Raw genomic sequence first — 57,671 nt, 5'->3', positions numbered from 1 at the left:
AGCGTCCGGCTGCGGGCCGGCGAGCGCACCGACCATGTTCACATCACCGGCTCGGCGGGTGCAGCCGACGTCCGTATCGAGGATGGTGAATCCCACGCGCTGCAAGCAGCTTTGGCGGGTAACCGGCTGACCGTGACGCTGGGCGGGTTGCGCCGCGACTACACCGTCGCGTCGTCCGACGGCACGATCTGGCTAGCTGGTGACGGAGTGACCGCGGCGCTCGAGGAAGTCCGCGAAGCTCCGGTGCGCGCGGACGAAGAGCAGACCGGCGACGCCGAGTTGACCAGCCCCATGCCCGGGTTGATCGTCGCGGTCGGCGTCGACGACGGCGCGCACGTGCAGGCCGGAACTGTCGTCGTCACCGTCGAAGCGATGAAGATGGAACACGCGCTCACCGCACCCGTCGACGGTGTGGTCGAACTTCTTGTCGCCGTTGGCGATCAGGTCAAAGTGGGCCAGATGCTGGCACGAATCCAAGCAGGGGATGGCGCTAATGAGTGCCAATGACGATGCAAAGCGGAGCGATGAGGAGGAATGGCACCGATGAACACTTTCTTGTCAACCGGGACACTGCCGGACGAATACCAGCAGCTGGCAAAGACCGTGCGGGATTTCGCCCAGAGCGTCGTCGCGCCGGTGGCCGCGAAACACGACGCCGAGCACTCCTTCCCGTACGAAGTGGTCGCGGGCATGGCCGAGATGGGCCTGTTCGGCCTGCCGTTCCCCGAAGAGTGGGGCGGCATGGGCGGCGACTACTTCGCGCTGTGTCTGGCGTTGGAGGAGCTGGGCAAGGTCGACCAGAGCGTGGCGATCACGCTGGAGGCCGGCGTGTCACTGGGGGCCATGCCGGTCTACCGGTTCGGCACCGAGGAGCAGAAGCGGGAGTGGTTGCCGCAGTTGGCCGGTGGTCGTGCACTGGGTGCGTTCGGGCTCACCGAACCGGGCGGCGGCACCGACGCCGGCGCGACGAAGACCACCGCGCAGCTCGACGACGGGCAATGGGTGATCAACGGCTCCAAGCAGTTCATCACCAACTCCGGTACCGACATCACCAAGCTGGTGACCGTCACCGCGGTGACCGGCGAGCGGGACGGCAAGAAGGAGATCTCGTCGATTCTGGTTCCGGTGCCCACACCGGGGTTCACCGCGGAACCGGCGTACGACAAGGTCGGCTGGAACGCCTCGGACACTCATCCGCTGAGCTTCGACGACGTGCGGGTGCCGCAGGAGAACCTGCTCGGCGAACGCGGTCGCGGCTACGCGAACTTCTTGCAGATTCTCGACGAGGGGCGCATCGCGATCGCCGCGCTGTCCACCGGGGCGGCACAGGGATGCGTCGACGAAAGCGTCAAGTACGCCCGCGAGCGGGAGGCGTTCGGCCAGGCCATCGGCCGCTACCAGTCGATCGCGTTCACCATTGCGCGGATGGAGGCACGCGCGCACACCGCGCGCACCGCCTACTACGACGCCGCGGCGCTCATGCTGGCCGGCAAGCCGTTCAAGAAACAGGCGGCGATCGCCAAGCTCGTCGCCAGCGAGGCGGCGATGGACAACGCCCGAGACGCCACCCAGATTCACGGCGGGTACGGCTTTATGAATGAATTCACTGTGGCTCGGCATTACCGGGACAGCAAGATTCTCGAGATCGGTGAGGGGACCACAGAGGTGCAGCTGATGTTGATCGCCCGTGAGGTGGGGCTGTGAAGTCGAGTGAGCGGAACGAGCGCCAGCGAGTGACGGGAACGAGACGAACGGTGAGCCTGTGACGAACGGAGAGCAGCCGGTCAAGACCGTAGTCCAGCGGGGGTTGTGGTTCGAGGAATTCGAGATCGGCGTGCGGTATCTGCATCGCCCGGGGCGGACCGTCACCGAGGCCGACAACGTGTTGTTCACGACGTTGACGATGAATACTCAAGCGCTGCACCTCGATGCCGCGTTCTCCGACGGGCTGCCTCCCTTCAACCAGCGGCTGGTGAATTCGATGTTCACCCTGTCCACCCTGGTCGGTCTGTCCGTCGCACAGTTGACTCAGGGCACCATCGTCGGCAACCTCGGATTCTCCGAAATCGCCTTCCCCAAGCCGCTTTTCCACGGCGACACGCTGTACGCCGAGACCGTCATACTGGAGAAGCGCGAGTCCAAGAGCCGCCCGGGGGAGGGCATCGTGACGTTCGCGCACACCGGCCGAAACCAGCACGACGACGTGGTCGCGACCGCGAACCGCAAGTCGCTGGTACGCATGCGCCCAGGCGGAGTTACCGACTGATGGGTCTGCAGAACCCCGGACCGGCCTGGCTGTTCTGCCCGGCCGACCGTCCTGAGCGTTACCAAAAGGCCGCAGCGGCAGCCGATGTCGTGATCCTCGACCTCGAGGACGGTTGTGCGGCCGCCGACCGGCCCGCCGCGCGACAAGCACTGGTCGACCTGCAACTCGACCCGGCGCGCACCGTGGTGCGGGTCAACCAGTTCGGCACCGCCGACCAGGAACTCGACCTGCAAGCACTGAAGAAGACGCCGTACGACACCGTGATGCTGCCGAAATGCGAAGCGGTTGAACACATCAGCGCGCTCGCGCCGCTGGACGTGATCGTGCTCGTAGAATCACCGAAGGGCGCCCTTATCGTCACCGACACCGTTCAGGTGGACAACGCCGTCGCGGTGATGTGGGGAGCCGAGGATCTGTTCGCGGTGCTCGGCGGCACGGCCAACCGCTACCCGGACGGGACATACCGCGAGGTTGCTCGGCACGTCCGTTCGCAGTCGCTGCTGGCGGCCAAGGCCTACGGCCGGCTCGCATTGGACTCGGTCTACCTCGACATCAAGGATCTGGACGGCTTGCGCGCCGAGGTCGACGACGCGGTCGCGGTCGGCTTCGACGCGAAGGTCGCCATTCACCCCAGCCAGGTTCCGGTGATCAGGGACGGATATGCGCCGTCGCCCGAGCAGGTGGACTGGGCGCGACACGTTCTCGCCGCAGCCGTTGATGAACGCGGCGTCTTCGCCTTCGAGGGCATAATGGTGGATGCGCCTGTATTACGGCGAGCCGAACGAATCGTGCACTTGGCGGGCTCGTAGCAGTCGCCGGAATTTGATTGGGCCGTGTTCTTACCGGAAGGACGACATCCACTGACGTTGTAGCCGCTCGATCGAAGGAGGCGGTATGGCTGAGGCATCCCACTTGCCGATGACTGTCGACCTCGAGCCAGTGCAACTTGTCAGTCCCGATGGCGCGCCGACGGCCGAATCCCGATACAGCCGTGACCTTCCCGCCGAGACGCTGTGTTGGCTCTACGAGATGATGGTCGTCACCCGCGACATCGACACCGAGTTCGTCAACCTGCAGCGCCAGGGCGAACTGGCGTTGTTCGCGTCGTGCTGTGGTCAAGAGGCGGCACAGGTCGGCGCGGCGGCGTGTTTGCGCAAGACCGACTGGTTGTTCCCGCAGTACCGGGAACTCGGCGTCTACCTGGTGCGTGGCATCGCCCCAGGCCACGTCGGCGCGGCATGGCGTGGAACCTGGCATGGCGGAATGGATTTCACCCAGAAATGCTGTGCCCCGATATCCATCCCGATCGGCACCCAGACGTTGCACGCGGTCGGCGCGGCGATGGCCGCCCAGCGGCTCGGCGAGGATTCGGTGACGGTGGCATTCCTCGGCGACGGCGCCACCAGCGAGGGGGACGTCCACGAGGCGCTGAATTTCGCGGCGGTGTTCACCGCACCGTGCGTGTTCTACGTGCAGAACAACCAGTGGGCGATATCGGTTCCGCTGCAAAGCCAAACCGTCGCCCCGTCGATCGCGCACAAGGCGATCGGATATGGCATGCCGGGTGTGCGGGTGGACGGCAACGACGTGCTGGCGTGCTATGCGGTGATGGCCGAGGCCGCTGCCCGCGCCCGCAGCGGCGGCGGCCCGACGCTGATCGAGGCGATCACCTATCGGCTGAGCCCGCACACCACATCCGACGACCCGACGCGCTACCGCAGCCAGGACGAACTCGACCACTGGCAGACGCTGGACCCTATCCCGCGCTACCGCACGTATTTACAAAGCTTGGGACTGTGGTCGCAGCGGCTGGAAGACCGCATCGTCGCGCGGTGCGCACGGATGCGCGGCGAGTTGCGCGACGCGGTCTTCGCCGCGCCCGACATCGACATCGACGAAGTCTTCACCACGGTGTACGCCGAGATGACACCCGGACTCGAGACGCAACGCCAACAGTTGCACGCTGAAATCCTCCGGGAGGCTTAATGACTCAGATCGCGGAACCGCCGACCTTTCACTCTGACGAGCTACCCGAGGAGCCGGCCTTCACCGCGTCGCCGCTGACCATGGTGCAGGCGCTCAACCGCGCACTGCACGACGCGATGGCCGCCGACGATCGGGTGCTGGTTTTCGGTGAGGACGTGGCGACGCTGGGCGGGGTCTTCCGCGTCACCGAAGGCCTCACCGCGACGTTCGGGCCGCAGCGCTGCTTCGACACCCCGCTGGCCGAGTCTGCGGTGATCGGCATCGCGGTGGGCCTGGCGCTGCGCGGGTTCGTCCCGGTGCCGGAGATCCAATTCGACGGATTCGCCTATCCCGCATTCGATCAGGTGGTCAGCCACCTGGCTAAGTACCGCACCCGCACCCGCGGCCAGGTGAACATGCCGGTGACGATCCGGATCCCGTCGTTCGGCGGCATCGGCGCGGTCGAGCACCACTCGGAATCGACCGAGTCCTACTGGGCGCACACCGCAGGGCTGAAAGTCGTTGTGCCGTCGACACCATCGGATGCCTACTGGTTACTGCGGCATTCGATCGCCTGTCCGGATCCGGTGATGTTCCTGGAGCCCAAGCGACGCTACTGGGGCCGAGAAGCCGTCGACACGACCGTGCCCGCTCCTCCGATCGGGCAGGCGGCGGTGCGCCGGGCCGGCACCGACGTCACCGTGCTGACCTACGGCGGTCTGGTGGGAACCGCGCTGTCGACCGCGGAAATAGCTGCCCAGCAACATGGTTGGAGCCTCGAAGTCGTCGACCTGAGGTCGCTGGTCCCGCTGGATTTCGACACGGTCGCCGCATCGATCCGGCGCACCGGGCGGTGCGTGGTGCTGCATGAGGGACCCCGAAGCCTGGGATACGGGGCAGGCCTGGCGGCACGCATCCAAGAGGAACTGTTCTACGAACTCGAGGCGCCGGTGCTGCGGGCCTGCGGATTCGACACCCCGTACCCGCCGGCCCGGCTGGAGAAGCTGTGGCTACCCGGTCCGGATCGACTGCTGGACTGCGTCGAACGCGCACTGGAGGCACCGTGAGCGACGATCCGGTCAGAGTCTTCCTCGTTCCCGATCTCGGCGAGGGACTCGAAGAGGTGACGCTGACCTGCTGGCACGTCGCGGTCGGTGATGACGTCGAGCTCAACCAGACACTGTGTTCGGTGGAGACCGCCAAGGCCGCGGTCGAGATCCCCAGCCCGTACGCCGGCCGGATCGTCGAAATACGCGGCGCCGAAGGTGATGTGCTGCCGGTCGGTTCGCTGATGGCACGCATCGACACCGCGCCCGGCGCAGCACACACCAACGGCCGCAGCCCGGTACTGGTCGGATACGGCGCCGACGATGCGCTGGATACCAGCCGTCGGCGTCCCAAGGCGAAGCCCAGCGTGCGGAAATTGGCGGCCGATCTGCTGGTCGACCTCAGCGAGGTGCCCACCGGTGCCGACGGCCTGGTCAGCCGCGACGCGGTGCTGGCCGCCGCAGGAGTCGGCGCACAACGGCCCGGGGTGTCCTACGACGTCCTACCGGTCCGCGGCGTGCACGCCCACATGGCCGAGCGAATGACGCAGTCGCGCAAGGTTATTCCCGACGCACACGCCAGCGTTCAGGTCGACTGCACGGCGCTGCTGCGACTTCACGACGACACCTTCTCGCCGTTCGTGCTCACCGTGCGGTTGCTCGTGATCGCGTTGGGGCACAACAGGATTCTGAACTCCACCTGGGTGGACGGTCCCGACGGTCCGCAGGTGCACTCGCATCACGCGATCAACCTGGGTTTCGCCGTCGCCACCCCGCGTGGACTGCTGGTCCCGGTGGTGGCCGACGCGCAGGACAAGACGACACGCCAGCTTGCCGACTGCGTCGCGCGGATGATTCGGGAAGCCCGGGCCGGGACGGTGAAACCCGCCGAGCTCACCGGTTCGACGTTCACCGTGTCGAACTTCGGCGCGCTCGGCCTCGACGACGGCGTCCCGGTGATCAACTATCCCGAGGCCGCGATTCTCGGTATGGGGTCGCTGAAACCCCGGCCGGTGGTGGTCGACGACGCGATCGTGATCCGCCCGCAGATGAATCTCACCTGCGCCTTCGACCATCGAATCGCCGACGGAGCGAATGTCGCCCAGTTTCTCGGCCAGCTGCGCGGGCTGATCGAATCGCCGGAGACCGCGCTGTTCGATCTGTAATTACCTGCGCTTGGCCGCAGCCAACCGGGCGGCGAATTCCGGCGACTGAATCGAGGTGGCCTGCGGCCCGAGTTCGGTGTCCTTGGCCAGCTCGTGCAGGTCGTCGTCGAGCGACCCGGGGCTGGCCGTGGCGCGCATGGTGGCCTTGGTCGCCAGCACCACGTCACGCGGCGCCGCCGCCGGTCCGGCCGCCAATTCCAGCGCCGCGGCCACCGGGTCGTCGGCGACGCTGAGCGCCAGGCCGTGCCGGACAGCGGATTCGGCGTCGAAGCGCATGCCGAACAGCAGGGCAGCGCGCGCCACCTGCGGTCCGACTCCGCGCTGCAGCATCCAGGTCGCTCCACCGCCCGGGTGGATGCCCAGCTTCTGAAAACGGGCGTCGAACAACGCATTTGGCCCCGCGATGCGGACATCGGCAGCCAGCGCCAAGTTCAGCCCCGCGCCGACGGCGGCACCGTTGACGGCGGCGATCGTGGGCAGCGTGCATTTGCCGACGGCCATGAAGCCGTCGTACAGCCGCTGCAGTCCCTCCTCGGCCGCATTGCCCAGCGCCGACAGATCGGCGCCCGCGCAGAACGCCTTGCCCGCGCCGGTGACGACCACTGCGTGCACATCCGGGTCGGATTCGGCCCGTTCCACGGCGGCGCGCAGCTGCGTCGACATCTCGCCGGTGACCGCGTTGCGTCGTTCGGGGTCGTTGACCGTGATCAGCGCGACGTGATCATCGACGCTGTACAGGACCAGGTCGGGCATCAGGCACCTCCGGGATCGTGTGCCACAGGCACCGCATCGGTCACACTGGCATCCAACAGCATGCGCCCCCGGCAGGACTCGAACCTGCGACCACAAGATTAGAAGTCATGTGCTCTATCCAGCTGAGCTACGGGGGCCGACGATTACTAAGCCCAGGTCAGTGTAGCCAACCGGAAAAACGGGTATCTACGCTCGCGCAACGCCGACCGAGATGTCGTGCGGGATTAGCGATTCGGCTAGTGTGAGGCCCGCCACACACATACGCTGGCCGACGGCCCGGCGTGTGCTCGACGGCGAGGAGTTGGCAAGGCATGACGATAGCCATGGATGTCAGGGCGCGGTACTCGCAGGCGTGCGCCGAAATGCTGCGTCACGGAGTGCAGCTCGCGGCGACGCCGATCGGCGCATACCGCACCGGTTCGCTGCTGCTCCGCGGCTCGCCCACGGTCGCAGGCTTCGTGGCCGGTTGGCTGTCTGCTGAATTTCCCCCGCACGTCGTCACCGGGCACGCGCTGTCCGGAGTCGCCCCCCTCTCGATCCGCCAGGTCGCGACGAACTGGGCCGCCCAGCGCGCGGATCGTGTCCTGACTGCTGCCCTGCAGGACTCGCTTGGCGCCGAATACCGCGACTCGGTCCATCACCCGATCGACCCCCGGCCGGAACGTCGCGGCGGGGTGCTGCACTCGGCCCGCGCCCACCGTCGTTACGCGAAGCAGACATCAGATATCCCCTACGGCCCGGACACCCGGGACAACCTGCTGGACATCTGGCGCCACCGGGACATCAAGGCCGGTGACCGCGCGCCGGTGCTATTGCAGATCCCGGGCGGCGCGTGGACTGTCAACGGCAGGCGGCCACAGGGCTATCCGCTGCTGGGCCGGATGGCCGAACTCGGCTGGGTCTGCGTCTCGATCGACTACAGCAAGAGCCCCCGCAAGACGTGGCCGGCACACATCATCGACGTCAAGCGCGCGCTGGCCTGGGTTCGCGACAACATCGCCGACTACGGCGGCGATCCCGACTTCATCGCGGTCACCGGCGGCTCGGCCGGCGGCCATCTGGCCTCGTTGGTGGCGCTCACCGCGAACGACCCCCGCTTGCAGCCGGGTTTCGAGGATGCGGACACCACTGTTCAGGCCGCGGCGCCCTATTACGGGGTCTACGACTTGACCGACGCGGCGAAAATGCACGAGATGATGCTGCCGTTCGTCGAGCTGTTCGTCATGAAAGAGCGCTACGCGGACAAGCCCGAACTCTTCGAGCTCGCGTCGCCGATTTCGCACGTCCACAGCGACGCGCCGCCGTTCTTCGTCCTGCACGGCGAAAGCGATTCGGTGATCCCGAACACGCAGGCGCGGGCGTTCTGCGCCGCGCTGCGCGGGGCCGGCGCTGCGACCGTCGGCTACGCCGAGCTGCCCAATGCCCACCACGCTTTCGACTTGTTCGCCACCGTGAGATCCCGGCTAACTGCCGACGCGGTCGCCGACTTCATGGGCGTCGTCTACGGGCAGCATGTGCGGTCGCAGGCGGGCGCCGTGCGCGAGCACGCCACCCCGGCCGGCTGAGCCGACTCGGCGCGCAACCAGTCGCTCGATTCGAATTCGGCAGCACGCCAGGGTGTTTCACGGGGTGCCCGGAACGCGGTTGGTCTGGTGTCCTGATCCCGACAATCGGCTACCGCCACCGCGCCAACCAGACTACGTTGGAGTTGCCCGCGGCGTCCTGACACGGGTTCGCGGAGCCTGTTCGGAACGGGAGGTGTGAGTGGCGATGGCGCGTCGAACGACGGGCGTGGCGACCGGTTGGGGGAACCGCGGTGGCTGAGCAGTTCGACGCGGCGGGATTGCCGACGGCGCTGGGGCCGGTCGACTACCTGTTGCATCGCGGAGAAGCCAATCCACGCACCCGATCGGGGATCATGGCACTGGAGATTCTGGACACCACGCCGGATTGGGACCGCTTCCGGACCCGATTCGAGAACGCGTCGCGCAAGGCGTTACGGCTTCGGCAGAAGGTGGTCGTGCCGACGTTGCCGACCGCCTCACCACGCTGGGTGGTGGATCCCGATTTCAACCTCGACTACCACGTCCGCAGGATGCGCGTCCCGGAGCCGGGCTCGCTGCGACAGGTGTTCGACCTGGCGGAGTTGATGCTGCAATCGCCGCTGGACATCGCCCGGCCGCTGTGGACCGCCACCCTGATCGAGGGGCTACCCGACGGCAGGGCCGCGACGTTGCTGCACCTGTCGCACGCCGTCACCGACGGTGTCGGCAGCGTGGAGATGTTCGCCCACATCTACGACCTCGAGCGCGACCCGCCGGCGCAGCCGACCCCTGACCAGCCCATCCCGCAGGATCTGTCGCCCACCGACCTGATGCGTGAAGGGTTCAACCGGCTGCCCATCAATGTCGCCAACAGCGCCCGCGGTGCGCTCTGGGGAGCGGTGACGTTGGTCGGACGTGCGGTGGCCAGGCCCGGCGACGCGATCGCCGGTGTCTTCAATTACGCCCGTTCGAGCACACGGGTCGTCAGCCGGGCCGCCGAACCCTCGCCGTTGCTGCGTCGTCGCAGCCTGGCGACCCGCAGCGAAGCGATCGACATCCCGCTGTCCGACTTGCATCGCGCGGCCAAAGCCGGCGGCGGTTCGATCAACGACGCCTACCTGGCTGGGCTGTCGGGTGCACTCGGGCGCTATCACGCCGCACTGGGTGTCCCGGTCGCCACGTTGCCGATGGCGGTGCCGGTCAGCCTGCGGGCCGAGACCGACGCGGCCGGCGGCAACCGGTTCACCGGCGTCAACCTGGCGGCGCCGATCGGTACCGCAGATCCGGTCGCCCGCATGCACAAGATCCGCTTGCAAATGACCCAGCGCCGCGACGAGCCGGCGATGGACATCATCGGTTCGATCGCTCCGCTGCTCAGCGTCCTGCCGGGACCGTTGCTGGAGTCGATGACCAGTTCGGTCGTCGGTTCGGACGTACAGGCCAGCAACGTCCCGGTCTACCCGGGCGATACCTTCATTGCCGGTGCAAAAGTATTGCGGCAGTACGGCATCGGGCCGCTGCCCGGCGTGGCGATGATGGTCGTGCTGATTTCCCGGGGCGGCTACTGCACCATCACCACGCGCTACGACCGTGCGGCCATCCGCGACGAGGCACTGTGGGCCCGGTGCCTGCTCGACGGGTTCAACGAAATCCTGGCGCTGGCAGGAGATTCCGCGCCGCAGGCGGCGCCGTCGTCGTTCACCGCGGATCAGCCCGGTGCGACAAAGCGATCGGCGGCGGGCTCGTGAGCGCGTCAGACGTCGAGCGGCCCGCGCGCGATCTGCGGTTGCCGGGGTCGGTCGCCGAAATCATGGCCAGCCCGCCCGGTCCTGAGATCGGCGCATTCTTCGACTTGGACGGCACCCTGGTCGCCGGCTTCACCGCCGTGATCCTGACCCAGGAACGGATTCGCCGCCGCGACATGGGTGTCGGCGAGCTGATCAGCATGGTCACCGCTGGCGTGAACCATCAATTCGGCCGAATCGAATTCGAAGAACTGATCACCAAGGCCTCCGGTGCGCTGCGCGGGCGCATGCTGAGCGATCTGGAAGAGATCGGCGAGCGGTTGTTCCTGCAGAGAATCGAGTCGCGGATTTATCCGGAGATGCGCGAGCTGGTCCGCGCGCATCTGGCCCGCGGACACACCGTGGTGCTCAGCTCGTCGGCGCTGACCATTCAGGTCGGTCCGGTGGCACGCTTCCTCGGCATCCTCAACACGCTCACCAACAAATTCGAGACCGACGACGACGGCGTGCTCACCGGCGGTGTGGTCGAGCCGATCCTGTGGGGACCGGGTAAGGCCGCCGCGGTGCAGAAGTTCGCCGCGGAGAACGGCATCGACCTCAAGGACAGTTACTTCTACGCCGACGGAGACGAAGACGTTGCGCTGATGTACCTGGTCGGAAATCCGAGGCCGACCAACCCCGAAGGCAAGATGGCTGCCGTCGCCAAGAAGCGTGGCTGGCCGATCCTGCGGTTCACCAGTCGCAGCGGTGGTGGCATCGGGGCGCAGCTGCGCACGCTGGCCGGGGTCGGTTCGGTTGTCCCGGTCGCCGCGGGCGCCCTCGGGATCGGGCTGCTGACCCGCAGCAGACGGCGCGGCGTCAACTTCTTCACGGCCACCTGGTCGCAGTTGCTGTTGACTGCCAGCGGTGTTCAGCTCAACATCCTTGGCGAGGAGAACCTGACCGCGCAGCGTCCCGCGGTGTTCATCTTCAACCACCGCAACCAGGCCGACCCGGTCATCGTCGGCGCGTTGATCCGCGACAACTGGGTTGCGGTCGGCAAGAAGGAACTCGAAGGCGACCCGATCATGGGCACGCTCGGCAAGGTCCTGGACTCCGTCTTCATCGACCGGGACAACCCGACCGCGGCCGTGGAGTCGCTGCACCAGGTCGAAGAGCGTGCCAGGCAAGGGCTTTCGATCATGATCGCCCCTGAGGGCACCAGGCTCGACACCACCAGCGTCGGGCCGTTCAAGAAGGGGCCGTTCCGCATGGCAATGGCGGTGGGGATCCCGATCGTGCCGATCGTGATCCGTAACGCCGAGATCATCGCCGCCCGCAATTCGACCACGATGAACCCGGGCACCGTCGACGTCGCGGTGTTTCCGCCGATTTCGGTGAGCGACTGGACGGTTGAGACACTGTCCGACCGCATTGCCGAAGTGCGCCAACTCTATATCGACACCCTGGCCGACTGGCCGGTCGACGAGTTGCCGGCGCATGACGTGTACCGGAAGAAGGCGGCTCCGCGGAAGGCGCCGCGCAAGGCCGCCGCCAAGACCGCCAAGGCAGCACCGGCGAAAGCCGCGGCCAAGAAGACCACCGCGGCCAAAGCCACGAAGGCGCAGCAGAGCACGCCGCGTCCCAAAGGCCGATCGTGACCGCGCAGGCTGCCGGCAACGGCTCCTTCACCACGACCGACGACACGTTGGTGCTGGCGTCGGCGTCCACGTCGATCGAATCGGACCTGCTCGCGGCGTGGTTGGACCAGGAGCGCACCCGGCACCCGGACACCAAACTCGAGGTGCTGCCGCTGCCGGAGCAGAACTCTCCGCCCGGGGAGATGGCTCAGCTCGTCGAACAGCTCGAGCTCGACGAGGACCGATCGATCGTGCCGGTGCGGGTGTTCTGGATGCCGCGCGCGGACGCCTCGGTGCTGAATCAGTTGGCCGCGTTGATCCCTGGTCAAAACCCGTACCAGCCCAGTGAGCGTCAGCAGCGTCGCATCCTGCGTTCCGACCGCTCGCGCGCACGGGTAGTCGCCGGCGAATCAGCCAAAGTGTCCGAGCTCCGTCAGCAGTGGCGCGAAAACACGGTCGGCGAAAACCCGCGCGAATTCGCGCATTTCGTCACCCGCCGCGCGCTGCTGGCACTGGAGCGCGCCGAGTACCGAATCCTCGGACCGCAGTACAAGTCGCCGCGACTGATACCACCGGAGATCCTGGCGTCCAGCCGCTTTCGCGCCGGATTGGAGAAGATTCAGGGCGCCACGCTCGAAGAAGCCGAGAAGATGCTCGACGAGCTCGCCACGGGGTGGAGTCGGGTATCGGTCGACCTGGTGTCCGTCCTGGGCCGGATGCTCAGCCGGGGATTCGACCGCGACATCGACTACGACGAGTACCAGGTCGCGGCGATGCGTTCGGCGCTGGAGACTCATCCGGCGGTGCTGTTGTTCTCGCACCGGTCCTACATTGACGGCGCGGTGATGCCGGTGGCGATGCAGGAGAATCGTCTGCCCCCGGTGCATGTGTTCGCCGGCATCAACCTGGCTTTCGGGGTGATGGGCCCGCTGATGCGGCGCGCCGGCGTCATCTTCATCCGGCGCAATATCGGTGACGACGCGCTGTACAAATACGTGCTGCGTGAATACGTGGGTTACGTGGTGCAGAAGCGCTTCAACCTCAGCTGGTCCATCGAGGGCACCCGTTCGCGCACCGGGAAGATGCTGCCACCAAAGCTGGGCCTGATGAGCTATGTGGCCGACGCCTATCTGGATGGTCGCAGCGATGACATTCTGCTGCAAGGGGTTTCGATCAGCTTCGACCAATTGCACGAGACCGCGGAATACGCGGCCTATGCTCGCGGCGGCGAGAAGCGGGCGGAGGGTTTCGGCTGGCTGTACAACTTCATCAAAGCGCAGGGTGAACGCAACTACGGCAAGATCTACGTTCGATTTCCCGAAGCCGTCTCGATGCGGGAATACCTGGGCCCGTCGCACGGCCCGGCCGCGTCCGATCAAGCCGCCAAACGCCTTGCACTGCATAAGATGTCGTTCGAGGTAGCGTGGCGCATTCTGCAAGCGACCCCGGTGAACGCCACCGGCTTGGTGTCGGCGCTGTTGCTGACGACGCACGGCGTCGCGCTGACTCTGACACAGTTACACCACACGCTGCAGGATTCCCTCGACTATCTCGAACGCAAACAGACCCCGATGTCTACCAGCGCGCTGCGGTTGCGCACACCCGAGGGCGTTCGCGCCGCCGTCGACTCACTGTCCAACGGCCACCCGGTGACCCGTGTCGACAGCGGCCGAGAACCGGTGTGGCGCATCGCCCCCGAAGACGAGCACGCCGCCGCCTTCTACCGCAACTCGGTGATCCACGCATTCCTGGAAACGGTGATCGTCGAGCTGGCGCTGGCGCACGCCGGCCGAGCCGAGGGTGACCGGGTGGAGGCATTCTGGAAGCAGGCCATGCGGTTACGCGATCTGCTGAAGTTCGACTTCTACTTCGCTGATTCGGCTGCGTTCCGGCAGAACATCGCCGAAGAGATGGCGTGGCACGATGATTGGGAAGCACAGGTCGCAGCCGACGTCGACGCGATCGATAAGATCCTGTACGCCAAGCGACCACTCATGTCCGAGGCGATGCTGCGGGTGTTCTTCGAGGCCTACGAGATCGTGGCCGACGTGCTGCGCGACGCCCCCGCGGATATCGGCGAGAAAGAACTCACTCAGTTGGCGCTCGGCGTCGGAAGGCAGTACGTCGCACAAGGCCGGGTGCGCAGCAGCGAGCCGGTGTCGACGCTGCTGTTCGCGACGGCACGTCAAGTGGTCGCCGACCAGGACCTGCTCAAGGCGGCACCCGACCTTGCTGAGCGCCGGCTCGCGTTCCGCCGCGAATTGCGGTCCATCCTGCAGGATTTTGACCACGTCGGGCAGATCGCGCGCAAACAGTTCGTCGCTCGCGAGGCCGAAGCCCGGGGCGGTCGAGCAACTCGGTAGCCGAGACCGGCCACGGCTATCCGAAGAGCGCGGCCATGGCCGTGATGAAGTCGCCGGCATCCGACGTGCCGTTAACGAAGTCGGGAATGTTCAGGTCGTAGAGCACCGACCCGATGGCGCCGCCGAGCGCGGAGATGAACGTTTCACCCGGTTGACCAAAGCTGATCGAGAGGCCCGGGTCGATAGACGGGACGAACGGGTAGACGTCCGGCATGTCCGTCTGCGGCAGCACCCCACTGTCGACCAGGGCGGCCGTGACTCCCTGCTCGGCTCCTTTCAGCAAATCGGTGGTGACGGTGATCGGGTTGGGTGCCCGGGGGTTCTGCGGCGAGCACGGTCTGCAGGTCCTGCAGACCCTGCACAACCCGCGACCGACGCTGGCCAGCGTGAGGGCCTCGCGGCTACCGCCATACCCTTGGTGCATGACGGTAACGGCGCCCGCTAGCCAGCGCCGCGCGGTGGCGTGGCCGCTGCTGGGCGGGGTGGCGGCGTTGGCAGGGTGCATCGCGGCGGGGATCGGGACACTGTCGCTGGCCGCCGCGTTGACCGCCACCGGGTTACCCGACCCCGGGCCGGTCACGACCCTCGGTCTGCCCTTCGTCCGGGCTGCCGGCGAGGTCGCCGCAGTGGTGGCCGTGGGCGCGTTCCTGCTGGCGGCGTTTCTGGTTCCGCCGCAGGACAACGGTGTCCTCGACGTCGACGGGTATCGAGCGCTGCGGGTGGGGACAATCGCCGCCGGGGCCTGGGCGGTGTGCGCTGCACTGTTGGTGCCGCTCACCATTTCCGACGTGTCGGGCCAGCCGATCACCGCCCACCTGAATCCGGCGAGTCTGTGGTCGCTGGCCAGCCTGATCAACATCTCGACGGCGTGGCGATGGACCGCCCTGCTGGCGGCGGCGGTGACGCTGGCCAGCCTTCCCGTGCTGCGGTGGTCCTGGACTCCGCTGCTCCTGGTCGGGTCGTTGGCCACGCTGATCCCGTTGGGATTGACCGGGCACTCATCGGCTGGCGGTTCGCACGACCTGGCCACCAACAGCCTGCTGATCCACCTGGTTGCGGCGAGCCTGTGGGCCGGCGGCCTGCTGGCTGTGCTGACCCACGTGCTGCGTGGTGGGCAGCATGCCGACCTGGCCGCCCGTCGGTTTTCGGTGATCGCGTTGTGGTGCTTCGCTGCGATGGCGATCAGCGGCGTCGTCAACGCGCTGGTGCGGATCCTGCCGTCGGACCTGCTCACCACCGACTACGGCCGACTGGTGGTCGGCAAGTTCGTCGCGCTGTGTCTGCTCGGTGTGGTCGGCTGGCGGCAGCGACAATCCGGAGTCGTTGCGCTGCAGGCGAATCCAGGTTCGCGAACCGCGTTCGTACGACTGGCGCTGATCGAGGCGCTGGTGTTCGGCGTCACGTTCGGCATTGCTGTCGGCCTCGGTCGGACGCCTCCGCCACCGCTGCCGATCGGTGTGCCGTCGATTTCGGACGTCAAGATCGGTTACGACTTCGCCGGTCCGCCCACCCCGGCCCGGGTGCTGCTGGATTGGCGTTTCGATCTGATCTTCGGCTCGGCCGCCATCGTGTTCGCCGCGCTGTACCTGGCGGCGGTGCGTCGGTTGCGGCGCCGCGGCGATGCCTGGCCTCGCGGCCGGACAGTTTCCTGGCTGCTCGGTTGCCTGGCGCTGCTGTTCGTCACCTCGTCGGGCGTGGGCCGCTACATGCCGGCGATGTTCAGCATGCACATGGCGGCACACATGATGCTGTCGATGCTGGTGCCGATCCTGCTGGTGCTGGGCGGGCCGGTCGGACTGGCACTGCGGGCGCTGCCGGCGGCCGGGCGCGGCGATCCGCCGGGCATGCGGGAATGGCTGCTGGCGGCGCTGCACAGCCGGGTGTCGAGAATCCTGACCAACCCCGTGGTCGCCACGGCGTTGTTCGTCGCCGGGTTTTACGGCCTCTATCTGGGCGGTCTGTTCGACGTCGCGGTGGGCAGCCACGTGGGGCACCTCGTGATGAACGTGCACTTCCTGCTCAGCGGCTACTTGTTCTACTGGGTGGTGATCGGCGTCGACCCGACGCCGCGGCCGATCCCGCCGCTGGCCAAGGTGGCGGTGGTGTTCGCGTCGCTGCCGCTGCACGCCTTTTTCGCCATCATCCTGATGATGATGGCGAAAGTGCTCGGCGGGGATTTCTACCGCTCGCTGCACCTGAGCTGGCACACCGACCTGTTGGGTGATCAGCGGCTCGGCGGTGGAATGGCTTGGGCCGCAGGGGAAATACCGCTCGCCGTGGTGATGATCGCGTTGCTGGTGCAATGGTCGCGCAGCGACCAGCGAACCGCGCGACGGTTGGACCGCGCGGCCGACCGCGACGACGACGCCGAGCTGGCCGCCTACAACGCGATGCTGTCCGAGCTGGCCCGCCGGGACCGCTAGCGATCCCGGGTAGCGATTTGCCCGCCTCCGAGCGACAAACCGCGTTCGTCCACAGTCGGGTCTTTCTCCCCAGAACCGGTGCAGCCGCCGCGTCCGGTGACGCTCGCTGTCGGCAGCGCCGAGCTGAATAGCGGTCAGCACGCCGGCGAGACGCCGTCGCACCGAAGAAAGGGATGAGCAATGTTCGAAACGCCGCTGACCGTGGTCGGCAACATCGTCAACGACCCGATCCGCCGCACGGTCGGAGACCAGGAGGTGCTGAAGTTTCGCCTCGCCAGCAATTCCCGGCGCCGCGCCGCCGACGGCACGTGGGAGCCGGGTAATTCGCTGTTCGTCACCGTCAACTGCTGGGGCCGACTGGTGTCCGGGGTGGGCGCTTCGCTGGGCAAGGGCGCACCGGTGATCGTCGTGGGTCACGTGCACACCAGCGAGTACGAGGACCGCGACGGGATGCGCCGCTCGACCCTGGAGATGCGCGCCACCTCAGTCGGGCCGGACCTGTCGCGCTGCCTCGCACGGGTCGAGAAAACGGTCCTATCAGTCCCCGACGCCGCGCCTGACGCGACCGATGCCGCGGACGCGAAAGACGCCGACGACGACGAGGCGCGGGAGAAGTTGCCGTTGTCGGCTTAGCTTGACCGGCGGGGCAGTGCCCGTCCGGCGACGATGCGCGGCGCGTAGCGGCGTGAGGAGGAGCCGGACAAGTGCCCGTCCGGCGACGATGCGCGGCGCATAGCGGCGTGAGGAGGAGCCGGACAAGTGCCTAGGATGGGGCGCGAGCAATCTCGCACACCAGAAAGGCAACACCGCCACATGGCTGAGTTCATCTACACGATGAAGAAAGTCCGCAAGGCGCACGGCGACAAAGTCATTCTCGACGACGTCACCCTGAGCTTCTATCCGGGCGCCAAGATCGGTGTCGTCGGCCCCAACGGGGCAGGTAAGTCGAGCGTCTTGCGGATCATGGCCGGGCTGGACAAGGCCAACAACGGCGAAGCTTTCCTGGCCACCGGCGCGACCGTCGGCATCCTGCTGCAGGAGCCGCCGCTGAACGAGGAGAAAACCGTTCGCGGCAACGTCGAAGAGGGCCTCGGCGACATCAAGGTCAAGCTGGACCGCTTCAACGAGGTCGCCGAGCTGATGGCCACCGACTACTCCGACGAGCTGATGGAGGAGATGGGCAAGCTGCAGGAGGAGCTCGACCACGCCAACGCGTGGGATTTGGACTCGCAGCTCGAGCAAGCCATGGACGCGCTGCGCTGCCCGCCGCCCGACGAGCCGGTGACCCATCTCTCCGGCGGCGAGCGCCGCCGGGTGGCGCTGTGCAAGCTGCTGCTGTCCAAGCCGGACCTGCTGCTTCTCGACGAGCCGACCAACCACCTGGACGCCGAGAGCGTGCAGTGGCTCGAACAGCACCTCGCTGCTTACGAGGGTGCGGTACTGGCCGTCACCCACGACCGCTACTTCCTCGACAACGTCGCACAGTGGATCCTCGAGCTCGACCGCGGCCGCGCCTACCCGTATGAGGGCAACTACTCCACCTATCTGGAGAAGAAGGCCGAGCGGATCGCGGTGCAGGGACGCAAGGACGCCAAGCTGCAGAAGCGGCTGACCGACGAGCTGGCCTGGGTCCGCTCCGGCGCCAAAGCCCGCCAGGCCAAGAGCAAGGCCCGGCTCCAGCGCTACGAGGAGATGGCGGCCGAGGCCGAGAAGACCCGCAAGCTCGACTTCGAGGAGATCCAGATCCCGACCGGTCCGCGGCTGGGCAACCAGGTGGTCGAGGTCGATCACCTCGACAAGGGTTTCGAGGGCCGCACGCTGATCAAGGATCTGTCGTTCACGCTGCCTCGCAACGGCATCGTCGGCGTGATCGGTCCTAACGGTGTGGGTAAGACCACCTTGTTCAAGACGATCGTCGGGCTCGAACAGCCGGACAGCGGCACGGTCAAGGTCGGCGAGACCGTCAAGCTCAGCTACGTCGACCAGTCGCGCGGCGGCATCGACCCGAAGAAGACGGTGTGGCAGACGGTCTCCGACGGCTTGGACTACATCCAGGTCGGGCAGAACGAAATCCCGTCGCGCGCCTACGTCTCGGCGTTCGGTTTCAAGGGTCCCGACCAGCAGAAGCCGGCCGGTGTGTTGTCCGGTGGTGAACGCAACCGGCTCAACCTGGCGCTGACCCTCAAAGAGGGCGGCAACCTGATCCTGCTCGACGAGCCGACCAACGACCTCGACGTCGAGACGCTGGGCTCGCTGGAGAACGCGCTGGAGAAATTTCCCGGCTGCGCGGTGGTGATCTCCCACGACCGGTGGTTCCTCGACCGCACTTGCACGCACATCCTGGCGTGGGAGGGCGACGACGACAACGAAGCCAAGTGGTTCTGGTTCGAGGGCAACTTCGGCGCCTACGAAGAGAACAAGATCGAACGTCTTGGCGCTGAAGCGGCGCGTCCACACCGGGTCACTCACCGAAGGCTCACTCGCGACTAGTGTCGGGCGTGCCAGCGTAGGTATGCGTCTGAGGGGCGGTCGACATGACGGTTGACGCCGTGGACTGGACGAAGTTCGTGGACGTTCACGACATTCCCGGGTGGATCTCGTCGGCGTACATCGATACCTACCAAGGCCCGCACAGCGACGAGGCCGAAACCGAGTCTGCGGACACATCGGCTCCCGCGGTGACGCCGGCGCTGCTGAGCGCGCACTACCTGCTCGGACAGCATCGCCCGGCGCGGGAAAGCCGGGTCGCCGTCTACCCGCCCGACGATCCGGGCGGATTCGGTCCCGCCCTGCAGGTCGTCACCGACGACGGCGCGATGCTGATGGACTCGGTGACCGTGTTGTTGCACCGGCTCGGCGTGGCCTACACGGCGATCATGAATCCGATCTTCCACGTGCGCCGAGATGACGCCGGCGAGCTGATCAGCGTCGACCCGCCCGCATCCAGCGAGCGCGGAATCGACGAAACCTGGATCCACGTCCAGCTTTCGCCGTCGGTGAACCGCAACGCGTTGCACGAAACGAAACGACTGCTTCCCGGTGTGCTCGCCGACCTGCGCCGGGTCGCCGCGGACTCGACGGCGATGATCGCCATCCTCAAGGATCTGGCCGACGCCGTCGACACCAACGCGGACGGGCGCTACCCGGGCGACGACAACGGCGACGTCGCAGCGCTGCTGCGCTGGTTGGCCGCTGGGCATTTCACCCTGCTGGGCTATCAGCGCTGCCCGGTGCGCGACGGGCGGGTGTCGGGTGACGCGGCGACCACCAGCCTCGGCGTCCTTCGCCGGCGCAAACGCTCTCGCCCCCGTCTGACCGACGACAACGAACTGCTGGCGCTGGCGCAGACCGACGTTGCCAGTTACCTGCGCTTCGGCGCGTATCCGTACGTCTTCGCGGTCCGCGAGATCGCCGACGGCAGTATCTTCGAGCACCGCCTCATCGGACTCTTCACGGTCGCGGCGATGAACGCCGATGTCCTTGAGATCCCGATCATTTCGCGCCGGGCCCGTGAAGTGCTCACGTTGGCCGACCTCGACCCCGCCCATCCGGGGCAGCTGGTGCTCGACGTCATCCAGACCGTGCCGCGCTCTGAGCTTTTCGCGCGCAGCGCCGATCAGCTGCTGGCGATGGCCAAGGCCGTGGTCGATCTCGGATCGGGACGACGCGCACTGCTGTTCTTGCGCGCCGACCGCCTCGAGTATTTCGTCTCATGCCTGGTCTACCTACCCCGCGACCGCTACACCACCGGGGTGCGCTTGCAGATCGAAGACATTCTGGTCGGCGAATTCGGCGGCACCAGCCTCGAATTCACCGCTCGTGTCACCGAATCACCCTGGGCGCTACTGCATTTCATGGTCCGGCTGGGTGAAGACAGCGCCGCCCGGGTCGATACCTCCGAGGCCAACCAGGTGCGGATACAGGCCCTGGTGACCGAAGCCGCTCGGACATGGTCCGACCGGATGATCGGCGAGGCCGCCGCAGCCTCAGTCGGGCCCATCGAAGCCGAACACTATGCGGCAGCGTTCTCCGAGGCGTACAAACAGGCCGTCACGCCGTCGGAGGCGATCGACGACATCGCCATCTTCGAAGAGCTGAACGATGATTCGGTCAAGCTGGTGCTGTCTGATCACGACTACGACGAAACCGTCCGGTTGACCTGGTATTTGGGCGGTCGGACAGCGTCGTTGAGTCAGCTGCTGCCGATGCTGCAGTCGATGGGTGTGGTGGTGCTCGAAGAGCGTCCCTTCACCGTCACCCGCCCCGACGGGCTACCGGTGTGGATCTACCAGTTCAAGATCACGCCGCAGCCGACTATTCCGCTGGCGCAACCGGGTCCGGAGCGCGAGGCGACCGCCCAGCGCTTCGCCGACGCGGTGACCGCCATCTGGGAAGGCCGAGTCGAGATCGACCGGTTCAACGAGCTCGTGATGCGCGCCGACCTGACCTGGCAACAAGTCGTGCTGCTGCGCAGCTACGCGAAATACCTGCGCCAGGCCGGTTTTCCGTACAGCCAGTCCCACATCGAGTCGGTGATCAACGAAAACCCGCACACAGCAAGGTCGTTGGTCAACCTATTCGAGGCGTTGTTCGATCCCGATCCGTCGGGCTCGCCGAAGAGCCGCGACGCGCAGGCCGCCGCCGCCGCGGTCGCCTCGGACATCGACGCGTTGGTCAGCATGGACACCGACCGGGTGCTGCGTGCGTTCGCCTCGCTGATCCAGGCGACGCTGCGCACGAATTACTTTGTCACACGCCAAGGGTCGGCCCGCAGCAACGACGTGCTATCGCTGAAGTTGGACGCGCAGCTCGTCGAGGAGCTGCCGCTGCCGCGCCCGAAGTTCGAGATCTTCGTGTACTCACCTCGCGTCGAGGGTGTCCACCTGCGATTCGGCTACGTGGCCCGCGGCGGGCTGCGGTGGTCGGACCGTCGAGAAGACTTCCGCACCGAAATCTTGGGTCTGGTCAAGGCGCAGGCCGTGAAGAACGCGGTGATCGTGCCGGTCGGCGCCAAGGGCGGATTCGTCGTCAAACGGCCGCCGCTGCCCACCGGCGACCGCGCCGCCGACCGCGACGCCACCCGCACTGAAGGCATCGCCTGCTACAAGCTGTTCATCTCCGGACTGCTCGATATCACCGACAATGTCGACCAAGCCAGCGGCCAGGTCAGTACACCGTCGAGGGTGGTGCGGCGCGACGACGACGATGACGCCTACCTGGTGGTGGCCGCCGACAAAGGCACCGCGACGTTTTCCGACATCGCCAATGACGTCGCGAAGTCGTACGGGTTCTGGCTGGGCGACGCCTTCGCGTCCGGCGGGTCGGTCGGCTACGACCACAAAACGATGGGCATCACCGCCAAGGGCGCATGGGAGGCCGTCAAACGGCACTTCCGCGAGATGGGCGTCGACACGCAGACCGAGGATTTCACCGTCATCGGCGTCGGCGACATGAGCGGCGATGTGTTCGGCAACGGGATGTTGCTGTCCAAGCACATTCGGCTCGTCGCTGCCTTCGATCATCGGCACATCTTCTTGGACCCCGATCCCGATGCGGCCCGGTCATGGGACGAGCGTCGGCGGATGTTCGACCTGCCCCGCTCCAGTTGGGACGACTACGACACATCGCTGATCAGCGAGGGCGGCGGCGTGTACAGCCGGGAGCACAAATCCATTCCGATCAGTGACCAGGTCCGCACGGCGCTGGGCATCGAAGGCGACGTGACCGAGATGGCGCCGCCGAATCTGGTGCGCGCGATTCTGCGGGCTCCGGTGGACCTGCTGTTCAACGGCGGCATCGGCACCTACGTCAAGGCCGAAGCGGAATCCGACGCCGACGTCGGCGATCGGGCCAACGATTCGCTGCGGGTCAACGCGAATCAGCTTCGCGCGAAAGTCGTTGGCGAAGGCGGCAATCTGGGCGTCACAGCGCTGGGCCGCGTCGAATTCGATCTCTGCGGCGGCCGGATCAACACCGACGCGATGGACAACTCGGCCGGCGTCGATTGCTCCGATCACGAGGTCAACATCAAGATTCTGATCGACGCGTTGGTCACCGCGGGCAAGATCGACCCCGGCGAGCGCACCGCGCTGCTCGAATCGATGACCGACGAGGTCGCCGCGTTGGTGCTCGCCGACAACGCCGATCAGAACGACCTGATCGGCACCAGCCGCGCCAATGCCCCCAGCCTGTTGCCCGTCCATGCCGACCAGATCAGGTATCTGGTGGCCGAGCGGGGACTCAACCGCGAGCTGGAAGCCCTGCCGTCGGACAAGGAGATCGCCCGCCGGCTCGAGGCGGGCCTGGGGCTGACCTCGCCCGAACTCGCGACGCTGATGGCACATGTCAAGCTCACGCTCAAAGATGATCTGCTCGCCACCGATCTTCCCGACCAGCCGGTGTTCGCCGGCAAGCTGCCGCGGTACTTCCCGACACCGCTGCGCGGACGGTTCGACGCCGCCATCAGATCCCACCAGCTGAGGCGCGAAATCGTGACGACCATGCTGGTCAACGACCTCGTCGACACCGCAGGCATCAGCTACGACTTCCGCATCGTCGAAGACGTCGGCGTCAGTTCGGTGGACGCGGTACGCACCTACGCGGCAACCGACGCCATCTTCGGTATCGATCAGCTGTGGCATGACATTCGGGCGGCTGCGCTGCCGGCCGCGGTGTCCGACCAGATGACACTGGACACCCGGCGGCTGATCGACCGCGCCGGACGCTGGTTGCTCAACTACCGTCCGCAGCCGTTGGCGGTGGGCGCCGAAATCAACCGATTCGCCAAGAAAGTCGGCGAGCTGACACCGCGGATGTCGGAGTGGCTGCGCGGTGACGACAAGACGATCGTGGAGAAGGAAGCTGAGGAATTCGTCGCGCGGGGTGCGTCCGAGGACCTCGCCTACATGGTGGCCATCGGCTTGTACAGGTACAGCCTGCTCGACATCATCGACGTCGCCGACATCGAGGAATACGATCCCGCCGACGTCGCCGACACGTACTTCGCCTTGATGGACCGGCTGGGAACCGACGGGCTGTTGACCGCGGTGTCGGAACTGCCACGCAGCGACCGGTGGCACTCGTTGGCGCGCTTGGCGATTCGCGATGACATCTACTCCTCGGTACGATCGCTGTGCTTCGACGTGCTGGCGGTCGGCGAACCGGGCGAAAGCGGCGAAGAAAAGATCGCCGAATGGGAACACCTCAGCGCGTCGCGGGTCGAGCGGGCACGGCGAACGCTGCTGGAGATTCACGACAGCGGTCAGCGCGATCTGGCCACCTTGTCGGTGGCGGCGCGCCAGATCCGCTCGATGACGCGCACGAGTGGGCGAGGAGCCGCCGGATGACGACGATCGGTTTCGTTGCGCCGGTTCACGTCCGCTGGTCGGATATCGACATGTACCAGCACGTCAACCACGCGACCATGGTGACGCTTCTGGAAGAGGCTCGAATTCCGTTCCTCTCGCCGGCGTTCGCGCCCGATATCCTGACCACCGGCCTGCTGATCGCCGACGTGCGGATCACCTACAAAGGCCAGTTGCGGCTGGCCGATTCGCCGCTTCAGGTCACGATCTGGGTAAAGCGTTTGCGGGCAGTCGATTTCACACTCGGCTACGAAGTTCGATCGGTGAACGCCGACCCAGAGTCGAAGCCGGCCGTCATCGGCGAGTCGCAGCTGGCCGCATTCAACATCGACGAGCAGCGGCTGGTGCGCCTCGCGCCACACCACCGGGAATATCTCCAGCGGTGGATCAGATAGCCGAGCGGGGCGTGTGGCTGCATCCGGAATCCGTTGCTGCTCAACGCGCGAACCTGTCCACCTTCGTTGAACGAGCGGCACGACTGGACGCCGCCGCTGTCATTCGGTTGCGCGCCCGCCCGGGCGGGCAACTGACCGCGTGGACGGCGACCGGTCTCGACGTGCTGGCCAGCCGGGTGGTGGCCGGTGTCATCCGCCCGGACGATTTATCAGTCGGTGCCGACGAACTGGCGCGGGGCCTGGCCGCGGTGGACAGCTCCGGCTACATCGACCCGGGTTTCCCGATGGACTCGGCGTGGCGGGGAGCGTTGCCACCCGACTCGGGTTTCGTCCACCTCGACGATGTACCGGTCCGCCTGATGCTCGACTTGGCGCAACGCGGCGCCGAATTGGCCAAAGAGCACGGCAGCGCGCAAGGACCACCGGTGTCGCTGCTGGACCAGGAAGTGATCAAGGTCAGCTCGGGCGATGTCAGCGTCGGTGTCCCCATGCGGTGCGTATTCGCCCTGACCGCAATGGGTTTCCTGCCCCAATCGCCCGAAGCCGTCGACGTCGACGAGATCGTCCGGGTCCGCACGTTCAAGGCGTGGCTCCGCGTCGACGCGCGCTTCGGTTCGGTGTATCGTCGTCGCGGCGACCCGGCGCTTGTGCTGCGTTGATCAGGGGGAGTAGTGCAGCCACAGCGGCAGCACCGAATGCAGGTAGTCCATGAACTTCTTCAGGCCTACCCGGTATTCGACGTAACCGAACGGGTCGATCGACTGCTCTGGGAACGCAATTCCGACACCGAACAACCCGGGGGCGAGGATGCCGTTGTTGGGGTTGTAGTCGAGTTGACCCCACTGGCTGGTTTCGGGCAGCGTTCTGCGCTCGAGACCGACGGTGTAGACCGCGCGGTCGCACTGGGCGAGTTTTTCTTCGAACTCCGGACCATCGACCAGACATCGCTCCAAGCGCTCCGGAAGCACCCCGTCGATGTTCTCCCGCGCCCACACCGCCGCGCGCCCCTTGAGTCCGGAGTCGTCGAACAGAATCCAATCATCAAGATAAACAGCATATTTCAGCGGGCTGCGGTAGAAGTTGATTACCTTCGCCACCGGGTGACGCAGCAGATGTGGCAACACGATCATCGACGAGTGCGACGACCCGAACACCGCGACCGTGGCATTGTCCAGCGGTTCCGCGGCGAGCTTCTCGGGATCGAGAGCGACCTCCAGCGGAATCTCGGACAGCTGAGGGTAATTGAGCTTCTTCGGTGACGCACCGACGGCGAGGACGACATTCGTCGACGTCAGTTCCTGTTGGCCTGTTTCGATACGCCATTGTCGCCGTTCCAGGAACAGCCCGGTCGCAGTGGTTTCGAACGTCGCGACCCGCTTGCGCAGGTGCTCGGTGATCCAGCGCAACGGATCGGCGACCAGCGCGAGCGCGCATGTCTCTTCGGTGTCTATCTCCGTTAGCGGCATCGGTGGCGCCTCGGAGAATCGAAATGCTTTGGCGCCGTTCAGATAACTGAGGAAGAAGCCGACCTGCGTGTTACTGGAGACCGAACGCCACTTCGCCCCGATGTCGCCGGCGGCAAATGCCGGATCGATCCAGGCGATGTCCTCCGGCGGGATGCCTTCGTCGAGAAGCTTGCCCACGGCGGCGATTCCCGCCGGGCCGGCTCCGATGACTGTCCACGCGTAGGTCATGGGTTATGTATAGAGAGGTGGGGTGCGGTGCGCTACCGGCGGGGGTCGACCGACGACACCAGCCACGCCGCGGCGTGGGGTGCCAGCTTCCCGCCGATCAGCGGCGCGCTGGCCAGAATAAGTTCGCCGTCCGGCAACGGCGCAGCCCGATCGTTCGTGTTCAGCATGCACAGCAGACCGGCGTCGCCGCGGCCGAACACCAGCGTGCCGCGTGGCGCATCCAGCCATTCGATCCGGTTGCCGGTGAACTCCGGACGGGTGTGCCGGATTTCGATCGCACGCTGAAAAAAAGTCAGCGTCGAGTCGGGGTCACCCGATTGCTTCTCGACGGTCAGCGCCGCCCACTCCGGCGGCATCGGCAGCCAGGTGTCGGTCGACGTCGAGAACCCGAACGGGGGAGTGTCGCCGCTCCACGGAACCGGAATGCGGCAGCCGTCGCGGCCGCGCACGGTGTGCCCGGAGCGTTCCCAGGTCGGGTCTTGCAGGGCCTCGTCGGGCAATTCGACGTTGGCCAGCCCCAATTCCTGACCGTTGTAGACGAATACCGCGCCGGGCAGGGTGAGTGTGACCAGCGCCATCGCGCGGGCCTGGACGAGGCCGCCGTAGCGGGTGGGCCCGCGGACCACGTCGTGATTCTCCAACGTCCATGTGGGCGTGGCATTTTCGAGCGCCGCCGCGGCGAGCGTGTTCTCGATCGCGTCACGGATGTCGGTGATGTCGTATTCGGCACGCACCATCCGGAAATTGAAGCCCAGGTGCAGTTCGTCGGCGCGCACGTACTCCGCCCAGCTGGCGTTGTCGAACACCCAGACCTCACCGATGGTCACCGCGTCGGGAAAGTCGTTCATGACGGTGCGGATGTTGCGGTGAATCTCGTGCACGTCGGGATGGTTGAACCGCGGGTCGCCGTCGCTGAGCATCCGCGGTCGCATCTCGACATCGGTGTCCGGAAGCCCAGGCGGCTTGGCCATCCCGTGCGCCACGTCGATGCGAAATCCGTCGACACCGCGCTCCAGCCAGAACCGCAGCGTTTTCTCCAGGTCGTCGAACACCTCGGGGTTGTCCCAGTTGAGGTCTGGCTGCTCGGCGTCGAAGAGGTGCAGATACCACTGGCCCGGTGTGCCGTCCGGCTCGACGATCCGGGTCCACGACAGGCCGCCGAACACGGACTGCCAGTTGTTCGGCGGCTCGGATCCGCCGGGTCCGCGACCGTCGCGGAAGATGTAGCGGTTGCGTGCGGCACTGCCCGGTTCGGCGGCCAGTGCCTCCTGAAACCAGGGGTGCTGCGAGCTGGTGTGGTTCGGCACCAGATCCGTGGTGACCTTCATGCCGCGCTCGTGGGCCGCGGCGATCAGCCGCTCGAACGCGGCCAGTCCGCCGAACAGCGGATCGACGTCACGCGGATCGGCCACGTCGTAGCCGTGATCGGCCATCGGCGACACCATGATCGGGCTGAGCCACAGCGCATCGACGCCCAGGCGGTCCAGATAGTCCAGCCGCGACGTCACACCGTCGAGGTCGCCGATGCCGTCCCCGTCGCTGTCGGCGAACGACCGCGGGTACACCTGGTAGAAAACCGCGCGAGCCCACCACGGCTCGTGTTGCGCCGTGCTCATCAGAACTCCGAATTCACGAGCGAGTGCGCGGCCATTTCCAGGTAATCGAGCAACGCTTTGCGATGCGCGTCGTCGAGCGTCGCCGAATCGACGGAAGCGACTGCGGTGTGCATGCACCGCAGCCAGGCGTCGCGTTCGAACGGGCCGATCTGAAACGGCACGTGGCGCATCCGCAGCCGCGGGTGGCCGCGTTGATCGGAGTATGTGCGCGGACCACCCCAGTACTGCTCAAGGAACATCCGCAACCGTTCCTCCGCACCGGCCAGGTCGTCTTCGGGATACAGCCGCCGCAGAATTTCGTCCTCGGCGACCTGTTCGTAGAAGCGCGACACGATCGCATGGAAGGTTTCTGCGCCACCGACGGCGTCGTAAAAGCTCTGTTGTGGTTGTTCCATCGCCTCCATTGTGGGCCATGCCCGAAGTCGGCCGCAGAGCGACGCGTGAACCTTGGTCGCCGATGTCGCTACCGGCTGTTAACCGGATTGACCAGCGGACACGAGGCTATTTGGGGTGCGCTGGCTGGCGAATCGTGGTGGACTGTCGAGGGAGGACGTATGCCGCAGCGCACAAAACGCCGCAGCCACCACACTTCAGGGGCGGCGGCAGGCCTCACCGGGCCCGCGATGAGCTCAAGCCTGCACAGCGTCCAGACCGGCGACACCCACCCGCAGCACGACAGCGGATCGATCTGGAATCGCCGACGGGTGCTGCTGCTGAACTCCACCTATGAGCCGTTGACCGCCCTGCCCGTCCGGCGGGCGATCATCATGCTGCTCTGCGGCAAAGCCGACGTGGTGCACGACGATCCGTCCGGTCCCGTCATCCACTCGGCGGCCAGATCGATCGCGGTGCCGTCGGTGATCCGCCTGCGCGTTTTCGTCCGGGTGCCCTACCGCGCCCGGGTGCCGATGACCCGCGCCGCCCTGATGCACCGGGACCGGTTCTGCTGCGCCTACTGCGGCGGTAAGGCCGACACCGTCGACCACGTGGTGCCGCGCAGCCGCGGCGGCGAGCACTCGTGGGAGAACTGCGTGGCGTGCTGCTCGACGTGCAACCACCGAAAAGGCGACAAGTTGCTGGCCGAGCTGGGCTGGTCGCTGCGGATGGCGCCGGCATCGCCGAAAGGCCAGCACTGGCGTCTGCTGTCGACGGTCAAGGATCTCGATCCGTCCTGGGCGCGATATCTCGGCGAGGGCGCTGCCTAACGTAGCTCTCGGGTCACCCGTGGGATACGGTTTGCGTCGTGAACACGATGGAAATGCACACGCTGTTCCTGGCTGTCCCGTTGTTGCTGGTAGCGGTGTTGGCGGCGCTGATCTGGTCACGCAAGGGCCCGCACCCGGCGACCTACAACTTGTCCGAGTCCTGGACCCATGCGCCCATCCTGTGGGCCGCGACTGACGAGGTCGTCGGTCACGGTCACGGTCACGGCCACGGGGACGCCGAGTTCAGCGTGGGAGGTGGCGCAAGTGGCAAGTGGTGACGTCGCAACGATCGCTCCGGCCGACCTGCCCTACGGTTCGGCGATCACGACCAGTGGACGCATCTCCGGGGTCACCGAGCCCGGTGAGCTCTCGGTGCACTATCCGTTCCCGACCAACGACCTGGTCGCCCTCGATGACGCGCTGACGTACGGGTCGCGGGCCGCGGCCGCTCGGTTCGCCGTCTACATCGGCGACCTGGGTAGCGACACCGGGGCGAGGGCACGCGAGATCCTGGCCAAGGTGCCGACTCCCAACGATGCGGTGCTGATCGCCGTCTCACCCGATCAGCACGCGATCGAGGTGGTCTACGGATCGCACGTCCGCGGCCGGGGAGCCGAATCGGCAGCGCCGCTGGGCGTCGCCGCCGCGGCGTCCGCGCTCAAGGACGGCCAGCTGATCGACGGTCTCATCAGCGCGATCCGGGTCACCAGCGCCGGCATCTCACCGGCGTAGCGGGCGACGGGCCGATCAGGCCGCGCCGCCGCTGTCGAACTTGCGGGCGCGCAACGACCGCTCCACCCCGGCGCGGCCCTCGAGCACCAGCCGGCGAAGCGCCGGCGGCAGCCCGGAATCCTCGAGGAATTCGTCGGCCTCGGCGAGGCCTGTGTCGCTGATGTCCCACGACGGGTACAGGCCCACCACCACGGTCTGCGCCACCTCGCTGGACCGGCGCTCCCATAGGCCCGGGATCGCCGCAAAGTACTTGGCGCCGAACGGTTTCAGCAGTGCGCCCTGCCCGGGCTGTACGAAGCCGCTGATGATCGAGCGAGTGGTGGCGTTGGCCAACGTGTCGTCTTCGGTGGCCGAGATCCACGCCGCCTCCTTCACCGCCGCTTGCGGCCGCGCGGTTGCGGCCTGCGCGCCGAGCCGTTTGCCCGCGGAGGTCGGATCGCGCTTCACCTCGGCGTCGATGAACGGTGTCTCCGGGCCCGCGGCGTCGATCTCGCCCGCGGCGGCCAGCGCGGTGACGATGCGCCAGCGCAGGTCGGTGTCGATCGACAGACCGGCCAGGCCCAGCTCGGCGGGCTCGTGATCGAGCAGATCGGCCAGCACCGTCACATGCCGTGTCGAAAGCACCGACGTGCAGAGCGCGTTGACGAAGGCCAGCTGATGATCCGAACCACTCTCCGCGCCCCGGGCCAGTTCCAGCAGCCGATCGGCGAATGCCGGCCAACCCTCCGACTGCGCCCAGTCCGGGTCGGCGTAGGACCCCAACGCGGTCTGCGCCTGCAGCAGCAGCCGCTGGGCGACGCCGACTTCGGTTTCGGCCTGAATGCCGCCGGAGACCAGCGACACGAAATCGCGGGCACGCAGCTCGGCGTCGCGGGTCATCTCCCATGCCGCCGACCACACCAGCGTTCGCGGTAGCGGCTCGGCGATGTCGGCGATGCGGTCCAGTGCGGTCTGCAGCGAGTCGGGGTCGAGCCGCAGCGAGCAGTAGGTCAGGTCGTCGTCATTGACCAGGATCAGCTTCCCGTGCGGAACACCAACCAGCGCAGGTACTTCCGTCGTCTCACCGCTGACGTCGAGTTCCTCACGATGCACCCGGGTCAGGCGGCCGTCACTGCCGTCGTCGTAGATGCCGACCGCCAGCCGGTGCGTCCGGGTCTCACCCGCGCCGGGTGCGGCACCGCTCTGCGTCACCGCGAACCGGCTGAACTTCCCGTCGGCGTCGACGTCGAAGTCCGCGCGCAGGGTGTTGAGGCCAGTGGTCTTCAGCCACTGCCGTCCCCAGTCGGAAAGGTCACGGCCGGAGGCCTTTTCCAACGCGCCGAGCAGGTCGCCGAACGTCGCGTTGCCGAACGCGTGCGCGCGGAAGTAGTCGCGCAGCCCGGACAGGAAATCTTCCAGGCCGACGTAGGCCACCAGTTGCTTGAGCACACTGGCGCCCTTGGCGTAGGTGATGCCGTCGAAGTTCACCTCGACAGCGGCCAGGTCGGGGATGTCGGCGGCCACCGGATGCGTCGACGGCAGCTGGTCCTGGCGGTAGGCCCACGACTTTTCGGCATTCGCGAAAGTCGTCCACGCCGTGGTGAATTCGGTCGCTTCGGCCTGGCACAGCACGGAGGCGAAGGTGGCGAACGACTCGTTGAGCCACAGGTCGTCCCACCACTGCATGGTGACCAGATCGCCGAACCACATGTGCGCCATCTCGTGCAGCACCGTCTCGGCGCGACGCTCGTAGGACGCCCGGGTGACCTTGCTGCGAAAGACGTAGTCCTCCAGGAACGTCACCGCGCCGGCGTTCTCCATGGCGCCCGCGTTGAACTCCGGCACGAACAACTGGTCGTACTTGCCGAACGCGTAGGGCACACCAAAGTTCTTGTGGTAGAAGCCAAAACCCTGCTTGGTCTGGGTGAACAGCCGCTCGGCGTCCATGAACTCCGCGAGCGTGGCCCGGCAGAAGATGCCCAGCGCGATCTCGCCGTGCTCGTCGCTGTAGACGTCATCCCAGCGCGCATACGGACCCGCGATCAACGCCACCAGGTAGGTGCTCATCTTCGGCGTGGTGACAAAGGTATGCACGCCGTCCGCGACGTTCGCCGTGGCGCCGTTGGACACCACTTCCCAGTGCTGCGGTGCGCGCACCGACACGTCGAATGTGGCTTTGAGGTCGGGTTGGTCGAAGCACGCGAACATCCGCTTGGCGTCGGCTGTTTCGAATTGCGAGTACAGGTACGCCTCGTTGTCGACGGGGTCGACGAACCGGTGCAGCCCTTCGCCGGTGTTCGAGTAACGGCAGTCCGCGTCGACCACGACGACGTTGTGCTCGGCCAGACCGCTCAGAGCGATGCCGGTCGACTCGTTGTACGCCGACACGTCGATCTCGCGGCCGTTCAGGGTCGCGCTGCGTACGGTGTCTGCGGCGATGTCGATGACGGTGTCGGAGCCGGTGAGCGCATCGAACTCCACAGTCGTGGTGGAGCGGAAGCTGCGTTCGCCCGGGTTGCCGTTGCCGTCGGTGAGGTCCAAGTCGATTCGGTAGCGGTCGACGGTGATCAGCGCAGCGCGCTCGGCGGCTTGGTCGCGGGTGAGGTTGGGGAGTGCCACGTGTCCAATCTAGGCGTCTCGGTGTCGGCGGCGGGAACAGGACCGCCGCGTCTAGGGTTGTGCTGGACGGCTAGCCGACCGTTGAGGAGAGGATTCCGCATGTCTGAAAAATCAGTTGCCGACTTTTGGTTCGATCCGCTGTGCCCGTGGGCCTGGATCACTTCGCGTTGGATCCTCGAGGTGGAAAAGGTTCGCGACATCGACGTGCACTTCCGGGTGATGAGCCTGGCGGTGCTCAACGAGAACCGGGAGAACCTGCCCACGGAATACAAGGAGAAGCTCGCCAAGGCGTTCGGCCCGGTCCGGGTCGCGATCGCCGCTGAGCAGTCCCACGGCGCTGACATCCTCGCGCCGCTGTACAAGGCGATGGGCACCCGCATTCACAACGAGGGCAATAAAGATCTCGACGACGTGATCAAGCAGTCGCTCGAGGAACTGGACCTGCCGGCCGAGTTGGCCGATGCCGCCACCAGCGACGCCTACGACGATGCGCTGCGCAAGAGCCACCACGCCGGGATGGACGCCGTCGGCGAGGACGTCGGCACGCCCACCATTCACATCAACGGCACCGCCTTCTTCGGCCCGGTGCTGTCGAAGATCCCGCGCGGCGAAGAGGCCGGCAAATTGTGGGACGCCTCGGTGACCTTTGCGGCCTATCCGCACTTCTGGGAGCTCAAGCGGACCCGCACCGAGGCACCCGAATTCGACTAGCGGAGGTCGGCGGTGCAGGATCACGGTCATGCGTGTCTACCTCGGCTCTGACCACGCCGGCTACGAACTCAAACAGCAGATCATCGAGCACCTGAAACAGACCGGCCACGAGCCGGTCGATTGCGGCGCCTACACCTACGACGCCGACGACGACTATCCGGCGTTCTGTATCGCCGCCGCGCTGAAAACCGTGGCGGACCCCGGCAGCTTGGGCATCGTGCTGGGCGGATCGGGCAACGGCGAGCAGATCGCCGCGAACAAGGTCCCGGGCGCCCGCTGCGCACTGGCGTGGAGCGTGGAGACGGCGTCGCTGGCCCGCCAGCACAACAACGCGCAGCTGATCGGCATCGGTGGTCGCATGCACACCGTGCCCGAAGCGCTGGAGATCGTCGACGCATTTCTGTCCACGCCGTGGTCGAAAGCCGAACGCCACCAACGTCGTATCGACATCCTCGACGAGTACGAGGGCACCCATCAGGCGCCGCCGGTGCCCGGCGCCGACGGCAAGTAGTCGACGTGCCCGAAGGGCACACACTGCATCGACTGGCCCGGCTGCACCAGCGGCGTTATGCCGGTGCGCCGGTGGCGATTTCCAGTCCGCAAGGCAGATTCGCGGACGCGGCGTCGACGGTCGACGGGCAGGTGCTGCGACGGGCCACCGCATGGGGCAAGCACTTGTTCCACCACTATGTGGGCGGCGCGACGGTGCACGTACACCTCGGCCTGTACGGCAAGTTCACCGAATGGACCGCCGGCGACGGGATGCCTGACCCGGTGGGCGCGGTACGCATGCGGATGGTCGGCGCCGAATACGGCACCGACCTACGCGGACCGACGGTGTGCGAAGTCATCGACGAGGCTCAGGTCGCCGACGTCGTCGCGCGCCTAGGGCCCGACCCGCTTCGGTGGGACGCCGAACCGGGGTGGCCTTGGGAGCGAATTAACAAGTCGCGCAGGCCAATCGGTGCACTATTGATGGATCAGACCATCATCGCTGGCGTGGGCAATGTCTACCGTAACGAGCTGTTGTTCCGTCATGGCATCGACCCGTATCGGACCGGACGCGCGATCGGTGAAGCGGAGTTCGCGCAGGCATGGACCGACTTGGTGGACTTGATGAAAGTCGGGGTGCGCCGCGGCAAGATCATCACCGTGCGGCCCGAACACGATCATGGCGCACCCTCGTACGGTCCGCGCCGGCCCCGCACCTACGTCTACCGGCGGGCCGGCGACCCGTGCCGGGTGTGCGGAACTGCCGTTCGCACAGCCGAATTGGAGGGCCGTAATGTCTTCTGGTGCCCGACGTGCCAGACGTGAAGACACTCAAATTCGGCGACTAGGTTCCACAGGGCGAGCGCATAGCTTGGCCAGGTACGCATGGTCCATGAACAAGTCCGCAGGCCGCGCGATCGCATCGGCAGCGATCGCCGCAGCTGTTGGTTTAGCCGGCTTGGGCGGCGTGACCGCAGCCCAGGCGCAACCCATTCCGCGCTGGTGCCCCGGCGACTTCTGGGATCCGTCGTGGGGATCCAACTGGGACTTGAACAACTGCCACGGTGCCTGGGTGCCGTCACCGACGATCATCAACAACGGTCCCACCATCGTCCAGCCGCCGCCGAAAATCATCATTCCGCCCGGCGGGCCGGGACCGGGCAACCCCGGCAACCCCGGCGGTCCGGGGCCCGGCGGCCCGGGTGGGCCTGGGGGCCCTGGTGGCCCGGGCGGCCCAGGGGACCCCGGCGACCCCGGCGGCGGACACGGCGGTCATGGCGGACACGGCCCCGGAGGGCATGAGCCCGGCGGCCCCGGTGGTCATGGCGGACATGGGCCCGGCGAGCCGGGCGGCCCCGGGCATGAGCCCGGCCAGCCGGGCGGGCCAGGTGAACCGAATGGTCCCGGCGGACCGGGCGGACCGGGTGAGCCAGGTGCACATGAACCCGGCAGCGGACCCGTTGGCGCAGGTCCTGAAGCCGGGCCGGGCACTGGCGGACCTGACGCCAACGGTTCCGGACCGAGCGCACCGGGACCCGACGCGTCCAGCGGACCCGCGGTCGGCGGCGACACCGGCGGCGGCGGTGCTTCGGTCGGCGGCGACACCGGCGGAGCGGACAGCTCGGGCGGGGCTTCCGCGTCCGGCGGTAGCGATTCGTCGAGCTGAATCAGGTCAGCGCTTCGTTACGCCGAGCACCGCGTAGATCTCGTCGCTCATGACGACGCTGCGCGGGTCGGCGTTGGCCTTGGTCGCGTCGAATTGATTCATCACATAGGCGTAGGCGATCCGGTTCTCCAGATCGACGAAACCGAATGAGCCGCCCAGGCCGCCGTGGCCGAAGATCCGCGGATTGGGCCCGTTGACGCAGCGCTGGTTGAGCATGTAACCCAGTCCCCACCCGTGGTCGGCGACGCGCGGGCCGAGGACCAGGTCCGTGTCGAGACCGCCCTGCGGGACCCGGATCAGATCCATCTGCCGGCGGCTCAGCAATTGCTCCTGTGCCAACGCGTTGTAGAAAGTCGCCAGCCCCAGCGCCGACACCTGCCCGTTGGTCCCAGGGAATTCAAGCTCGCGCCACAGCTCGAGATCGTTCGACCCCACTTCGTCATCCGGCGCGAAACCCATCGACACGGCCAGGCCGGCTTTCGGGTGCTCGGCCAGCGAGGTCGGGTAGCCCGGCGCGTGGACGTCGGCCAGTATCTCGCGGATGTGCGGCTTGGCGACCCGGTCGGCGCACCGGTGTTGTTCGGCACGCGGCATGCCGATGTGGATCTCGGCGCCGAGCGGTTCGGCGATCTCGGTGCGCAGGTACTGGCCGACGGTGCCGCCGGTGACGCGACGGAACAGCTCGCCGAGGATGAACCCAAAAGTCGTCATGTGATAGCCCTGCGCGGTGCCCGGCTCCCACCACGGTTCGGCGGCGGCCAGTCGGTCGCACACCAGATCCCAGTCGGTGACCTGTGTCCAGTCCAGGCGCTTGCGCGGGCCAATGACCCCCGAACGGTGGCTCATCACCATCGCGACCGTGATGTCCTTCTTGCCCGCCTGCGCGAACTCGGGCCAGTAGCGGGCCACCGGCGCATCGAGATCGATCTCGCCGCGTTCGACGAGTTGGTGGACGCAGGTGCTCGTCAGGCCCTTGGTGCCGGACAGCACAGTGGAAAGCGTGTCCACCTGCCACGGCCTGGTGCCCTCGGCATCGGCCGTTCCGGCCCACAGGTTGACCACCAGATCGCCGTCGACCCACGCGGCGACCGCTGCGCCAACTTCTTTGCCCTGCAAGAAGTTCCGCGCGAATGCCTGGCGTACTCCGTCGAAGCGCGTCGCGCATGAGCCGTGGATGTCGACATCGGCAGTGGCACCTGGATGCTGAATCGGTCAGCCTCCTCAGCTTGCCGGGTCGCCCACGTCGGCGACTGGGCCAACGCAGACGCGTTGAGCGTCCTCAGCCTAGTCCGCCACGGTTTCTGGCGCCCGTATCGAGCGGGCGACGGGAATCGAACCCGCGTAGCTAGTTTGGAAGACTAGGGCTCTACCATTGAGCTACGCCCGCGTGTTTCAGTCGAGCGCGACTGTACGTCGCGGCAGACATCCTATCCAAATGATGCCGTCCCGTGACCCAGCCGTGAGGCCGCTACGGGGCCGACGGGCCTGGGCCGTAGTATTTCGAGGTCACCGCGGGGTGTAGCGCAGCTTGGTAGCGCATCCGCTTTGGGAGCGGAAGGCCGCAGGTTCAAATCCTGTCACCCCGACTGGCATGTCCCACCCATCAAGGCTTGAGTAGTACAGACCGTCAGCACAACCGAGGAGTACACGCGTGAAGAGCACCGTCGAGCAGCTGAGCCCCACCCGGGTTCGCATCAACGTGGAGGTGCCTTTCAAGGAGTTGAAGCCGGACTTCGACCGGGCCTACAAGGAATTGGCGAAGCAGATACGGCTGCCCGGTTTCCGGCCGGGCAAGGCGCCGGCCAAGCTGCTGGAGGCGCGCGTCGGCCGGGAGGCGATGCTCGACCAGGTCGTCAACGAGGCGTTGCCGAGCCGCTACGGCCAGGCCGTCACCGAGTCCGACGTCAAGCCGCTCGGCCAGCCCGAGATCGAGGTCACCAAGAAGGAGTACGGCGAGGATCTGGAGTTCACCGCCGAGGTCGACGTGCGACCGCAGTTCACGCTGCCCGACCTGAGTGCGCTGAAGATCACCGTCGACCCGATCGCTGTCGACGACGAGGAAGTGGACGCCGAACTGGAGTCGCTGCGCGCCCGGTTCGGCACGTTGACCGGCGTCGAGCGGCCGGCCGCGTCCGGCGACTTCGTCTCGATCGACCTGTCGGCCACCATCGACGGCGAAGACGTTCCCGAGGCGGCGACCAAGGGTCTGTCGCACGAGGTCGGCTCCGGTCGGCTCATCGAGGGTCTGGACGACGCGATCGTCGGTCTGACCGCCGGCGAGTCGAAGGTGTTCACCACCGAACTGGCCGCCGGCCCGCACGCCGGCCAGGAGGCCGAAGTCACCGTCACCGTCAACTCGGTCAAAGAACGTGAGCTGCCCGAGCCCGACGACGAATTCGCGCAACTGGCAAGCGAATTCGACACCATCGGCGAGTTGCGTGAGAACTTGGCCGATCAGGTTCGACGGACCAAGCGAGTGCAGCAGGCCGAGCAGATCCGTACCAACGCGTTGGAGGCCTTGATCGAGCAGGTCGACATGCCGCTGCCGGAATCGATCGTGCAAGCCCAGGTGGACAGCACGCTGCACAACGCGCTGCACGGGCTCGACCACGACGAAGCGAAGCTGGCCGAGGCACTCGAGAAGCAGGGCACGACACGCGAGAAGTTCGACGCCGACGCGCGCTCGGAGGCCGAGAAGGCGATCAAGACCCAGCTGCTGCTGGATGCGTTGGGCGACGACCTGGAAATCCAGGTGAGCCAGGAAGACCTCACCGAACGTCTGGTGGTGACCTCGCGGCAGTACGGCATCGAGCCGCAGCAACTGCTCGGATATCTGCAGCAGAACAACCAGTTGCCGGCGATGTTCGCCGATGTCCGCCGCGGGCTGACAATTGCCGCGGCGGTCGACGCGGCCACGGTGACCGACACCGACGGAACCGTCGTCGACACCACCGAGTTCTTCGGCCCGCGTGGCAAGCAAGGCGAGACCGAGGACGCTGACGAGCCGGCCGCCGAAGCCGCCTCGTCCGAGGAGCCGTCGGGCGACACGAAGTGACGCTGAGAGCGAACGCGGGAGTTTCGGGGAGTGCGTGACGGCCCCCGTTGGTTAGTGTCGGTTATTACGGAACTCGAGAAAGCAGGTAACCCACTGTGAGCCGTGGGACTGAAATGCGCGCAAGCGCGCAGGGTCTGAACCTTGTCGACTCGGTGTATGAGCGCTTGCTCTCCGAGCGCATCATTTTCCTGGGGTCGCAGGTCGACGACGACATCGCCAACCGGTTGTGCGCGCAGATCTTGCTGCTCGCGGCCGAAGACGCCACCAAAGACATCGCGCTGTACATCAACTCGCCGGGCGGCTCGATCAGTGCCGGCATGGCGATCTACGACACGATGGTGCTGGCGCCGTGCGACATCGCCACCTACGGGATGGGGATGGCCGCGTCGATGGGCCAGTTCCTGTTGGCCGCCGGCACCAAAGGTAAGCGTTACGCGTTGCCGCATTGCCGCGTCCTGATGCACCAGCCGCTCGGTGGAGTGACCGGAAGCGCCGCCGACATCGCCATCCAGGCCGAGCAGTTCGCCGTCATCAAGCAAGAGATGTTCCGGCTCAACGCCGAATTCACCGGTCAGCCGATCGAGCGGATCGTGGCGGATTCCGACCGCGACCGCTGGTTCACCGCACCCGAAGCCCTGGAATACGGCTTCGTCGACCACATCATCACCCGCGCCGAGACCAACGGAGTCACCCCGTCATGAACCCCGACATTCAGCCGCAGGCGCGCTACATCCTGCCGTCGTTCGTCGAGCACTCCAGCTGGGGTGTCAAAGAGTCGAACCCGTACAACAAGCTGTTCGAGGAACGCATCATCTTCCTCGGCGTGCAGGTCGACGACGCGTCGGCGAACGACATCATGGCCCAGTTGCTGGTGCTTGAGTCGTTGGACCCCGACCGCGACATCACCATGTACATCAACTCGCCCGGTGGTGGCTTCACCTCGCTGATGGCGATCTACGACACCATGCAATACGTGCGTGCCGACATCCAGACGGTGTGTCTGGGCCAGGCCGCCTCGGCCGCGGCGGTGCTGCTGGCCGCCGGAACACCGGGCAAGCGGATGGCGCTGCCCAATGCGCGGATTTTGATCCACCAGCCGTCGCTGTCCGGCGTCATCCAGGGGCAGTTCTCCGACCTGGAGATCCAGGCCGCCGAGATCGAGCGGATGCGCACACTGATGGAGACCACGCTGGCCCACCACACCGGCAGGGATGCCGCGACGGTTCGCAAGGACACTGACCGGGACAAGATCCTGACCGCCGCAGAGGCGAAGGACTACGGGATCATCGACACCGTGCTGGAGTACCGGAAACTCTCCGCGTCGAACGCGTAAGCGGCTAGGTCAGCGCGGCCGCCAACTGGGCGATGTCGGCTGGCCGGACCCGGCAGCACCCGCCGACCACCCGCGCACCCGCTGAGACCCACTGCGCCGCCAACTGTTGCGAAAAGCTCGCTGGGCCAACCCATGCGCGTCGTGCGGGGTCCCAGCGCTCGCCGCTGTTGGGGTAGACGATCACCGGCTTGCCGGTGGCCGACGCCGGTCCGATCGCAGGCAAGACGTCGGCCGGTGCGCAGCAATTGACCCCCACCGCAACGATTTCCGGCACACCGTCGGCCACGGCGTACGCGTCGGCCAGCGGTTGGCCGGCGCGGGTGCATGCGCCGTCGACGGTGTAGCTGAGCCACGCGGGCACACCGAGCGATCGCACGAGGTTCATCAGCGCCTGCGCTTCGTCGACGTCGGGAATGGTCTCGCACGCCAGCACGTCGGCGCCGGCGTCGGCCAGCACCTCGAGGCGAGGCCGGTGCCAGGCCTCCAGCTGCGCGACGCTGAGCCCGTAACGCCCGCGGTACTCCGACCCGTCGGCCAGTGCGGCGCCGTACGGACCCACCGACGCCGCGATCCACCCACGGCCCGCCTGTGCTCGCGCGTCGGCGGCCAGCTCGACGCTGCGGCGCAGCAAACCGGCTGTCTCGGTGCGACCGATCCCGCGGGCGGCGAAGGCGTCGAAGGACGCCTGATAGCTGGCTGTGGTCGCGATCGCCGCCCCGGCGCGAAAGAACGCCGCGTGCACCGCGGTGATCTCCTGCGGCGCGTCGAGCAGCAGCCGCGCCGACCACAGCGCATCGGACAGATCGTGGCCGCGCGCCTCGAGTTCCGTCGCCACACCGCCATCAGCGATCAACACGGTATCCTCGGGCACTACGAAATCCACAGGCTTCAATGTAGGACCGTCGGACACGCCTGCCTCTCAGTCACATAACGTGCGCGACACGCCAGAGACACAGTGGCGCGTACAGGTGACCATGGGGACGCCTGAGGCGATATGTTCAGGCGCACAACACGAATATCACCGACGCGATTCGCCTCTATCGGTCGCATCGCCTTATGGCAAGCGGGTAGCGTCGGTAAATACACGCGACTTAGCACGATCCAACGGTGAACAGGAAGTAGGCCCCCAGCACCATGGCGCGCATCGGAGACGGCGGCGACCTGCTGAAGTGCTCGTTCTGCGGAAAGAGTCAAAAGCAGGTCAAGAAGCTCATCGCGGGGCCAGGCGTTTACATCTGCGATGAATGCATTGATCTGTGCAACGAGATCATCGAAGAGGAACTCGCCGACGCCGACGATGTGAAACTGGACGAGCTGCCCAAGCCCGCCGAAATCCGGGAATTCCTGGAGGGCTACGTCATCGGGCAGGACACCGCCAAGCGGACGCTCGCCGTCGCGGTTTACAACCACTACAAGCGAATTCAGGCCGGCGAGAAGGGCCGCGACTCCCGGTCGAGTGAATCGGTCGAGTTGACCAAGTCGAACATCTTGATGCTCGGCCCCACCGGCTGCGGAAAGACCTACCTGGCGCAGACCCTGGCCAAGATGCTCAACGTGCCGTTCGCGATCGCTGATGCCACCGCGCTGACCGAGGCCGGCTACGTCGGCGAGGATGTCGAGAACATTCTCCTCAAGCTGATCCAAGCCGCCGACTACGACGTCAAGCGTGCCGAGACGGGCATCATCTACATCGACGAGGTCGACAAGATCGCCCGCAAGAGCGAGAACCCGTCCATCACCCGCGACGTGTCGGGGGAGGGCGTGCAGCAGGCGCTGCTGAAGATCCTGGAAGGCACTCAGGCATCGGTGCCGCCGCAGGGTGGTCGCAAGCACCCGCACCAGGAGTTCATCCAGATCGACACGACCAATGTGTTGTTCATCGTGGCGGGCGCCTTCGCCGGCCTGGAGAAGATCGTCTCCGACCGGGTCGGCAAGCGCGGCCTGGGCTTCGGTGCCGAGGTCCGTTCCAAGGCCGAGATCGACACGGCCGACCACTTCGCCGACGTCATGCCGGAAGACTTGATCAAATACGGGCTGATCCCCGAATTCATCGGCCGGTTGCCGGTCGTTGCCTCGGTGACGAACCTGGACATGGAGTCGCTGGTAAAGATCCTTTCCGAACCGAAGAATGCGCTGGTCAAGCAGTACACCCGGCTGTTCGAGATGGACAACGTCGAGCTCGAGTTCAGCCAGGATGCGCTGGAAGCCATCGCCGACCAGGCGATCCACCGGGGCACCGGAGCTCGCGGCCTGCGCGCGATCATGGAAGAAGTCCTGCTGCCGGTGATGTACGACATCCCCAGCCGCGACGACGTCGCCAAGGTCGTGGTGACCAAGGAGACGGTCGAGGACAATGTGTTGCCGACGATCGTGCCCCGCAAGCCGTCGCGCGCCGAGCGCCGCGACAAGAGCGCTTAACGCCTGTCGGGTCGGCGCTCCCGCCCGGTAGCTGATCGTTGAGTTCCACCGCCGGCCGGATCTCTCGCGCGCTGGATTCGCTGAACTTTTTTCTGGCCGACGTGCGTGACGGTCTCGGCCCCTACCTGTCGGTCTATCTCCTGCTGACGCATCACTGGGATCAGGCCTCGATCGGGTTCGTGATGGGCATCGGCGGTATCGCCGCGATCGTCGCGCAAACACCGGTCGGCGCGATGGTGGACCGGACCTCAGCTAAGCGAGCGCTGATCGTCGCCGGGGCGATCACGGTCACGGTCGGCACGCTGGCCATGCCGCTGTTTCCGCACTTTCTCGCGATCTCACTCCTGCAGGTGCTGACCGGTACCGCCGCGTCGGTCTTCGCGCCGGCACTGGCCGCGATCACGCTGGGCGTTGTCGGCAGCCGAGCTTTCTCCCGGCGGATCGGGCGCAACGAGTCCTTCAACCACGCGGGCAACGCGACCGCCGGCGCGATCACGGGCGGGTTGGCGTACTGGTTCGGCCCGGCGGTGGTGTTCTGGGTGCTGGCCGCGATGGCGGCGCTGAGCGTGGTGGCGGCGTTGCGGATCCCCGGTGACGCGATCGACCACGACGTGGCCCGCGGAATGGACCACAAGCCCGGCGAGGCTCACCCGCCGCCGTCCGGGTTCGCGGTGTTGTTGCACGACCGCAGATTGCTGATCTTCGCTGCGGCGATGACCGCCTTCCATCTCGCCAACGCGGCGATGCTTCCGCTGGTCGGGCAGGTCCTGGCGCTGCAGAACAAAGACGTCGGCACCGCATTGATGGCGTCGTGCATCGTCGCCGCGCAAATCGTGATGGTGCCGATGGCCTACGTGGCCGGAGCGAAGGCCGACCGCTGGGGCCGCAAGCCGATCTTCCTCGTCGCCTTCGCCTTCCTCACGGTTCGCGGCTTCCTCTACACGTTGTCCGATGTCCCGTACTGGCTCGTCGGCGTCCAGGTTCTCGACGGCGTCGGCGCCGGCATCTTCGGCGCACTGTTCCCGCTCGTCGTCCAAGACCTGACGCACGGCACCGGGCGCTTCAATGTCAGCCTCGGAGCTCTCACCGCGATGTGGGGCGTCGGCGCGGCCCTGTCGAACATCATCGCCGGCGCAATTGTGGTGGCCGCCGGCTACGACACGGCCTTCATGTCGCTTGGCGTGATCGCCGCGATCGGCTTGGCGCTGTACTGGGTCGCGATGCCGGAAACCGGCCCGAAATCAGCTACCCCGGCCCTCCCCCGAACGGGGGAGACGGACCGCTAGCAAATGTTACCCACGCGTAGCTTTCGATTCTTAGAGTTCATCGCCACCGAAAGTGACGAACGCCACACTTCGAGTTCGTACCGGTCAATGTCGTGTGTCTGACCTCGCGCTTTGGTTGGGTCGCGGTAGCGTGGTGACGTGCACCTGCGTCATTCCTTCTTTAAGAGAAGTGCAATAATCGGTACTGCCAGTGACATAAAAACCGACCGAGGGTGCACTCGGGGCGAGACGTACCGGTATCGACCACATGCCCGTGCGGTGAACAGCGACGGAAGGCGGCGACGTGGGTCCGAGTGAAAACGGAGCCAGGTCAGAATCTGATTCAGATTCGCATCGAACCGGTTCGGCATTGCCCGAACGGGAAAAGCTGGAGAAAGTCGTCATCCGTTTCGCCGGTGACTCCGGCGACGGTATGCAGCTCACCGGTGACCGATTCACTTCTGAGGCAGCGCTTTTCGGTAACGACCTGGCCACCCAGCCGAGCTATCCCGCGGAGATCCGTGCGCCGCAGGGCACGTTGCCCGGTGTCTCGTCGTTCCAGATTCAAATCGCCGACTACGACATCCTCACCGCCGGTGACCGCCCCGACGTGCTGGTGGCGATGAACCCGGCGGCGCTGAAAGCCAATCTCATGGACCTGCCGATCGGCGGGCTGGTAATCGCCAACTCCGACGAGTTCACCAAACGCAACCTGGCCAAGGTCGGCTACGAGGCCAACCCGCTGGAATCCGGGGAGCTGTCGGACTACAAGGTCGAAGCGGTCGCGATGACGACGCTGACGCTCGGCGCGGTCGAGGCCATCGGCGCGTCGAAGAAGGACGGTCAGCGCGCCAAGAACATGTTCGCCCTGGGCCTGCTCTCGTGGATGTACGGCCGGCCGATCGAAACCAGCGAGCGGTTCATCCGGGAGAAGTTCGGCCGCAAGCCGGACGTCGCCGAGGCGAATGTGTTGGCGCTCAAGGCCGGATGGAACTACGGCGAGACCACCGAAGCCTTCGCAACTACCTACGAGATCGCACCGGCGCAACTGCCCGCGGGCGAATACCGGCAGATCTCCGGCAACACCGCGCTGTCCTACGGCCTCGTCGCCGCCGGCCAATTGGCCGATCTTCAGCTCGTGTTGGGCAGTTACCCGATCACGCCGGCGTCGGACATCTTGCATGAGCTGTCCAAGCACAAGAACTTCAATGTGCTGACGTTCCAGGCCGAGGACGAAATCGGCGGTATCTGTGCCGCATTGGGCGCGTCCTACGGTGGAGCGCTCGGCGTGACCAGCACATCAGGACCCGGCCTGTCGCTGAAGTCCGAGACGCTCGGCCTCGCGGTGATGACCGAGCTTCCGTTGATCGTCATCGACGTGCAGCGGGGTGGGCCGTCGACCGGTCTGCCGACCAAGACCGAACAGGCCGACCTACTGCAGGCGCTCTACGGGCGCAACGGCGAGTCGCCGGTGGCCGTGATCGCACCGCGATCGCCGTCGGACTGCTTCGACGTTGCACTGGAAGCGGTGCGTATCGCGGTGTCGTACCACACCCCGGTGATCGTGCTGTCCGACGGCGCGATCGCCAACGGCTCGGAGCCGTGGCGGATTCCGAATGTCGATGAGCTGCAACCCATTCAGCACACCTTCGCCAGCCCTGACGAGCCCTTCCAGCCCTATGCTCGCGATCCGGAGACGCTGGCTCGGTTGTTCGCCGTTCCCGGCACTCCCGGTCTCGAACACCGCATCGGCGGGCTGGAATCCGCGAACGGCACCGGCGACATCTCCTACGACCCGGCCAACCACGACCTCATGGTGCGGTTGCGGCAAGCCAAGATCGACGGGATCTCGGTTCCCGACATCGAAGTCGACGACCCGACCGGCGATGCCGAGCTGCTGCTGATCGGCTGGGGCAGTTCGTACGGCCCGATCGGCGAAGCCTGCCGGCGGGCACGGCGCAACGACATCAAGGTCGCCCACGCGCATCTGCGTCACCTGCGGCCGTTCCCGCCGAACCTGGGTGAGGTGCTGCGAAGTTACCCGCAGGTGGTGTGCCCGGAAATGAACCTCGGCCAGTTGGCGCTGTTGCTGCGCGGCAAGTATCTGGTCGACGTGCAATCGGTCACCAAGGTGCAGGGTGTTGCCTTCCTGGCCGACGAGGTGGGCCGCCTCATCCGCGCCGCGCTGGGCGGGACGCTGGCTGAAATCGAGCAGGACAAGACGATGGTCGCGAGATTGGCGGCGGCCACAGTGGGAGCGGGAGCGTAATGACTGACCTGATTGGCGCGGACTTGGGTCTGAGCGACGTGCTGTCCAAGCACAGCCGTGTGCCCACCACCGACACGCCGCAGAAGGCCAAGGACTTCACCACCGACCAAGAAGTCCGCTGGTGCCCCGGGTGCGGCGACTACGTCATCCTCAATACGATGCGAAACTTCTTGCCGGAGTTGGGCTTGCGTCGTGAGAACATCGTGTTCGTCAGCGGCATCGGCTGCTCGAGCCGGTTCCCGTACTACCTGGAGACCTACGGCCTGCACTCGATCCACGGTCGGGCGCCTGCGATCGCGACTGGTCTGGCGCTGGCACGAGAGGACCTGTCGGTATGGGTGGTCACCGGTGACGGGGACGCGTTGTCGATCGGCGGTAACCACCTCATCCACGCGTTGCGCCGCAACATCAACCTGACCATCCTGCTGTTCAACAACCGGATCTACGGCCTGACAAAGGGTCAGTACTCGCCGACGTCCGAGGTCGGCAAGGTGACCAAGTCGACGCCGATGGGCTCGCTGGATCAGCCGTTCAACCCGGTGTCGCTGGCGCTCGGGGCCGAGGCGAGCTTTGTCGGCCGCGCGCTGGACTCCGACCGCAAAGGCCTGTCCGAGGTGCTGCGTGCCGCTGCCGAGCACCGCGGCTCCGCGCTGGTCGAGATCCTGCAAGACTGCCCGATCTTCAACGACGGCTCGTTCGACGCGCTGCGCAAAGAGGGCGCCGAGGAGCGGGTCATCAACGTCCACCACGGCGAGCCGATCGTCTTCGGCGCCAACGACGACTACTGCGTCGTCCGCTCCGGCTTCGGGCTCGAAGTCGCCAAGACCGCCGACGTCAGCGTCGACGAGATCGTGGTGCACGACGCGCACGCCAATGATTCCGCCTACGCCTACGCACTGTCGCGGCTCTCCCAGCAAAATCTGGAGCACACCGTGATGGGCATCTTCCGTCAGGTCAATCGGCCCACTTACGACGATGCCGCGCGGTCGCAGATCCGCGCCGCACGCGAGTCGAAACCGTCTGACCGCGGCGCCCTGCAGTCCCTGTTGCACGGCCGCGACACCTGGACAGTGAACTGAGGTGGCTGCGGCAACTGGGCCGGCCTCGTTAGCCGGTGTGGTGTTGGCTGGGGGCGCCTCGCTCCGGGCTGGGCGTGACAAGGCTGTCAAGCCGATTGCGGGGTCTGGAACGCAGGTCGAGAACGTTGTCAGCGTCATCGGTCAGCGGTGTCAGCCGGTGTTCGTGGTCGCCGCGCCGGGACAGGCGCTGCCGAAGCTGTCGGCCGAGGTGGTCCGCGACGACGTTCGGGGCCTGGGTCCACTGCTGGCGACCGCACGCGGATTGCACGCCGCAGCGACCGCCGGTGCCGAGCGGGCATTCCTGAGCGTCGTCGACGTACCGTTCCTCACCCCCGACTTGATCGACGTGCTATTGGCTCGAGCCATCGAAGTCGACGCCGACGTAGTGCTGCCGTGGGATGGGACCAATCGCTACCTGGTCGGTGTGTACCGAACGGCGTTGGCCGCCAAGATCGATGAGCTCATCGCCGCCGGCGAGCGGAACATGCCGGCATTGGTCGACCACGTCGACACGCAGCGAGTGGTGATCTCCGAGCCGCACCCGTCGTCCAACGGCAAAGCGCCGACCGGGCTGCGCCGGCTGCTGGCTGCCGGGCGCTGATCCGTTCGGCGTCGTCGCCGGCGATTTATCTAAGCAATTAGCCGCGTCGAATATCTCCGCGGATTTATTGCGAATTAATTGTTTTGCTGTTAGCTGAATTTGATGGCGATTTGCTCCGAATTCGAGAAATTTGACGGCTGTTTCTTGCCGATCACGAACGTATCTCGTTGCGACAGCAGATGTTTCGGCTCCGCCTTCCGCCGCGTGGACGGGTGAAGCACGCCGGAGGCCCCCACTGTGCTGCCGCGATCGGGAGCTCACTCCGGCCGGCGAAGGTCGCTCGTAGGGCCACGAAAACAATTGTGAGACAGCGGTCTTGGTGTGGCAGAACATCGTGCCGGCGACCGACGGGACAGTCGATGACCGTCGACAGAGGCGCGGTCGAATATGCTTCTACGGCAATATATCTCGGTGATCGGAAGGATCGTTTCGGCGACATAACCGCAACCGCCTCAGTGAAATGCTTTGCGTCACGCCAAGCTTGAGTGTGATCTTGATTACGTCGAGCATCGGATGCGGCTCGCGCATGCAACCGCCCTAGGGTCGCGTTACACCGCTCCGAGAGGGTGTCACGGCTCACAAAATATGCGTGATTTGGCTCACCTCCGCTGGTCCGTACCAAAGAACTGACGCCGACGGAAAAGGCGCACTTGACCTGCAAGGTCAATTAGCTGAGAGGCCGTGATCGAGGCTTTACGGCAGCGAAACAGCGGCGTGTCGCGACATGACGAATGCGACGCGTTCTCGTACCGTCCGATTCGGCCCGAAAAGCCGCAAAAGAATCGAATCCACGGACCCGCGTGTGAGCGGGGGCTACGGAGGGCGATGACGCCCCCGTGCGGCCGCCGGGCTCAAGCCCGGATCGTCGGCCCACGCCCCGGCTGTCGTGCCTGAACGAGACGGCACGACTCGAAGTATCAACCCGCCGGAAAACCGGCACCAGCTCAGCTCGCTGGGCTTGCTTCGGCGCGCGCACCCGCGAAAGGAACGATGTTGAAGAACGTCCGCCAGACGCTTCGCATGGCCGCGATCACCGGTGTGCTTGCCACGACTCCGCTGACGTTGTCGAACGCGATCGCCTCAGCCGATTACGAGCGGGTCACCTCGCCGAACCCGATCGAGCTGGCCGGGTTTGTGCCCGCGCCGCCCGCTCCGGACGCCGCGCCCGCTCCGGACGCGCCGGATGCGCCGCCCGCCCCGGCGCCGGACGCTCCGCCCGCTCCGCCGGCCCCGGCCGACCTTCCGCCGGCCCCGGATGCGCCCCCGGCGCCCGCTCCGGACGCACCGCCGCCGGCACCCGAGGCCCCGCCCGCTCCGGAGGCTGCCGCGCCGCCGGCCCCGCCCGCCGACGATGCACCGGCGCCGGAGCCCAAGCACAAGGCGTACAGCGTCAACTGGGACGCGATCGCCTCGTGCGAGTCGGGTGGCAACTGGGGCATCAGCACCGGCAATGGCTACTCCGGTGGTCTGCAGTTCACCCCGAGCACCTGGCGTGCCAACGGTGGCTCGGGCTCTCCGAGCGGCGCGAGCCGCGAGGAGCAGATCCGGGTGGCCGAGAACGTGCTGCACTCGCAGGGCATCGGCGCGTGGCCGGTCTGCGGCCGTCGCGGCTGATAACGAATCGCCAACTCACGGCGGTGGTCGGGCTTCGGCCCACCACCGCCGTGCGGCGTCTCCGGGCCGGTCAGGTCAGCTGAAGCGGACGTTCAGCGTCGCCAGGCCGAAGATCTTCTTGCCGTCGGACTTCGCCCCGACGATGACGACACCGGTGCGGGTGTCCGGGTCCAGCGACTTGATCCGGCCACTGAACTCGATGTCGGCGCCGTCGGCGGCCGACACGATCGCCGGCGAGGACAGCCGCACCGCGTAGCGGGTCACCGCGCCGGGATCACCCGACCACGCGGAGGCGAACGCGGCGCCCAAACCCATGGTCAGCATGCCGTGGGCGATCACATCGGGCAGGCCGGCCAGTTTGGCGATGCCCTCGTCCCAGTGAATCGGGTTGGCGTCGCCGGCCACGCCGGCGTAGTTGACCAGATCGCCGCGGGACAGCCGGGTCTGGTGCACAGCCAGCTCGTCGCCGACCTTCACGTCGTCGAAGGACGGCGTGCCCGGCCTCCGGGCTGAGTCCTCGGCGATCCGGACCTCACCTTCGGGGCGCACCGTCTTGTGGTAATCGGATTCGCCGATGCCGAAGAGGTCCACGTCGTGCATCATCATCGTCTGCACTGCCGTCTTGATCCCCGGATCGACGTCCTCGGCGGTGAGACCGACGACGGTGGTGTGCAGCGTGTGCACCCGCTCGCCGGCGGTGTCGGTAAAGGTATTGGTCACGGTGATCAGGTCGCGGCCGGCGATTCGGCGCACCGACGTCAGTTCGACATCGACGTGTAGTTCGTCGCCGGCCACGATCGGGCGGTGCTGCTCGAAGACCTCTTCGGTCTGCATGTAGGTGTCATAGCCGACCACCACCTGCTCGAACATCAGGCGGTTGCAGGTCATGCCCGGGGTCGAGGTGAAAGTCAGCGGCGCGACCAGGTCCGAATAACCGAGCTTCTGGGCGGCGGCGACGTCCCAGTGTGCGGGGTGGTAGTCCTGCACCGCGCGGGCGTACTCGCGTAGCTTTTCGCGGCCGACAACGTAGGTGCCGTCCATCTGATAGTGATGGCCGACCCGCGATTCCAGCGCCGACGTTTCTGCAGCGGTCATCACATTCGCTCAACTTTCCGATCGGCCTGTTCGCGGAAGCCGACACAGCACACTAACGCGACGGTTCGAGCGCTGTGCCTGCGGCGTGGGCGACAACGGCGGATCTCGACAAAGTTGCCGCGCCGAAATCTATGCTGCCCGCGTGACCGAGTTCCGCGCGTCGTCGCCACCGGATCTTCCCGGTATCCCCTCGGCGGAAGGACCGTTGCCCGGCGCGGCCCAGCTTGCCGGCCGCCCCCGCGCTTTGGCGGCAGACGTATTCGGCGAACTGCACGGTCCGCTGTTCTATGCGGACTTCAACGGCGGCTTCCGGAAGCTGTACGCGTGCTCGCTGGAACTCGTTACCGAGCTGTGCGACGAGAGCCGGTTCGCCAAGAACCTCACCGCAACCCTTGCCAGGGTCAGACCGTTGGCGGGCGACGGCCTGTTCACTGCCTACCACGGCGAACCGAACTGGCAGCGGGCCCACGATGTCCTGTTGCCGGGCTTCAGTTACGCGGGTCTGCGCGCTTATCACGAGGCGATGCTGAACATCAACGCCCAGCTGATCGACCGGTGGGACCTCAGCGCCGGAGTCGGGCCGGTGGATGTGTCGACCGACCTCCAGAAGCTGGCCATGGATACCGTCGCGCTCGCCGGATTCGGTTCGCGCTTCGACTCTTTCAACTGCCCGGGCCTGGCCCCGATCCCGCAGAGCTTCACAACGGCGCTGGGGGAGTTGGGCTCGGGCACGGTAACGCCGGCGTTCAACGACGAACTGAAAACCTTGCACGCGTTCATCGACGGCCTCATCGCCGAGCACCGATCCGGTGACCGCGAGTTCGACGACCTGTTGGCGCTGATGCTGCAACAGGATTCCGACGGCAACCCCGTGCTGGAGACCGAGAACATTCGCAACCAGATCATGACTTTCCTGATCGCCGGCCAGCTCACCACATCGGAGCTGATGCCCAACGCCCTGTACAACATGGTCAGCGATCCGACGGTGCTGCATCGCGCGCAGGCCGAGGTCGACATCGTTTTCGGAACCGACGACGACTACCTGCCCGGCTACGACGACGTCGGCAAGCTGGCCTATCTGCGACAGGTCATCGAGGAAACGCTGCGGCTGTCACCGCCGGTGCTGAGCTTCGATCGAATGGCCTTGGAAGACACCGTGATAGGTGGCAGATATCCGATCAAACGCGGCGAGGCAGTCACCGTGCTGACCGGCGCATTGCACCGCCAGCCGCAGTGGGGCGACAACGTCGAATTCTTCGACCCCGATCGCTTCGCTCCCGAACGTTCGGCGGCCCGGCCGGCCGCCTTGTTCAAGCCTTTCGGAACCGGTGCGCGCTCGTGCATCGGCAGACAGTTCGCGCTGCATGAGGCGACGATGGCACTGGCGCGGCTCGTTCATCGTTACCGCCTGATCGACGCCTACCACTATGTCCCGCAGTGGGAGAACCCCAACAGCCGCCGCCCGGTCGGATTCCGGCTCGATCTTCTCCGGCGCACTGCGCAGGATCGCCATATCGGCACACCAGTCTCCGAGGCCGTCAACGCGGAAAACGACTGTGCCGCAACGGCGTTGAAAGCCGGCACCAGGTTGGCCATCCTTTACGGTTCGAACCTCGGCACCTGCCGCGGCCTTGCCCGCCAATTCGCTGATGATGCAACGGCTTTGGGTTGCACCGTGACGGTGTCACCCCTTGACGACGCCGTCGGGGGCTTTCCCGACGCCGAGGCCGTCGTGATCATCGCGTCCTCCTACAACGGACAACCGACCGACGATGCCCGCGCCTTCCTCACCTGGCTGCTCGATGCGGACACCGCACTGAACCCGGTACCCAACGTCGCGGTTCTCGGTGTGGGTGACCACAACTGGGCCGACACCTACCAGGTGATCCCTCAGCGAATCGATGAGCGCCTCGGTGAGCTGGAAGCCAACCGACTAGTCCCGCGGGCATCAGCCGATACCTCGGGCGATCTGGTCGGTGTGGTCGAGGAGTTCGCCGGCTCGCTGTGGTCGGCGTTGGCCGAGCGGTACGGCGACCCCAACGCCACGCCGATCAGCGATTCCGACGAACCGCTCTACGAGTTGCGCCGGATCGTCGGCCCGGTGACGGCGGCGATGGACGAACGGTCCTCGGTGATCCCGATGACCATCCTCGAGAACACCGAACTGGTGAGTCCGGACAATGGATTGGGTCACGCCAAACACAACATCCGCGTGCAACTTCCGGATGGTGTCGACTACCAGACAGGTGACCACCTCACGGTGCTCGCCGACAACCCACCCGAGGTCGTCGACGCGGTCTTGACTCAGCTGGACATCGACCCCGAACTGAGGTTGTCGATCAATCCGCGCCGCAGCTCACGGCGGCTGATCGCGTTGGACCGCGAGGTCAGCGCGCGAGAACTGCTCACTCACTTCGTCGAACTTCGAAAACCCGTGACGCCCAGTCAACTACGCCGCCTCGCCGCGGCCAACGATTGTCCTCCGGAGCGCCGGCGGCTCACCGAACTGGCCGAAGACCCGGAGGGTTGCCCGCTCAGCGTGATCGAGTGCCTCGCCGAGTACCCGGCGTGCGTCCTCACCGGCGCTGAACTCCTCGAACTGCTCGACCCGATGGCGCCGAGGCACTATTCGATCGCGTCGTCATCGCTGTTGTCACCGCGGGTGGTAGGGCTGGTCGTCAGCGTGATCGACGCGCCGGCCCGTTCCGGTCATGGCCTGTTCAAAGGTGTCGCGTCCAATTTCCTCGCGACCGTTCAACCCGGACGGGTGATCCGGGCGCGGGTGGACCCGGCGCGGCAGGCGTTTCGGGCCGGAGCCGATCCGGCAAAGAACGTGATCCTGGTCAGCGCCGGCACCGGAGTCGCGCCGTTCCTCGGCTTCCTCGGTGATCGACTCGCCTCGCAACGCGCCGCAGCGCCGGTGCAGCCTGCGCTGTGTTTCTTCGGGGTGCGTGACCCGCAGGTCGATTACATCTTCCGAGACCGGTTCGAGCTGGCCGAAGCCCTCGGGATTGTGCAGATGCGCCCGGCCTTTTCCCGTGCGCCGCAGGACGGCGTCCGCTACGTGCAGGACCGGATCGCCGCGGACGCAGACGAGGTGTGGGATCTACTGGGCGACCCGGCCAAGGACACTCACGTCTATGTGTGCGGGGACGGCGCGCAGATGGCGCCTGCCGTTCGCGGGTCCTTTCTCGAGATTTATCGGGCACGGACGGGTGCTGACGACGGACAGGCCCGCGACTGGCTGAACGGTCTCGTCGAATCCGACCACTACGTCGAGGACGTGTGGGCCAGCTGACCCCCGTCATGCCGAGTTGTGTTACCAACGACGCATGACGGCAACGGCATTCGACAACCTCGACGACTACCTGGCGCTGCCGCGGGTATCGGGCCTCGCGGTGTCGGCGGACGGGTCGCGGGTGGTGACCACCGTGGCCGAACTCAACGACAAACGCGCCGAGTACGTCACCGCCGTCTGGGAACTCGACCCGGCCGGCCGACAGCCCGCTCGGCGGCTGACCCGTGGCGCCACCGGTGACTCGTCGCCGGTGTTCACCGCCGACGGCGACCTGCTGTTCATCTCGTCGAGGCCGCAACCGCACAACACCGCCGGCACGAAGCCCCCTGCTGCGCTCTGGCGCCTGCCGTCGGGGGGCGGCGAAGCTGTCGAGGTGGCGAGCCTGCCCGGGGGAGTCAACGCGGTGCGCGCCGCCCGGGCGGCCGACGCGACCGTCATTGCGTCGGCGTTGCTGCCCGCGGCGCGCGACGCCGATGACGATCAGCGGCTGCGCGATCTGCGCAAGGACGGTGCGGTGAGCGCTGTTCTGCACACCGGGTATCCCGTCCGGTTCTGGAATCACGACCTCGGCCCCGACGAACCTCACCTGCTCGACGCGAACGGCCTCCGCGATCTGACGCCGCACCCTGGTGGCGGGCTGCTGACAGCCGGCTTCTTCGGCGACGTCGATTTCGACATCAGCGCCGACGGCAGCTTTCTCGTCACGACGTGGCAACTCACCGGGCCCGGGCCCGTCCAACGGTCGGTGCTGATGCTTATCGACCTGGCGTCCGGGGAGCGCCGCGTGATCGCCGACGATCCCGACGCCAATCTCGGCCAACCCGCAATCTCACCCGACGGGTCGGCGGTGGCGTATACCCGCGACACCCTCACCGCCCCGGACCTCGCCCCGCGAATGACATTGCAATACCTACGGTTCGGCGAACGGCCGCGATCGATCGCCGAAAACTGGGATCGCCGGCCGGCCTCGCTGACCTGGTCCAGCGACGGCGCATCGCTGGTGGTCACGGCCGACCAGAACGGGCGCGCACCGATATTCGCCGTCGAGGTGTCGACCTCCAGAGTCAGTCAGGTCACCGACGACGACTTCTGCTACACCGATGTCGTCGTCGTCCCGGAGGGCGTGCTGTACGCACTGCGCAGCTCTTACGCCGCGCCGCCACACCCGGTGCGCATCGATCCCGGCGGCGCGGTCACGGTGCTGCCCTGCATCGAGTTGCCCACGCTGCCAGGGACATTGACCGATGTGAGCACGCTGACCGCGGACGGGACGACGGTGCGGTCGTGGTTGGTGCTGCCCGAAGACCAGGCGCCGGCGCCGCTGCTGCTGTGGATTCACGGCGGTCCGCTGGGCAGCTGGAACAGCTGGGCCTGGCGATGGAACCCGTGGCTGATGGCCGCCAAGGGCTACGCGGTGCTGCTACCCGATCCGGCGCTGTCCACCGGTTACGGGCAGGACTTCATCCAGCGCGGCTGGGGTGCGTGGGGTGGATCGCCGTTCGACGACCTGATGGCCGCCACCGATGCGGCGTGCGAGCATCCGCGCATCGACGCGACCCGCACCGCGGCGATGGGCGGCTCGTTCGGCGGATATATGGCCAACTGGATTGCCGGTCACACCAACCGTTTCGCCGCGATCGTGACCCACGCCAGCCTGTGGGCGCTCGACCAGTTCGGCCCGACCACCGACACGGCGTACTACTGGCGCCGCGAGATGACGCCGCAGATGACCGCCGCACACTCACCCCACCACTTCGTCGCCGACATCAGCACCCCGATGCTGGTGATCCACGGCGACAGGGATTACCGCGTGCCGATCGGCGAGGGCCTGCGGCTGTGGTACGAACTGCTCGCCTCGTCAGCGTTGCCGGCCGGCGAGGACGGCAGCAGTCCGCACCGCTTCCTGTACTTCCCGTCCGAAGACCACTGGGTCCTCGCACCGCAGCACGCCAAGATCTGGTACGGGGTGGTGTTCGCGTTCCTGGCTGAGCACGTGCTGGGGGAGAGCGCCGAATTGCCGGAGCTGCTCGGAGTACCGTCGCGCCCGTGACTGCAACACGCGAGTACGACATCGTTCTGTACGGGGCCACCGGCTTCGTGGGCAAGCTCACCGCCCAATATCTGGCCCGGGCCGGCGGCACGGCGCGCATCGCGCTGGCCGGCCGCTCGACCGACCGGCTGAAGGCGATTCGCGACACGCTGGGGGAGTCCGCGCAGTCATGGCCGGTCCTGCAGGCGGACGCCTCCTCGCCGTCGACGCTGAATGCGATGGCCGCACAGACGCAGGTCGTCGTCACCACGGTCGGTCCCTACAGCCGCTACGGCCTGCCGCTGGTCGCTGCCTGCGCGGCGGCGGGGACCGATTACGCCGACCTGACCGGCGAGCCGCCGTTCATCCGCGAGAGCATCGACCTCTACCACAAACAAGCCATCGATACCGGTGCACGCATCGTGCACGCGTGCGGATTCGACTCCATTCCTTCGGATCTCACGGTCTACGCGCTGTATCGCAGGGCGCTCGAAGACGGCGCCGGCGAACTTCTGGGCACCGACTTCGTGGTCCGCTCGTTCGCCGGTGGGTTCTCCGGTGGCACGGTGGCTTCGATGCTGGAGGTGCTCGACTCCACGTCGAAGAACGGCGACGTGCGTCGCCAATTCGCCGACCCCTACACGCTCAGTCCCGACCGCGGCGCCGAACCCGAACTCGGCGCCCAACCCGACCTGCGCCGTCGCCGTGGCGGGCAGATCGCCCCGGAACTCACCGGTCTGTACACGGCCGGGTTCGTCATGGGGCCGTCGAACACGCGAATCGTCCGACGCAGCAACGCATTACAGGACTACGCGTACGGCAGGCGGTTCCAGTACAACGAGCACATGAGCGTGGGGTCCTCCGCGATCGCTCCGGTGGCTTCAGCGGTCGTCAACGGAATCGGCAATGCGGTGTTCACGTTGGGTAGCCGCTACTTCCGGCTGTTGCCGCGCAAGCTGGTCGACCGGGTGATGCCCAAGCCCGGCACCGGCCCCAGCGAAGCCGTTCGCGAGAAAGGCTTCTACAAAGCCGAGACCTACACCACGACGACGTCCGGCGCCCGCTACGTCGCGACCATCGCCCAGAGCGGCGACCCCGGCTACAAAGCCACCGCGGTGCTGTTGGGCGAAAGCGGTCTGGCACTGGCGTTGGACCGCACTGCGCTCTCGGACCTGCACGGCGTACTGACGCCGGCGGCGGCGATGGGCGACGCCCTGTTGGCGCGCTTCCCGGCCGCCGAAGTGTCGCTGGAAACCGCGCGGCTGATGCCGCGATAAGACGCCCGGCGCGCAATTGATCTGCTGTCGAAGAATAGCTGTTCGGACAAGATCAGCTGGGCTAGTGTCAACTCAGAATCACACCATCCCAGCAACGTTAGGTGGACGGGTCCATGTCTGGCCTTGAAGATCTTTTCGCGCAGATTCCCACAACCGACATCGCCAGCAAGATCGGCGTCGACGAAGCCGAAGTCAACAAGGCGGTTCATCTACTGGTGCCGGTCCTCGTGGGTGGCTTGCACGAGAACGCGCAGGACCCCGAGCACGCCAGCAAGATCGAATCCGCCGCCGACAGCCACGCCGGCCTGCTCGACGGCGGCGTGAGCGTCGACCAGGTCGACGAGCAAGAGGGCCAGCAGGCGATCGCGAGGATCTTCGGCGGCAACGACGCCACCCAGGTCGCCAACGCGCTCGCCAGCGGCGGCGGCGGCAACAGCGATCTGCTCAAGCAACTGCTGCCGATCCTGGCGCCGATCGTGCTGGCCTACATCGGAAAGCAGTTGACCGGCAAGAGCGAAGCTCCCGCGACGCAGGCGGCGTCCGGCGGCGCGCTCAACGACGTGCTGGGCAGCATCCTCGGCGGGATGGGCGGCAACAAGTCGCTGGGCACCGTGCTGGGCAACGCGCTGGGCTCCAAGGCCGGCGACATCCTCGGCGGATTGCTGGGCGGCAAGAAGTAAACCCAGCTGTTCGTACCGCTCCGCGGTGGGCGGTGTTCGTAGCGGCCGTCGGCGCTTTCTAGACTTGACGGGTGACCGCCAGCCCAGAACGCACCGCTGACAAGCGGGCTGAAGACCTGCCCAAGGCGTGGGATCCGGGCGCGGCCGAAGGCGCGATCTATCAGCGCTGGCTCGATGCCGGCTATTTCACCGCCGATCCGGCCAGCACCAAGCCCGGGTATTCGGTCGTGCTGCCGCCGCCGAACGTGACCGGCAGCCTGCACATGGGCCACGCGCTGGAGCACACCATGATGGA

The 57,671-nt window shown here is 66.5% G+C and carries 47 protein-coding genes and 3 tRNA genes (2 of these 50 running past the window's edge); 39 read left to right on the top strand and 11 right to left on the bottom strand.

Translation table 11 applies throughout. The features are described 5' to 3' along the window. The 7 genes from G6N27_RS07820 to G6N27_RS07790 form a co-directional block, all read left to right on the top strand. Nucleotides 1-507, top strand: the end of a protein-coding gene (locus tag G6N27_RS07820) for an acetyl/propionyl/methylcrotonyl-CoA carboxylase subunit alpha (RefSeq protein WP_163775824.1). 1,485 nt of this gene lie to the left of the window's left edge; 507 of the gene's 1,992 nt are visible here — the last part of the coding sequence; the start codon falls outside the window, past its left edge; the stop codon is at nucleotides 505-507. A 36-nt stretch (nucleotides 508-543) separates the two neighbouring features. Continuing rightward, the gene (locus G6N27_RS07815; RefSeq protein ID WP_163775823.1) at nucleotides 544-1,704 is read left to right on the top strand and encodes an acyl-CoA dehydrogenase family protein; all 1,161 of its coding nucleotides are present in this window, start codon (nucleotides 544-546) and stop codon (nucleotides 1,702-1,704) included. Between the two features lie 58 nt (nucleotides 1,705-1,762). Beyond that, the gene (locus G6N27_RS07810; protein ID WP_163775822.1) at nucleotides 1,763-2,266 is read left to right on the top strand and encodes a MaoC family dehydratase; all 504 of its coding nucleotides are present in this window, start codon (nucleotides 1,763-1,765) and stop codon (nucleotides 2,264-2,266) included. After that, on the top strand, nucleotides 2,266-3,075 hold the full coding sequence (locus G6N27_RS07805; RefSeq protein ID WP_163775821.1) for an HpcH/HpaI aldolase/citrate lyase family protein: 810 nt from the start codon (nucleotides 2,266-2,268) through the stop codon (nucleotides 3,073-3,075). The genes G6N27_RS07810 and G6N27_RS07805 overlap by 1 nt, the downstream gene beginning before the upstream one ends. Before the next feature lie 85 nt (nucleotides 3,076-3,160). Further along, entirely contained in the window at nucleotides 3,161-4,252 is a 1,092-nt protein-coding gene (gene pdhA / locus G6N27_RS07800; RefSeq protein WP_163775820.1) for a pyruvate dehydrogenase (acetyl-transferring) E1 component subunit alpha, read from the top strand. Next, nucleotides 4,252-5,298, top strand: coding sequence for a 3-methyl-2-oxobutanoate dehydrogenase subunit beta (gene bkdB, locus G6N27_RS07795; protein WP_163775819.1), 1,047 nt, complete (start codon nucleotides 4,252-4,254; stop codon nucleotides 5,296-5,298). The genes pdhA and bkdB overlap by 1 nt, the downstream gene beginning before the upstream one ends. Next, complete coding sequence (locus G6N27_RS07790) at nucleotides 5,295-6,443, top strand: dihydrolipoamide acetyltransferase family protein (protein ID WP_163775818.1); 1,149 nt, start codon at nucleotides 5,295-5,297, stop codon at nucleotides 6,441-6,443. The genes bkdB and G6N27_RS07790 overlap by 4 nt, the downstream gene beginning before the upstream one ends. Here the strand turns inward: G6N27_RS07790 and G6N27_RS07785 are convergent, their stop codons facing one another. Together G6N27_RS07785 and G6N27_RS07780 are read right to left on the bottom strand one after the other, a co-directional pair. Then, entirely contained in the window at nucleotides 6,444-7,196 is a 753-nt protein-coding gene (locus G6N27_RS07785; protein WP_163775817.1) for an enoyl-CoA hydratase, read from the bottom strand. It abuts the gene before it with no gap. A 63-nt stretch (nucleotides 7,197-7,259) separates the two neighbouring features. Continuing rightward, nucleotides 7,260-7,333: transfer RNA gene (locus G6N27_RS07780), tRNA-Arg, on the bottom strand. A gap of 174 nt (nucleotides 7,334-7,507) precedes the next feature. Between G6N27_RS07780 and lipQ the strand changes: the two genes are divergently transcribed. The 4 genes from lipQ (at nucleotide 7,508) to G6N27_RS07760 (ending at nucleotide 14,467) form a co-directional block, all read left to right on the top strand. Next, nucleotides 7,508-8,761, top strand: coding sequence for an esterase LipQ (lipQ, locus tag G6N27_RS07775; protein ID WP_163775816.1), 1,254 nt, complete (start codon nucleotides 7,508-7,510; stop codon nucleotides 8,759-8,761). Between the two features lie 251 nt (nucleotides 8,762-9,012). Next, the gene (locus tag G6N27_RS07770) at nucleotides 9,013-10,488 is read left to right on the top strand and encodes a WS/DGAT/MGAT family O-acyltransferase (protein WP_163775815.1); all 1,476 of its coding nucleotides are present in this window, start codon (nucleotides 9,013-9,015) and stop codon (nucleotides 10,486-10,488) included. 62 nt (nucleotides 10,489-10,550) lie between these two features. Continuing rightward, entirely contained in the window at nucleotides 10,551-12,125 is a 1,575-nt protein-coding gene (locus G6N27_RS07765; protein ID WP_163781501.1) for an HAD-IB family hydrolase/lysophospholipid acyltransferase family protein, read from the top strand. Continuing rightward, a complete protein-coding gene (locus tag G6N27_RS07760; protein WP_163775814.1) occupies nucleotides 12,122-14,467 on the top strand; it encodes a glycerol-3-phosphate 1-O-acyltransferase in 2,346 nt (781 codons plus the stop codon). Before G6N27_RS07765 ends, G6N27_RS07760 begins: the two co-directional genes overlap by 4 nt. Before the next feature lie 16 nt (nucleotides 14,468-14,483). Here the strand turns inward: G6N27_RS07760 and G6N27_RS07755 are convergent, their stop codons facing one another. Further along, complete coding sequence (locus tag G6N27_RS07755) at nucleotides 14,484-14,891, bottom strand: hypothetical protein (RefSeq protein WP_163775813.1); 408 nt, start codon at nucleotides 14,889-14,891, stop codon at nucleotides 14,484-14,486. Here G6N27_RS07755 and G6N27_RS07750 point away from each other — a divergent pair. From G6N27_RS07750 to G6N27_RS07725, 6 genes are all read left to right on the top strand, one after another. After that, complete coding sequence (locus G6N27_RS07750; protein WP_163775812.1) at nucleotides 14,890-16,890, top strand: cytochrome c oxidase assembly protein; 2,001 nt, start codon at nucleotides 14,890-14,892, stop codon at nucleotides 16,888-16,890. The genes G6N27_RS07755 and G6N27_RS07750 overlap by 2 nt on opposite strands. A gap of 180 nt (nucleotides 16,891-17,070) precedes the next feature. Next, entirely contained in the window at nucleotides 17,071-17,523 is a 453-nt protein-coding gene (ssb, locus tag G6N27_RS07745; RefSeq protein ID WP_163775811.1) for a single-stranded DNA-binding protein, read from the top strand. Nucleotides 17,524-17,703: 180 nt separating this feature from the next. Beyond that, the gene (ettA, locus tag G6N27_RS07740) at nucleotides 17,704-19,380 is read left to right on the top strand and encodes an energy-dependent translational throttle protein EttA (RefSeq protein WP_163775810.1); all 1,677 of its coding nucleotides are present in this window, start codon (nucleotides 17,704-17,706) and stop codon (nucleotides 19,378-19,380) included. A gap of 44 nt (nucleotides 19,381-19,424) precedes the next feature. Further along, on the top strand, nucleotides 19,425-24,236 hold the full coding sequence (locus tag G6N27_RS07735) for an NAD-glutamate dehydrogenase (protein WP_163775809.1): 4,812 nt from the start codon (nucleotides 19,425-19,427) through the stop codon (nucleotides 24,234-24,236). Next, entirely contained in the window at nucleotides 24,233-24,649 is a 417-nt protein-coding gene (locus G6N27_RS07730) for an acyl-CoA thioesterase (RefSeq protein ID WP_163775808.1), read from the top strand. The genes G6N27_RS07735 and G6N27_RS07730 overlap by 4 nt, the downstream gene beginning before the upstream one ends. After that, a complete protein-coding gene (locus G6N27_RS07725) occupies nucleotides 24,637-25,308 on the top strand; it encodes a hypothetical protein (RefSeq protein ID WP_163775807.1) in 672 nt (223 codons plus the stop codon). The genes G6N27_RS07730 and G6N27_RS07725 overlap by 13 nt, the downstream gene beginning before the upstream one ends. Here G6N27_RS07725 and G6N27_RS07720 read toward each other — a convergent pair whose 3' ends face one another. From G6N27_RS07720 to G6N27_RS07710, 3 genes are read right to left on the bottom strand one after another with little or no spacing between them, the layout of a single operon-like run. Further along, entirely contained in the window at nucleotides 25,309-26,343 is a 1,035-nt protein-coding gene (locus G6N27_RS07720) for an NAD(P)/FAD-dependent oxidoreductase (protein WP_163775806.1), read from the bottom strand. Between the two features lie 32 nt (nucleotides 26,344-26,375). Next, nucleotides 26,376-27,959, bottom strand: coding sequence for a glycoside hydrolase family 13 protein (locus tag G6N27_RS07715; RefSeq protein WP_163775805.1), 1,584 nt, complete (start codon nucleotides 27,957-27,959; stop codon nucleotides 26,376-26,378). Then, complete coding sequence (locus G6N27_RS07710) at nucleotides 27,959-28,354, bottom strand: globin (RefSeq protein ID WP_163775804.1); 396 nt, start codon at nucleotides 28,352-28,354, stop codon at nucleotides 27,959-27,961. Before G6N27_RS07710 ends, G6N27_RS07715 begins: the two co-directional genes overlap by 1 nt. A 159-nt stretch (nucleotides 28,355-28,513) precedes the next feature. Here G6N27_RS07710 and G6N27_RS07705 point away from each other — a divergent pair, with 159 nt between their 5' ends. Genes G6N27_RS07705 through G6N27_RS07695 form a run of 3 tightly spaced genes read left to right on the top strand, consistent with a single transcriptional unit; the run spans nucleotide 28,514 to nucleotide 29,896 of the window. Continuing rightward, entirely contained in the window at nucleotides 28,514-29,164 is a 651-nt protein-coding gene (locus G6N27_RS07705) for an HNH endonuclease (protein WP_163775803.1), read from the top strand. A gap of 47 nt (nucleotides 29,165-29,211) precedes the next feature. After that, on the top strand, nucleotides 29,212-29,442 hold the full coding sequence (ctaJ, locus tag G6N27_RS07700) for an aa3-type cytochrome oxidase subunit CtaJ (protein WP_163781499.1): 231 nt from the start codon (nucleotides 29,212-29,214) through the stop codon (nucleotides 29,440-29,442). Further along, the gene (locus G6N27_RS07695) at nucleotides 29,429-29,896 is read left to right on the top strand and encodes a DUF5130 domain-containing protein (RefSeq protein ID WP_179963358.1); all 468 of its coding nucleotides are present in this window, start codon (nucleotides 29,429-29,431) and stop codon (nucleotides 29,894-29,896) included. Before ctaJ ends, G6N27_RS07695 begins: the two co-directional genes overlap by 14 nt. 15 nt (nucleotides 29,897-29,911) lie before the next feature. On the opposite strand, the gene pepN is transcribed toward G6N27_RS07695, so the two are convergent. Beyond that, nucleotides 29,912-32,494 (bottom strand): aminopeptidase N, encoded by a 2,583-nt coding sequence (gene pepN / locus G6N27_RS07690; RefSeq protein WP_163775801.1) that lies wholly within the window; start codon nucleotides 32,492-32,494, stop codon nucleotides 29,912-29,914. A gap of 99 nt (nucleotides 32,495-32,593) precedes the next feature. On the opposite strand from pepN, the gene G6N27_RS07685 reads away from it, so the two are divergent. The 4 genes from G6N27_RS07685 (at nucleotide 32,594) to G6N27_RS25225 (ending at nucleotide 35,363) form a co-directional block, all read left to right on the top strand. Next, on the top strand, nucleotides 32,594-33,205 hold the full coding sequence (locus G6N27_RS07685; protein ID WP_163775800.1) for a mycothiol-dependent nitroreductase Rv2466c family protein: 612 nt from the start codon (nucleotides 32,594-32,596) through the stop codon (nucleotides 33,203-33,205). A 28-nt stretch (nucleotides 33,206-33,233) separates the two neighbouring features. Beyond that, nucleotides 33,234-33,716, top strand: a complete 483-nt coding sequence (locus G6N27_RS07680) for a ribose-5-phosphate isomerase (protein ID WP_163775799.1) — start codon at nucleotides 33,234-33,236, stop codon at nucleotides 33,714-33,716. A gap of 5 nt (nucleotides 33,717-33,721) precedes the next feature. Beyond that, complete coding sequence (locus tag G6N27_RS07675; protein WP_163775798.1) at nucleotides 33,722-34,522, top strand: Fpg/Nei family DNA glycosylase; 801 nt, start codon at nucleotides 33,722-33,724, stop codon at nucleotides 34,520-34,522. 67 nt (nucleotides 34,523-34,589) lie between these two features. Then, entirely contained in the window at nucleotides 34,590-35,363 is a 774-nt protein-coding gene (locus tag G6N27_RS25225) for a hypothetical protein (RefSeq protein WP_163775797.1), read from the top strand. A gap of 6 nt (nucleotides 35,364-35,369) precedes the next feature. On the opposite strand, the gene G6N27_RS07665 is transcribed toward G6N27_RS25225, so the two are convergent. Then, the gene (locus G6N27_RS07665; protein WP_163781497.1) at nucleotides 35,370-36,572 is read right to left on the bottom strand and encodes a serine hydrolase domain-containing protein; all 1,203 of its coding nucleotides are present in this window, start codon (nucleotides 36,570-36,572) and stop codon (nucleotides 35,370-35,372) included. A gap of 107 nt (nucleotides 36,573-36,679) precedes the next feature. Further along, nucleotides 36,680-36,750: transfer RNA gene (locus tag G6N27_RS07660), tRNA-Gly, on the bottom strand. A gap of 125 nt (nucleotides 36,751-36,875) precedes the next feature. Here G6N27_RS07660 and G6N27_RS07655 point away from each other — a divergent pair. The 4 genes from G6N27_RS07655 (at nucleotide 36,876) to G6N27_RS07640 (ending at nucleotide 39,751) form a co-directional block, all read left to right on the top strand. Beyond that, a tRNA-Pro gene (locus G6N27_RS07655) sits at nucleotides 36,876-36,949 on the top strand. A 65-nt stretch (nucleotides 36,950-37,014) separates the two neighbouring features. After that, on the top strand, nucleotides 37,015-38,418 hold the full coding sequence (gene tig / locus G6N27_RS07650; protein WP_163775796.1) for a trigger factor: 1,404 nt from the start codon (nucleotides 37,015-37,017) through the stop codon (nucleotides 38,416-38,418). 95 nt (nucleotides 38,419-38,513) lie between these two features. Then, nucleotides 38,514-39,119: an ATP-dependent Clp protease proteolytic subunit gene (locus G6N27_RS07645; RefSeq protein WP_163775795.1), complete on the top strand. Its 606-nt coding sequence runs from the start codon at nucleotides 38,514-38,516 to the stop codon at nucleotides 39,117-39,119. Continuing rightward, nucleotides 39,116-39,751: an ATP-dependent Clp protease proteolytic subunit gene (locus G6N27_RS07640; RefSeq protein ID WP_163775794.1), complete on the top strand. Its 636-nt coding sequence runs from the start codon at nucleotides 39,116-39,118 to the stop codon at nucleotides 39,749-39,751. Before G6N27_RS07645 ends, G6N27_RS07640 begins: the two co-directional genes overlap by 4 nt. 4 nt (nucleotides 39,752-39,755) lie before the next feature. On the opposite strand, the gene mmuM is transcribed toward G6N27_RS07640, so the two are convergent. After that, nucleotides 39,756-40,622, bottom strand: coding sequence for a homocysteine S-methyltransferase (gene mmuM / locus G6N27_RS07635; RefSeq protein ID WP_163781495.1), 867 nt, complete (start codon nucleotides 40,620-40,622; stop codon nucleotides 39,756-39,758). 263 nt (nucleotides 40,623-40,885) lie between these two features. On the opposite strand from mmuM, the gene clpX reads away from it, so the two are divergent. From clpX to G6N27_RS07605, 6 genes are all read left to right on the top strand, one after another. Then, nucleotides 40,886-42,169: an ATP-dependent Clp protease ATP-binding subunit ClpX gene (clpX, locus tag G6N27_RS07630; protein WP_163775793.1), complete on the top strand. Its 1,284-nt coding sequence runs from the start codon at nucleotides 40,886-40,888 to the stop codon at nucleotides 42,167-42,169. A 38-nt stretch (nucleotides 42,170-42,207) separates the two neighbouring features. Beyond that, nucleotides 42,208-43,455, top strand: coding sequence for an MFS transporter (locus tag G6N27_RS07625; RefSeq protein ID WP_163775792.1), 1,248 nt, complete (start codon nucleotides 42,208-42,210; stop codon nucleotides 43,453-43,455). A gap of 283 nt (nucleotides 43,456-43,738) precedes the next feature. Further along, nucleotides 43,739-45,703, top strand: a complete 1,965-nt coding sequence (locus G6N27_RS07620) for a 2-oxoacid:acceptor oxidoreductase subunit alpha (RefSeq protein ID WP_163775791.1) — start codon at nucleotides 43,739-43,741, stop codon at nucleotides 45,701-45,703. Continuing rightward, complete coding sequence (locus G6N27_RS07615) at nucleotides 45,703-46,782, top strand: 2-oxoacid:ferredoxin oxidoreductase subunit beta (protein ID WP_163775790.1); 1,080 nt, start codon at nucleotides 45,703-45,705, stop codon at nucleotides 46,780-46,782. Before G6N27_RS07620 ends, G6N27_RS07615 begins: the two co-directional genes overlap by 1 nt. 1 nt (nucleotide 46,783) lies before the next feature. Continuing rightward, nucleotides 46,784-47,383 carry a molybdenum cofactor guanylyltransferase gene (gene mobA, locus G6N27_RS07610; protein WP_163775789.1) on the top strand — a complete coding sequence of 200 codons (600 nt, stop codon included), beginning with the start codon at nucleotides 46,784-46,786 and terminating at the stop codon, nucleotides 47,381-47,383. Nucleotides 47,384-48,376: 993 nt separating this feature from the next. Continuing rightward, complete coding sequence (locus G6N27_RS07605; protein WP_408632614.1) at nucleotides 48,377-48,997, top strand: transglycosylase family protein; 621 nt, start codon at nucleotides 48,377-48,379, stop codon at nucleotides 48,995-48,997. A gap of 75 nt (nucleotides 48,998-49,072) precedes the next feature. Here G6N27_RS07605 and G6N27_RS07600 read toward each other — a convergent pair whose 3' ends face one another. Further along, nucleotides 49,073-50,092, bottom strand: coding sequence for a fused (3R)-hydroxyacyl-ACP dehydratase subunits HadA/HadB (locus G6N27_RS07600; RefSeq protein WP_163775787.1), 1,020 nt, complete (start codon nucleotides 50,090-50,092; stop codon nucleotides 49,073-49,075). A 142-nt stretch (nucleotides 50,093-50,234) separates the two neighbouring features. Here G6N27_RS07600 and G6N27_RS07595 point away from each other — a divergent pair, with 142 nt between their 5' ends. From G6N27_RS07595 to G6N27_RS07575, 5 genes are all read left to right on the top strand, one after another. Further along, nucleotides 50,235-53,390: a cytochrome P450 gene (locus tag G6N27_RS07595; RefSeq protein ID WP_163775786.1), complete on the top strand. Its 3,156-nt coding sequence runs from the start codon at nucleotides 50,235-50,237 to the stop codon at nucleotides 53,388-53,390. A 34-nt stretch (nucleotides 53,391-53,424) separates the two neighbouring features. After that, a complete protein-coding gene (locus G6N27_RS07590) occupies nucleotides 53,425-55,440 on the top strand; it encodes a S9 family peptidase (protein WP_163775785.1) in 2,016 nt (671 codons plus the stop codon). Further along, nucleotides 55,437-56,696 (top strand): saccharopine dehydrogenase family protein, encoded by a 1,260-nt coding sequence (locus tag G6N27_RS07585; protein WP_163775784.1) that lies wholly within the window; start codon nucleotides 55,437-55,439, stop codon nucleotides 56,694-56,696. Before G6N27_RS07590 ends, G6N27_RS07585 begins: the two co-directional genes overlap by 4 nt. Before the next feature lie 113 nt (nucleotides 56,697-56,809). After that, nucleotides 56,810-57,376 (top strand): DUF937 domain-containing protein, encoded by a 567-nt coding sequence (locus G6N27_RS07580; protein WP_163775783.1) that lies wholly within the window; start codon nucleotides 56,810-56,812, stop codon nucleotides 57,374-57,376. 71 nt (nucleotides 57,377-57,447) lie between these two features. Then, nucleotides 57,448-57,671, top strand: the 5' end (the start) of a protein-coding gene (locus G6N27_RS07575; RefSeq protein ID WP_197746527.1) for a valine--tRNA ligase. 2,440 nt of this gene lie beyond the right edge of the window; 224 of the gene's 2,664 nt are visible here — the first part of the coding sequence; its start codon is at nucleotides 57,448-57,450; the stop codon falls past the right edge of the window.

This window comes from Mycobacterium cookii, assembly GCF_010727945.1.
GTDB classification, from domain to species: Bacteria; Actinomycetota; Actinomycetes; order Mycobacteriales; family Mycobacteriaceae; genus Mycobacterium; species Mycobacterium cookii.
The sequence above is the reverse complement of the archived record's forward strand: the minus strand, read 5'-3'. Positions and strand labels throughout refer to the sequence as shown.

Coding starts and splice junctions, on each gene's coding strand:
- ettA (WP_163775810.1), top strand. CDS start 17,704: ATGGCTGAGTTCATCTACACGATGAAGAAAGTCCGCAAGGCGCACGGC.
- G6N27_RS07680 (WP_163775799.1), top strand. CDS start 33,234: ATGCGTGTCTACCTCGGCTCTGACCACGCCGGCTACGAACTCAAACAG.
- G6N27_RS07590 (WP_163775785.1), top strand. CDS start 53,425: ATGACGGCAACGGCATTCGACAACCTCGACGACTACCTGGCGCTGCCG.
- lipQ (WP_163775816.1), top strand. CDS start 7,508: ATGACGATAGCCATGGATGTCAGGGCGCGGTACTCGCAGGCGTGCGCC.
- G6N27_RS07710 (WP_163775804.1), bottom strand. CDS start 28,354: ATGGAACAACCACAACAGAGCTTTTACGACGCCGTCGGTGGCGCAGAA.
- G6N27_RS07755 (WP_163775813.1), bottom strand. CDS start 14,891: ATGCACCAAGGGTATGGCGGTAGCCGCGAGGCCCTCACGCTGGCCAGC.
- G6N27_RS07730 (WP_163775808.1), top strand. CDS start 24,233: ATGACGACGATCGGTTTCGTTGCGCCGGTTCACGTCCGCTGGTCGGAT.
- G6N27_RS07640 (WP_163775794.1), top strand. CDS start 39,116: ATGAACCCCGACATTCAGCCGCAGGCGCGCTACATCCTGCCGTCGTTC.
- ctaJ (WP_163781499.1), top strand. CDS start 29,212: ATGGAAATGCACACGCTGTTCCTGGCTGTCCCGTTGTTGCTGGTAGCG.
- G6N27_RS07615 (WP_163775790.1), top strand. CDS start 45,703: ATGACTGACCTGATTGGCGCGGACTTGGGTCTGAGCGACGTGCTGTCC.
- G6N27_RS07750 (WP_163775812.1), top strand. CDS start 14,890: ATGACGGTAACGGCGCCCGCTAGCCAGCGCCGCGCGGTGGCGTGGCCG.
- G6N27_RS07815 (WP_163775823.1), top strand. CDS start 544: ATGAACACTTTCTTGTCAACCGGGACACTGCCGGACGAATACCAGCAG.
- G6N27_RS07705 (WP_163775803.1), top strand. CDS start 28,514: ATGCCGCAGCGCACAAAACGCCGCAGCCACCACACTTCAGGGGCGGCG.
- G6N27_RS07600 (WP_163775787.1), bottom strand. CDS start 50,092: ATGACCGCTGCAGAAACGTCGGCGCTGGAATCGCGGGTCGGCCATCAC.
- G6N27_RS07765 (WP_163781501.1), top strand. CDS start 10,551: ATGGCCAGCCCGCCCGGTCCTGAGATCGGCGCATTCTTCGACTTGGAC.
- G6N27_RS07805 (WP_163775821.1), top strand. CDS start 2,266: ATGGGTCTGCAGAACCCCGGACCGGCCTGGCTGTTCTGCCCGGCCGAC.
- bkdB (WP_163775819.1), top strand. CDS start 4,252: ATGACTCAGATCGCGGAACCGCCGACCTTTCACTCTGACGAGCTACCC.
- pdhA (WP_163775820.1), top strand. CDS start 3,161: ATGGCTGAGGCATCCCACTTGCCGATGACTGTCGACCTCGAGCCAGTG.
- G6N27_RS07735 (WP_163775809.1), top strand. CDS start 19,425: ATGACGGTTGACGCCGTGGACTGGACGAAGTTCGTGGACGTTCACGAC.
- ssb (WP_163775811.1), top strand. CDS start 17,071: ATGTTCGAAACGCCGCTGACCGTGGTCGGCAACATCGTCAACGACCCG.
- G6N27_RS07720 (WP_163775806.1), bottom strand. CDS start 26,343: ATGACCTACGCGTGGACAGTCATCGGAGCCGGCCCGGCGGGAATCGCC.
- G6N27_RS07715 (WP_163775805.1), bottom strand. CDS start 27,959: ATGAGCACGGCGCAACACGAGCCGTGGTGGGCTCGCGCGGTTTTCTAC.
- G6N27_RS07580 (WP_163775783.1), top strand. CDS start 56,810: ATGTCTGGCCTTGAAGATCTTTTCGCGCAGATTCCCACAACCGACATC.
- clpX (WP_163775793.1), top strand. CDS start 40,886: ATGGCGCGCATCGGAGACGGCGGCGACCTGCTGAAGTGCTCGTTCTGC.
- G6N27_RS07785 (WP_163775817.1), bottom strand. CDS start 7,196: ATGCCCGACCTGGTCCTGTACAGCGTCGATGATCACGTCGCGCTGATC.
- G6N27_RS07685 (WP_163775800.1), top strand. CDS start 32,594: ATGTCTGAAAAATCAGTTGCCGACTTTTGGTTCGATCCGCTGTGCCCG.
- G6N27_RS25225 (WP_163775797.1), top strand. CDS start 34,590: ATGAACAAGTCCGCAGGCCGCGCGATCGCATCGGCAGCGATCGCCGCA.